We start from the raw sequence: 56,857 nt of genomic DNA, 5'->3' as shown, positions 1-56,857 counted from the left end.
GGACCTCGCGCGGCGCGCCCGCGGTGACGCCGAACTCGCCCGCATGCTGCGCGACTACGCCGCCGAGCGGACCGCCGCGGGCCGCCCCGTGCCGGAGGACCTGCACCGCGTCCTCGCCCTTACCGAGTCCGCGCCCACTCCGCCCCCCGCGGACGCCCCCCACGGCAAGGAGTCCTGATGCGCATCTTCGACCCCCACATCCACATGACGTCGCGGACCACGGACGACTACGAGGCCATGTACGCCGCGGGCGTCCGCGCCGTGGTCGAACCGTCCTTCTGGCTCGGCCAGCCCCGCACCTCTCCCGCCTCCTTCCTCGACTACTTCGACTCCCTCCTGGGCTGGGAACCCTTCCGCGCCGCCCAGTACGGCATCGCCCATCACTGCACCCTCGCCCTCAACCCGAAGGAGGCGGGCGACCCGCGCTGTGGACCGGTCCTCGACGAACTGCCCCGGTACCTCGTCAAGGACCGGGTCGTGGCCGTCGGCGAGATCGGCTACGACTCGATGACCCCCGCCGAGGACACCGCTCTCGCCGCACAGCTGCAGCTCGCCGCCGATCACGGGCTGCCCGCGCTGGTCCACACCCCGCACCGCGACAAGCTCGCCGGCCTGCGCCGCACCCTCGATGTCGTGCGGGAGTCCGCACTGCCCCCGGACCACGTACTGGTCGACCACCTCAACGAGACCACCGTCAAGGAGGCCAAGGACAGCGGCTGCTGGCTGGGGTTCTCCGTCTACCCCGAGACCAAGATGGACGAGGGGCGGATGGTCGCGATCCTGCGGGAGTACGGGCCCGAACGGGTCCTGGTGAACTCCGCGGCGGACTGGGGCAGAAGCGACCCGCTCAAGACCCGCAAGGTCGCCGACACGATGCTCGGGGACGGCTTCACCGAGGACGAGGTCGACCGGGTGCTGTGGCGCAACCCCGTGGCGTTCTACGGGATCAGCGGCCGGCTCGACCTCGCTCCCGCCGGCACGGCGGCGACCCACGAGGGCAACTCGATCCTGCGCGGCGGGGAGTGAGGCATGCGCTTCCGCCACCCGGACGGCTCCACGGTCCATCTCGCCTACTGCACCAACGTCCACCCGGCCGAGACGCTCGACGGCGTCCTCCTCCAACTGCGCGACCACTGCGAGGCGGTGCGCCGTCGCCTCGGCAGGGACCGCCTGGGCATCGGCCTGTGGCTCGCCAAGGACGCCGCCCGGGCGCTGGTCACCGATCCGTCCGCGCTGCGCCGACTGCGCACCGAACTCGATCAGCGGGGCCTTGAGGTCGTCACCCTCAACGGATTCCCGTACGAGGGCTTCGGCGCCGAGGAGGTCAAGTACCGCGTCTACAGGCCGGACTGGGCCGACCCCGAACGCCTCGACCACACCACCGCCCTCGCCCGCGTCCTCGCCGGGCTGCTCCCCGACGACGTCAGCGAGGGCAGCATCTCCACGCTGCCGCTGTTCTGGCGTACCGCAGCGGACGAGCGGCGGGCGCAGGCGGCCCGCACCGCCCTGCGTACCCTCGGCGAGCGCCTCGACGCCCTGGCGGAGTTGACCGGACGATCCATCCGCATCGGACTGGAGCCGGAACCCGGATGCACCGTCGAGACCACCGCGGACGCCATCGCCCCGCTGACCTCGATCGCGCACGAACGCATCGGCGTCTGTGTCGACACGTGCCACCTCGCCACCTCCTTCGAGGATCCGCACCCGGCCCTCGAGGCGCTGCGGCGGGCCGGTGTACCGGTGGTCAAGACCCAGCTGTCGGCGGCCCTGCACGCCGAGCACCCCCACCTCCCCGAGGTCCGCGAGGCCCTCGCCGCGTTCGACGAACCGCGCTTCCTGCACCAGACGCGCACCGTGACCGACTCCGGCCTGCAGGGCACCGACGACCTCGGTGAAGCGCTGCGGGGCGACGTCCTGCCCGACGGATCGCCCTGGCGCGCCCACTTCCACGTACCGCTGCACGCGGCCCCCGCCGCCCCGCTCACCTCGACACTCCCCGTGCTGAAGGCGGCACTGACCCGGCTCGTCGGGGGCCCGCACCCCCTCACCCGTCACCTCGAGGTCGAGACCTATACCTGGCAGGCCCTCCCGCCCGAGCTGCGCCCCCGGGCCCGCGCCCGGCTCACCGACGGCATCGCCGCCGAACTCATGCTCGCCCGGGACCTGTTGACCGACCTCGGCCTGAAGGAGCTGCCATGAGCACCCACCGGACCGACAAGGACCCCACCCCGCTCCTTGTCCTGGACGTCGTGGGCCTCACCCCCCGCCTCCTCGACCACATGCCGCACCTGAAGGCGCTGGGCAGGTCCGGCTCGCGCGCCCCGCTCGGCACCGTCCTGCCCGCCGTCACCTGCGCCGCCCAGTCCACCTTCCTCACCGGGGCCATGCCCTCCGAGCACGGCATCGTCGGCAACGGCTGGTACTTCCGCGAGCTCGGCGACGTACTCCTGTGGCGACAGCACAACGGTCTCGTCTCCGGCGACAAGTTGTGGGACGCCGCCCGTCGTGTGCACCCCGGCTACACGGTCGCCAACATCTGCTGGTGGTACGCCATGGGCGCGGACACCGACATCACCGTCACACCCCGCCCGGTCTACTACTCCGACGGCCGCAAGGAACCGGACTGCTACACCAGGCCACCGGCCCTGCACGACGAACTCACGGACAGACTGGGCACGTTCCCCCTGTTCCACTTCTGGGGTCCCGGTGCCGACCTGGTCTCCAGCCGCTGGATCATCGACGCGACCCGGCACATCCTGCGCACCCGCCGCCCCGACCTGGCCCTGTGCTACCTCCCGCACCTCGACTACGACCTCCAGCGGTTCGGCCCCGACGACCCCCGCTCGTGGCAGGCGGCGGCCGACCTGGACGCAGCCGTGGCCCCGCTCCTCGACGAGGCCCGCGCCGAGGGGCGTACCGTCGTCGCCCTGTCCGAGTACGGCATCACCCCTGTGGACCGGCCGGTCGACATCAACCGTGTCCTGCGCCGCGCCGGACTGCTCGAGGTGCACACGCAGGACGGTATGGAGTACCTCGACCCGATGGCCTCCCGCGCGTTCGCGGTCGCCGACCACCAGATCGCCCATGTCTACGTACGTCGCCCGGAGGATCTGGAGGCGACCCGGGCCGCGCTCGCGGACCTCCCCGGCATCGAGCGGCTCCTCGACGACGAGGGCAAGAAGGCCCATCATCTCGACCACCCCCGCTCCGGCGAGCTCGTCGCCGTCGCGGAGCCGGACGCCTGGTTCACGTACTACTACTGGCTCGACGACGCCCGTGCCCCCGACTTCGCGCGACTGGTCGAGATCCACCGCAAACCCGGCTACGACCCGGTCGAGCTGTTCATGGATCCGCTCGACCCCTATGTCAAGGTCAAGGCGGCGACCGCCCTGGCCCGCAAGAAGCTCGGCATGCGCTACCGCATGGCGGTCGTGCCCCTCGACCCCGCGCCCATCCGCGGCAGCCACGGCCGCCTTCCCATGAGCGACGACGACGGTCCGCTCATCCTCTGCTCCACCCCCCGCGCCGTCGGTGACCGCGTCGCGGCCACGGACGTGAAGTCACTCCTGCTCGCCCTGGCGGGGCTCGCCCCGTCACCGCACGAGAGCCCGCGGGCCGCGAGCGCCGACCAACCGGACCACCAGCCCTGAGAGAGGCACCCGTGAAGGACATCCACGAAACAGCCCACGACACCGATGAATCGCTGCGCCGCAGCCTGGGTATCGGCCGGCGCCGCTTCCTGAGCACCTGCACCGCCGTCGCGGCGGGCGCGATCGCCGCCCCGGCCTTCGGTGCGGGGCCCGCTGTGGCCGCGCCGACGGCACCGGCCGGGAAGGGCGGCAGAGGCCAGGCGCTCGTGCCCGCCGACAAGCGCGGCATCATCCTCTACACGGTGCGGGACGCCACCGGCCGTGACCCGCTCTCCACCACCCTGCCCTCCGGGTTCCGCGAGGTGTTCAAGCAGCTCGCCCGCTTCGGCTACAAGCAGGTCGAGTTCGCCGGCTACGGACAGCACGCCAACGCGCCCGGCGGGGCCAACCTGGAGTCCGTCGAGGGCGCCCGGCTGCTGCGCCGCTGGCTGAACGAGTACGGGCTGCGGGCGCAGGGCAACCACGGCTTCATCCCGAGCTCCTGGCCCCTGACGAAGGAGGACCTGGACACCTTCAAGAAGCACCTCGAGATCGCGAACATCCTCGGCATGGACCACATGGGCACCGGAGGCGACCCCACCGGCAGCTCCTACCGGGCGGACTGGGACGTCGCCGCCGACAAGTGGCACCAGTTGGGCGAGATCGCCCGCAGGGCCGGGCTCAAGCTCTACACCCACAACCACGACGCGGCGTACGGCTTCCTGCTCGACGGCGGGCCGCTCGACGCGCAGGGCCGCCCGACCCGCAGCTCCGGCATCCGCAAGCTGGAGTACTTCCTGTCCATCACCGACCCGAAGCTGATCTGGCTGGAGATGGACATCTACTGGGCGCACGTGGCCCAGTACAAGTTCCACACCTACACCGCCCACGACGGCTCCACGCGGGAGAAGGTCTTCGACCCGGCCGGCCTGGTCACCCGTCACAACAAGCGCTACCCGCTGTTCCACGCGAAGGACGGCGTGGTCAACACCACCAACGGACAGGGCTACGACATGGTCCCGTTCGGCACCGGTGTCATCGACTACACGACGTTCTTCTCGCGGGTCGGTGAGCGCAACTACCACAACCCGATGGTGGAGCAGGACAACGCGCCCAGTTCCACCGACCCGGGCCAGTCGCTCGAGCACGCGCGGATCGGCTACGACAACCTGGCCGCTCTGCGCAGGAAGTAGCGCCGGTTCCGGCGGACCCCGGACGCACCAGGAGGCCCCTCCCCGAAAAACCGGGGGAGGGGCCTCCTCACGTGCCGGGAAACCGTCAGCTCGCGGGCTGCGCCTGCGGGGCCGCGGTCACCTGCCGGTCCCGTCCGGGCTGCCGCAGCAGCAGTGCGATCGCCGCCGCCACCATCGACACACCGCCCGCCAGCGCATAGGCGCCGTTGTAGCCCCAGGCCGCGACCACCATCGAGCCGAGGCCACCGCCGAACAGGCCGCTGATCAGCTTGCCGCTGTAGACCAGGCCGTAGTTGGTGGCGTTGTAGTTCTCACCGAAGTAGTCCGGGGTGAGGGCCGCGAACAGCGGATAGAAGGCGCCGCCGCCGAAGCCGGAGAGGAAGGCGAAGAACAGGAACAGTGCCTCGCTCTTGACGTCGCCCGCCCAGATCACACCGAACTGGGCGAGGCCCAGGACGAGGATGACCATCACCAGCGTCGGTTTGCGGCCCCACTTGTCGGACATCCAGCCGACGACACCGCGTCCGATGCCGTTGATGACCGCCATGACACCCATGGAGGACGCCGCCACCAGCGGGCCGAAGCCCACTTCCTTGGCGAAGTCGACCTGGAAGGAGATACCGAAGATGGACACGCCTGCGGTCAGCACGATGGACAGCCACATCAGGGGCAGCATGCCCGTCCTGATGGCCTCCTTCGGGGTGAACTGCTTCACCGCCGGGGGGTTCTTGGACAGGCCGGTCCCGCTCTTCTGCCCCGAGGAGTAGGTCAGCGGGTCGATGTCCGCAGGCCACCAGTTCTTCGGCGGGTCCTTGAAGAACATCGCGCAACCGAAGACGACGATCAGGATGTAGCAGCCGATGAGGTCCAGGACGCGGTGGTAGTTCGCGGTGTCGAAGGCGTAGTTGAAGATGAAGATGAAGGGCAGGGAGCCGTACGCGAATCCGCCGTTGACGAAACCCGTGCGCGCGCCGCGTCGTTCGGGGAACCACTTGCCGACCATGTTGATGCACGTCGCGTAGACCAGGCCGGAGCCGACACCGCCGATGACGCCGAAGCCGAGGATGGCGAGCCACACGTTGTTCATGTGGGACAGGGCCAGGAAGCCCACGACACACATCACGGAGCCGATGTACATCGCCGCCCGAGCGGTCAGGATGCCCTTCTCCCGCATCCAGCCGGCCGGGAAGGCGATACCCGCCTGGAAGAAGACCCAGACGCTCAGGATCCAGAACGTGTTGCTCTGCGTCCAGCCGTGCGCGTGGGACAGGGTGTCCTCCGCGGAGCCGTACGCGTACTCGAAGACGCTGATGGCCATCATGGCGATCCACGGCAGGTACACCATGATCTTGCGGGAGTGGCCGAGGATGTCGCGGTCGGTCTCGCCGATGCGATAGAGCCGGCCGTGGCTGTCGGTCACTTCACGGTAGGGACGGTTCGCGGCGTCGGGTCCGGCCGACGAGCTGTTGGTCGCTATGGGGTCTGCCGTCATGATCAGGCCATCTCCTCGCCGAGCGGCTGCGAATTGGGGACGATGCGCCGGGCGTTGGGCCTGCCCGGGGCCTTGAGGAAGAGCGCCAGAACCGCGGAGGCCAGGCCGATGCAGCCGGCCAGGACGAAGGCGCCGTGGTAGTCCCAGGCACCTACGACGACCGAGCCCATGCCGGAGCCGACGAGGCCCGAGATCAGCTTGGAGCTGTAGACCATGCCGTAGTTGCTGGCGTTGTTGTTCTCACCGAAGTAGTCCGCGGTCATGGCCGCGAAGAGCGGGAAGATCGCTCCGCCGCCGAAGCCGGAAACCATCGAGCAGAACAGGAAGAACGGCATGCTGCCCATCTGGCCGGAGACCAGCACGCCGAACTGTGCGGTGCCGAGCACGATGCACACGATGATCAGCGTGTTGCGGCGCCCGTAGCGGTCCGATATCCAGCCGATGACACCGCGTCCGGTGCCGTTGACGATGGCCTTCAAGGACATCGCCGTGGCAACGATGCCGCCCGCGAAGCCCATGTCCTTGCCGAACGGGACCTGGAAGGCGATGCCGAAGATGTTGATGCCGGCCGTGCACAGCAGGCAGAACCACATCATCCACAGCACCGGGGTGCGTGCGGCCTCCCGCGGCGTGTACTGCTTGATCGCCGGCGGGTTCTTCTCCAGGGCCCGGCGGATGCGGGGGTCGTCTGTCGCCTTCAGCGGGTCGACGGTCGCGGGCCACCAGTTCTTGGGCGGGTCCTTGAAGAACCAGCCCGCGGAGGCCACCACGAGGCACAACCCGACACCCACCGTGGCGAGCACCGTCTGGTAGTTGCTCAGGTTCATGTACGACGTGAACAGGAACACGAACGGCACGGACCCGTAGGCGAATCCGCCGTTGACGAAGCCCGTCTTGCCGCCCTTGCGTTCCGGATACCACTTGCCGACCATGTTCACGCAGGTCGCGTAGACGAGACCGGCGCCGATACCGCTGCACATGCCGAAGCCCAGGTAGGCCACGATCACGTTCGGTGCATAGGCCAGCGAGACGTAGCCCAGCATCGTGCCGACCGCGCCGATCAGCATGGCCGTGCGGGCGGGCAGCTTGCCGCTCTCCCGCAGCTGACCGGCGGGGAAGGCCACGGCCGCCTGGAAGAACACCCAGACGCCCATGAGCCAGAAGATGTGTCCACTGCTCCACAGATGAGCCTCGTGGAGCGTGTCCTCGGCCGATGTGAACGCGTACTCGGCGGAACTGATGCCCATCATGCCCACCCAGGGCAGGATGACCATCCACCTCCGTGGTCGGCCCATGATGTCGATGTCCGACTCGCCGACCCGGTACACACGACCGTTGCGGTCCGCCACCTCCCTGTAGGGGACGGACGCCGAATAATCCGTGGTTGCCATTGCTCAGTACCCCTTGCGTCGAAAGATCTGGCCAGCGCCCCCTGTCCAAATGCCTTTCGTGCGCGCACGGGCCCGGGGCACGGCCGACGCGCACCGTCGGCCGTCCCCGCATCTGTCACGTCATGACCCGCCCCCCAACGCCCGCCCGTCTCCCGCCACGGCGGAAGAGCCCGCGGCCCTCAGCCGCTCCGCGGCACGCGCCCAGCGGTACTTGGCGCCGAGTACGGCCACCGGCTTCTCGGTCGTGTAGGGGTAGGCCACGACCCCTCGCTCGTAGAGGTACTGGCAGGCCTCCTCGACCTCGACGTCACCCGCGAGCGACGCGACCACCGGCTTCTCGACGCCCCGCTCACGGAACTCGGCCACCACGCGTGCCGTGAGTTCGGCGAACACCATGGGCGGGGTCACGATGGTGTGCCAGTAGCCGAGGACGAGCGCGTGGATGCGCGGGTCCTCCAGGCCCAGCCGGATCGTGGCCTCGTACGTCGACGGCGGCTCGCCACCGGTGATGTCCACCGGGTTGCCGGCGGCGCCGAAGGGCGGGATGAACCTCCTGAAGGAGGCGTCGAGGTCGGGCGGGATCTCCATCAGGGACAGGCCGTTGTCGGTGACCGCGTCGGAGAGCAGGACACCGCTGCCGCCGGCACCGGTGATGATCACGACGTTGTCGCCCTTCGGGGCCGGCAGCACCGGCAACGCGCGCGCGTACTCCAGCATGTCGTTCAGCCCGGGAGCCCTGATGACGCCGGCCTGGCGGAGGATGTCGTCGTACACGGCGTCGTCGCCCGCGAGCGCCCCGGTGTGCGAGCCGGCGGCCCTCGCGCCCGCGGCCGTGCGGCCTGCCTTCAGCACCACGACCGGCTTCTTCGGCACGGTCGCGCGTGCGGCGTCCACAAAGGCGCGCCCGTCCTTGAGGTCCTCCAGGTGCATCGCGATGCACTCGGTGTGCGGGTCCTCGCCGAACCACGTCAGCAGGTCGTCCTCGTCCAGGTCCGACTTGTTGCCGAGCCCCACGATCGCCGACACACCTGTCCTGGTGGTGCGGGCGAAGCCGAGGATGGCCATCCCGATGCCACCGGACTGCGAGGTCAGCGCCACTCCGCCCTTCACGTCGTAGGGCGTGCAGAACGTGGCGCACAGATCGTTCCAGGTCGAGTAGTAGCCGTAGATGTTCGGCCCGAGCAGTCGGGTGCCGTGACGTTCGGCGATCGCCACGATCTCGGCCTGCAGTTCGTGCTCGCCGGTCTCCGCGAACCCGGAGGGAATGAGAACGGCATTGGGGATCTTCTTGCGTCCCACCTCTTCCAGCGCGGCGGCCACGCGCTGGGCGGGGATGGTGAAGACCGCCACATCCACCTCACCGGGAACGTCCGTGACACTCTTGTACGCCTTGCGGCCGAGAATGTCATCGGCCTTGGGGTTCACCGGATGGATCTCCCCGGAGAAGCCGCCGTCGATGAGATTGCGCATGACCGAATTGCCGATCTTGCCCGGCTCGTTGGAGGCACCGATCACGGCCACGGAGGACGGCTGCATCAACCGGCGCATGGATGTGAGGATCTCGGCGCGTGTGTAGCGGCGGCGTTGCCGCGCCGGTGCGTCGGAGAGGATCACACGGATGTCGGCCGCCATCGCGCCTTCGGGGGTGGCGATCACCGGGTTGAGGTCCACCTCGGCGATCTCGGGGAAGTCCGCGACGAGTCGGGAGACCCGGCGGATCTGTTCCGCGATCGCCCACCGGTCCACGGCCGGCAGGCCGCGCACCCCGCGCAGGATCTCCGCCGAGCGGATCGAGTCCAGCATGGACAGCGCCTCGTCGGCGTCGAGCGGAGCGAGCCGGAAGGTGACGTCCCTGAGCACCTCGACGAGCACGCCGCCGAGGCCGAAGGCCACGACCTTGCCGAAGGTGGGGTCGGTCACCGCGCCGACGATGACCTCCTGGCCCTGCGGCAGCAGTTCCTGCACCTGGACGCCCTCGATACGGGCACCGGCGTCGTAGGCCTTGGCGTTGGCGACGATCTCGTGGAAGGCGGCGCGCACGTCCGCGGCGCCCTCGACACCGACCCTGACCCCGCCGGCGTCCGTCTTGTGCAGGATTTCGGGCGAGACGATCTTCATGACGACGGGCCCGCCGAACCTCGCCGCGTGCGCCACCGCCTCCTCGACGTCCGTGGCGAGTTCCTCACCCGGTACGGCGATGCCATAGGCGTTCGCGATCACCTTGCCCTCGGGCGCGGTGAGCGCGGTCCGTCCCTGTGCCCCCACGGTGTCGAGGAGCGATCGCACCCTCAGCACCCGGTCCTCGGCCATCACGTCAGATCACTCCGTTCGACTTCAGCAGACGCAACTCCTCGTCCCCCAGGCCAAGTTCGCCGATGTAGATCTCTTCGTTGTGCTCGCCGAGCAGGGGTGAACCGGTCACCTCGACAGGGGAGTCGGAGAGCTTCAGCGGGCTGCCCACGGTCTTGAACTCGCCCCGCTCCGGGTGCGGCACGGTGACGACCATCTCGTTGGCGACCAGCGAGGCGTCCTCGATGATCTCCTTGGTCGACAGGATGGGCCCGCACGGGATGTTGTGGGCATTGAGCCGCTCCAGCACCTCCCACTTGGGCAGCGTCGAGGACCACTCCTCGATCAGCTGGAACATCTTGCCGAGCTTGGGGAGCCGCGCCTCCGGCGTCGCCCACTCGGGGTCGTCCGCCAGTTCGGGGCGGCCGATGAGCCGGCTGAGCGGCTGCCAGCCGACGGGCTGGACGATGACGTACACGTAGTCATTCGGCCCGCCCGGCGCGCACTTGACCGCCCAGCCGGGCTGACCGCCCCCGGACGCGTTGCCCGAGCGCGGCACCTCGTCGCCGAAGTCCTCGTTGGGATACTCGGCGAGCGGTCCGTGCGCCAGACGCTGCTGATCCCGCAGTTTGACCCGGCACAGATTCAGCACGGCGTGCTGCATGGCCACGTTGACCCGCTGCCCACGCCCGGTGTGCTCCCGCTGGAGCAGAGCGGCCAGAATCCCCGCCACGGCGTGCACGCCCGTACCGGAGTCCCCGATCTGGGCCCCCGTCGCGAGCGGTGGCCCGTCCTCGAACCCCGTGGTGGCCATCGAGCCGCCCATGGCCTGTGCGACGACCTCATAGGCCTTGAAGTTGGTGTACGGGCCCTCGCCGAACCCCTTGATGGAGGCGTAGACGATGCGCGGGTTGATCTCCCGGATGCGGTCCCAGGAGAAGCCCATGCGGTCGACCGCGCCCGGTCCGAAGTTCTCGACCATGACGTCGGAGCGCCGGATCAGCTCGGTGAGGAGCTGCTTGCCGCGCTCGGTCTTGGTGTTGAGCGTGATGCTCCGCTTGTTGCAGTTGAGCATCGTGAAGTAGAGGGAGTCGACGTCCGGCAGGTCACGCAGCTGCTTGCGGGTGATGTCACCGGTCGGCGCCTCCAGCTTGACGACGTCGGCGCCGAGCCAGGCGAGCAACTGGGTTGCGGAGGGCCCGGACTGAACGTGGGTCATGTCCAGGACACGGATGCCTTCGAGAGCCTTTGTCATGTCAAGCGCTCCTCACTTGTCCACGGTCTGGTTCGGGATTCCGGGGGCGTACGCGTGCGGGTCGATCCGTACGTCGAGCAACGAGGGCTTCCCGGACGCGCGGGCGCGCCGCAGGGCGGGGGCGATGTCGGCCGGGTCGCGGACCGCTTCGCCGTAGCCGCCCAGCATCCGCGCGAAGGTGTCGTAGGGGAGGCCGGTGAGCGGGGCGCCTGCCCCGGCGGGCTCCCCGTCGCGTCCGGCCCGTTCGGCCCGAGGGGGCGGGTTGGCCGCGGAGTTGTCGGCGACGACGCCTATGAAGGGGAGGTCGAGGCGGACGAGGGTCTCGAAGTCCCAGCCGGTGACGGACAGGGCTCCGTCGCCGAAGAGGGCGACGACCTCCTTGTCGAGCCGGGCGCGCTTGGCCGCGAGGACGAAGGGGATGCCCACGCCGGGCGTGCCCGACGGGCCTGGATCCAGCCAGTGGCCGGGTGACCGTGGCTGCACGATCTGCTCGGAGCACAGGGCGATGCCCCCGCCGTCGGTGATGCAGAGGGAGTCCTCGGTGAGGAAGTCGTCGATCTCGTGCAGCAGCCGGTACGGGTGGATGGGCCGGGCGTCCGACCGCAACTGCGGCAACCGCCTCTCGTACGCCGTTCGTTCCGCGGCGCGCAGTTCGTCGAGCCATTCCTTGCGCCGGTACGCCCCGTCGCCGGTACGCCCCGAGGCGGCCTGTGCCACGGACGCAAGGACCTCTCCGGCGTCCCCGACGATCGCGGGGCCGAGGTCCTGGTGCGCGCCGACGTTCCGGGGGGCGTGGTCGATCCGCACGACGGTCGCCTGCGGGCCCGGTCGCTCTCCTCGTCCCCGCGGGACGTCGAAGGGTGCGTCCCCCACGACGACGATGACGTCGGCGTTGGCGAGGGCGTAGAGCCGCGACAGCCGGAAGTGGTGCGGATCGCCCGGCGGCAGGGTGCCGCGGGCCGCGCCGTCCGTGTAGGCGGGGATGTTCAGCGAGCGGACGAGCGTGACCGCGGCATCGGTGGCCCGTGTCGTCCACACCTGACGGCCCAGCAGGATCGCCGGCCTCTCGGCGTGCACGAGCAGGTCGGCGAGTCGCTGGACGGTCCCGGGGTCGGCGGCCGGGCGCGTCGGGGCGCGGTGGAGCTCGTCCTGCGAGACGTGCGGCGCCGCCGACGCCGCCCCGGCGTCAAGGACATGGAGCGGTATCTCCAGGTAGGAGGGTCCGGGCTCGCCGTGGTGACACGCGCGCAGCGCCGTCGACACCTCCTGCACCGCATGCGCCGTGTCCACCACGCTCGCCGCGTACTTGGTGAAGGACGCCGGCATGCCGATGCGCGCCAGATCCTGCCGTGTTCCCCTGCCGTCCCCGGGGAGTGCGCCCTGGACGCCGATCAGCAGCAGCGGTGACTGTGCACGCGAGGCGGTGGCCACACCGGGGAGTGCGGCGGCCGTACCGGGTCCCGCGGTGACGGCGGCACAACCGGGGGTGCCGGTGATGCGCGCATGTGCGTCCGCCGCGTGGGTCGCGGCCTGCTCGTTGTGCAGGTGCACGACCTCGATGCCCTCGTCCACGCAGCCTTCGTGGAGGCCGCCGATGCGGCTGCCGCGTGAGGTGTGGACGACCTCGACACCCTGCGCCCCGAGCGCCCTGGCGATCACGCGCCCACCGGGGACGAGCTGCCGGTTGAAGCCGTCGGACATGGCGAAGCCCTCTCCCTTCGTAGGGTCGGAACGAGCGGGGCGGTACATTGCATACAGTCGACGAATACTGTATGAAGCTTGTTATCCCGCATCCGATGGGCGGTGTCCAGGGGGCGTGCGGCACTTTTCAGTCATCGTCAGTTCCGGACTCGCGATGGCGTCGCGAAGACTTCGCAGACAGGAGCCGAAATGGACCTGTACGAACATCAGGCAAGGGCCCTCTTCCAGGAGTACGGCATCGTGGTGCCGAGGGCCGAGGTCACGGACTCGCCCAAGGAGGCACGCGAGATCGCCCGCAGGCTGGGCGGCAGGGTCGTCGTCAAGGCGCAGGTGAAGACGGGCGGCCGTGGCAAGGCGGGCGGTGTCAGGCTCGCCGCCGACCCGGCCGACGCCGAGCTCACCGCACGCCGGATCCTCGGCATGGACATCAAGGGGCACACGGTCGGCAGGGTGATGGTGGCCGAGCCGGTCGACATCGAGCGCGAGTTCTACGTGAGTTACGTCCTCGACCGGGCCGCGGGACGTTTCCTGGCGATCGCGTCGGCGGAGGGCGGCACGGAGATCGAGGAGGTCGCCGCCGTCCGGCCCGAGGCGGTGGCGCGTGTGCCCATCGACCCGGCCGAGGGCGTCACCTCGTCCAAGGCCGGCGAGATCGCCGAGGCGGCGGGTCTGCCGACGCAGACCGTGGACGTGCTCGTACGGCTCTGGGAGGTCCTCGTCCGCGAAGACGCCGTGCTCGTCGAGGTCAATCCGCTGGTGCGTACCGAACAGGGGCGCATCCTCGCGCTCGACGGCAAGGTCACGCTCGACGACAACGCCCGGTTCCGGCAGGCGCGATGGGGCGCGCAGGACGCGGAGCACGACGACCCGCTGGAGGCGGAGGCCGCCGCCAAGGGCCTCAACTACGTCCGGCTGGACGGCGAGGTGGGCATCATCGGCAACGGGGCGGGCCTCGTCATGTCGACGCTCGACGTGGTCGCGGGCTGCGGCGCGCGTCCCGCGAACTTCCTCGATATCGGCGGCGGCGCCTCCGCCCAGATCATGGCCGACGGGTTGTCCGTCATCCTCTCCGACCCGTCCGTGAAGTCGGTCTTCGTGAACGTCTTCGGGGGCATCACCGCCTGCGACGCGGTGGCCGACGGAATCGTGCAGGCGCTGGATGCGGTGCAGCTGACCAAGCCGCTGGTCGTCCGCCTCGACGGAAACAACGCCCCCCGGGGCCGGGCGCTGCTCGAGGAGCGCGCGCATCCGTACGTCCAGCAGGTCAGCACCATGGACGGCGCCGCGCGCCGGGCCGCCGAACTCGCCGCAGCCGACTGAAGGAGCCCGCCATGGCCATCTACCTCACCAAGGAGAGCAAGGTCCTCGTCCAGGGCATGACCGGCGGCGAGGGCATGAAGCACACCCGCCGCATGCTCGCGGCAGGCACGGAGGTCGTCGGCGGAGTCAACCCGCGCAAGGCGGGCAGGACCGTGGACTTCGACGTCCCCGAGCGTCTGAACGGCCTCGCGGGTGCTCCCAGTACGGTCCCCGTGTTCGGCTCGGTGCGCGAGGGCATGGAGGCGACCGGTGCGGACGTGACCGTCGTCTTCGTACCACCCGCCTTCGCCAAGGCCGCGGTCATGGAGGCCGCCGACGCCGGCATCGGCCTCGCGGTGGTCATCACGGAGGGCATCCCGGTCCACGACTCGGTCTCCTTCACCGCGTACGCCGCGTCGAAGGGCACCCGGATCATCGGACCCAACTGCCCCGGCCTGATCACCCCCGGTCAGTCCAATGCCGGCATCATCCCGGCGGACATCACAAAGCCCGGCCGCATCGGCCTGGTGTCGAAGTCCGGCACGCTGACGTACCAGCTGATGTACGAACTGCGCGACATCGGCTTCTCCACCTGTGTCGGCATCGGCGGTGACCCTGTCGTCGGCACCACCCACATCGACTGCCTCGCCGCCTTCGAGGCGGACCCCGACACCGATCTGATCGTGATGATCGGCGAGATCGGCGGCGACGCCGAGGAACGGGCCGCCGCGTACATCCGCGACCACGTCACCAAGCCCGTGGTCGGCTACATCGCGGGGTTCACCGCACCCGAGGGCAAGACGATGGGGCACGCCGGAGCCATCGTGTCCGGCTCCTCGGGCACCGCGCAGGCGAAGAAGGAAGCGCTGGAAGGGGTAGGAGTGAAAGTGGGCGGTACCCCGACCGAGACGGCGCACCTGGTACTCGCACTGCTGGAAGAGGGACGTGACGTCACTCATAGTTGACGTGAGGTGACTTACAGGTGTTCCGGCACCTGGCTAGCGTCCAGGTACGACGTTCGCGTACGGGCATGTGTGATCACTGTCGATCATGTGCGCGGACGAGCCATGCATCCCCCGCCCCCGACTGTGCACCGAGAGCGGAGCAACCCGATGGCACCCACCCTCACCCTCAAGCCCGGTTCGTCCTGGGCCGACGCCTGGCAGCGCTGCCTTGCCGTCGCCCCCGAGGCCTTCCGGGACGACCGCGTCCTCAATCTCTGGGGCTCCTCCTGGCAGGCGGACGGCCGGGCCCTGCCCGCCACCAGTCCTGTCGACGGCAGCCCCATTGCGGGTCCGCCCCGCCTGGACCGGGCGACCGCGCGCCGCGCCGTGCAGTCCGCGCTCGACCAGCACCGCGCCTGGCGCCATGTGCCACCGGCCGAGCGCCGGGCCCGTGTCGCCGCGACCCTCGACGCGCTCACCGAACACCGCGAGCTACTCGCCCTTCTCCTCGTCTGGGAGATCGGCAAGCCCTGGCGGCTGGCCCAGGCCGACGTGGACCGAGCCATCGACGGCGTGCGCTGGTACGTCGACGGAATCGAACCGATGATCGGCGACCGAGTCCCGCTGGACGGCCCGGTCTCGAACATCGCGAGCTGGAACTACCCGATGAGCGTCCTGGTCCACGCGATGCTGGTCCAGGCCCTGGCAGGCAACGCGGTCATCGCCAAGACCCCGACCGACGGCGGTGTCGCCTGCCTGACCCTGGCCTGCGCGCTGGCCGCACGCGAGGGCATCCCCGTCACCCTCGTCAGCGGCAGCGGCGGCGAGCTGTCCGAGGCCCTGGTGCGAGCGCCGGAGATCGGCTGCGTGTCCTTCGTCGGCGGCCGCGACACGGGCGCCGCGGTGGCCACGGCGGTCGCCGACCTCGGCAAGCGGCACATCCTCGAACAGGAGGGCCTCAACACCTGGGGCATCTGGAACTACTCGGACTGGGAGTCGCTCACGGCGGTCATCCCCAAACTCTTCGACTACGGCAAGCAGCGCTGCACGGCGTATCCCCGCTTCGTCGTCCAGCGCGAGCTGTTCGACGAGTTCCTCGCGGCCTACCTGCCGGCCGTCCGCACCCTCAGGGTGGGCCACCCGCTGGCGGTGGAGCAGGGGGACGACCCCTTCCCCGGCCTCGACTTCGGCCCGTTGATCAATGCGGCCAAGGCCAAGGAGCTCAACGACCAGGTGGCGGAGGCGATCGACCGCGGCGCGGTTCCCCTGCACCGGGGGCGGACCGAGGACGCACGCTTCCTGCCGGGCCAGGACACCTCGGCCTACGTCCACCCGGTCACTCTGCTGAACCCGCCCCCGTCCTCCCCTCTGCACCACGCGGAGCCGTTCGGCCCGGTCGACACGATCGTCCTGGTCGACACGGAGGCGGAACTGCTGGCGGCGATGAACGCCTCGAACGGCGCTCTGGTCGCCACGCTCTCCACGGACGACCGTGAGACGTTCGACCGCCTGGCCCCGCAGATCCGCGCCTTCAAGGTCGGCCACGGCAAGCCCCGCTCGCGCGGTGACCGCGACGAGCTCTTCGGCGGCTTCGGCGCCTCCTGGCGCGGCGCGTTCGTCGGCGGTGAACTGCTGGTGCGCGCGGTGACGCAGGGGCCGGCGGGGGAGAAGCTGCCCGGGAACTTCGCGGAGTACCAGCTCATGCCGTGAGCCCGGGCCGGGCGGCATTCGCTTCTTGTGTCCGCCGCCCGGCGACGATCTCGTCGGCCAGCCATCGGGCCACACCCTTCGGGTAGGGCCGCGGCAGGTTCAGGACGATGTGATTCATCCCGGCCGCGACGAGCGCGTCGACAGTGGCGCGTGTCGCGGCCGGGTCGTCGTACGAGACGAGGACCTGCACCGAGCGTGTGATCTCGCGCGGGTCCCGTCCGAGGTCGGCGCAGTGGGCGTCCAGCACCCGCCCGCGCTCGGCGATGAATTCGACGCCGTTGTGCGGCGGGCCGGGGACGTTCCAGATGTCGGCGTGCTCGGCGACCACCCGCAGCAGGCGGGTGCCCCAGCCGCCGATCAGCAGTGGCGGCCCGGGGCGCTGCACGGGCTTGGGCTCGCACCGGGTGCCCTTCAGCCGGTGGTGGCGCCCGGAGAAGTCGAAGACGTCCTCGGTCCACATCCGCCTCAGGATCCGCACGGTCTCGTCGAGCCGGGCGACTCCTTCGGCCGGCGGGACCAGGGCGAGCCCGTACGCCTCGTACTCGGCGACCGCCGGGTTGTCGCCGGGGATTCCCCCCGCCCCCGCGGGCTGGCGTGTGCCGCCGGCACCGATGCCCAGCACCAGCCGCCCGCCGGAGATCACGTCCACGGTCGAGGCCATCTTGCCGAGCACCGCGGGCGGGCGGATCCGATTGCTCGTGACCAGCACACCGAGCCGTAGCCGCTCGGTCTGCGCGGCCAGGGCGGCGAGCAGGGTCCAGCTCTCGTGCGCCTGTCCGTCCTTCGGTCCGACGAGGGGCAGCAGATGGTCCCAGAGCCAGGCGTCCTCGATCTCGGGAACGGCGTCGGCCTCCCGCCAGACGCGGCGGATGTCGTCGTAGGAAACATGCATGGGCGCGGTCTTGATGCCGAAACGCACAGTCGTCATGACCGTCAGCCTAGCCAATCATCAGGGTGGCTGACCATCAGGAATGGATACAGTTCTGGCCATGGCTGATGAGCGCACCCCCACCCCCCTGGAGTCCCGGCTCGGCTATCTGCTCAAGCACGCCCAGCTGCGGCTGACCCGTGCCTCGGCCGAGGCGCTCGCCCCCGTCGGGATCGACGGCCATGAGCTTGCGGTCCTGGTGGTCCTCGCCGGCGCGGAGCCGCTCTCCCAGATCGAGGTCGCCGCGCGCCTCGGCGTGGACCGCACCACCATGGTCGTGCTGATCGACACCTTGGAGGAGCGCGGTCTGGTGCGGCGCAGACGCAGCGAGCACGACCGACGCAAGAACATCGTCGAGCTGACCGAGGACGGCGCGGAGTGCCTGCGCCGGGGGGAGGAGGTCCGCCGGACGGTGGAGCGGCGCTTCCTCGCTCCACTGGACGAAAAGACGGCCGCCACCCTCGTTCACGCCCTGCGGTTGCTGGCGGCGGAGGGTGTCGACGACTGACCCGGGTGGCGCGGAAACGCAGGTGAAGGGCGCTCCGAAACCTTGGTATTGTTGTCCGTGTCGCCGCGGGGAAGACCTCCGGCAAGGCGGCAGACACCTGGTCCGGGTGGCGGAATGGCAGACGCGCTAGCTTGAGGTGCTAGTGCCCTTTATCGGGCGTGGGGGTTCAAGTCCCCCCTCGGACACAGACCATATCCCCAACTTGTGCGGGTCGAGGGTTTCCTCGGCTCACACGAGTTGTTTTCCGGACTCGAACGTCAGTTTGAGCCCAAGGTTCTGGTACACGTCCGCCTTGTTCTGCGGATCGGCTTCCGCGAGGACGTCTCGGATGGGTCCCAGCTGTTTGATCATGGACCGAATCTCGTCCTTGGTCATTCCTTGTTTCTTGGCGTTCTGCTGCTTCTACGCCGCGGCTTCGGCGCGACGCGCCTGGACCTCGGCGATCCAGCCGGCGACCACCTTGGGGTCGGCCCCGGCTTCGAGCGCATCGCGGTAGCGGGCGAGCTTCGTGTCGCAGTCTGCGACCACGCGGCTGACGTCTTTTGCAGAGGGGGCCGGGGCGGTGTCGGACTGTGCGGTGTGCATGAGCGAGATCGTTTCCTCCAGCCGGTGCGGTGCGAACGCCAAGGCAAGCCAACGATCGAGGGGTGGAAGCAGGTCCTGTTCGGGCAGATACACGTTGCGCGGATGGACGATGTTGTTGGCAAGGGCATATGAGGGGCCCCGAAGTTCCCGGACAGGCACCCAATAGGGTTGTCCTGAACGAGGAAACGAGGAAGAAGTGGCGCCACCCAGTAAGTACTCGCCGGAGTTCCGCGAGGAAGCCGTCCAGATCGCGTTGTGGTCAAGCAAGACGATATCCGAAGTCGCCCGGGAACTTGAGCTGAACTCGGAGACCCTACGCGGCTGGGTGAAGAAATACCAGAAGCAGCAGGAACCAGCCCCCGATGCGGAACTGACGGTGAACGAGCGGGCGCGCCTGAAGGAACTCGAACGACGTAACCGCGAGCTGGAGATGGAAAATTCTTTCCTGAAAAAAGCCGCAGCGTACTTCGCGAAGGATCCCCGGTAGCAAGCAAGTACGAGTTCATCGATGAGATGCGGCTCGACACCGAGGAGTACGCATACAGCGTCGAGTTCATGTGCGGTCGGCTTGGTGTATCCCGATCCGGCTACTACGACTGGCGCTCCCGCCCGGAATCCGCGACAGCCCAGCGGCGCGAAGAACTGAAATTGCTCATCGAGAAAGCCTTCGACATGTCCGACAGCACCTACGGGCACCGGCGCATCCAGGCCCAGCTGGACCGCTGGGGCGTGTCCGCAGGCGTGGAGCTTGTCCGCCGCCTCATGCGCGAACAGGGCCTGGTGCTCTGCCAGCCACGCCCGAAGAGGTTCAACCTCACTCAGGCTGCGGCTGGCCAGGTGCCAGACCTCGGCGGCCGCGACTTCACCGCGGATGCGCCCGGCGAAAAGCTCGTCGGCGACATTACTTACATTGCGACCGGGGAGGCTGGCTGTACCTCGCGACGGTCATCGACTGTTGCACGAAAGAGGTGATCGGCTACGCGATGGACGACCACTACCAGACTCCGCTGATATCCAGGGCGATCCGCAACGCGGCACGGAACAGGAACCTCTCGGCCGGCGCGATATTTCACAACGACCGGTTGAACTCGCCAACTACATGTCAGCCGAGTTCGGGAAGACGCTCGACGGTTCGGGCTCCGCAGATCTTCCGGTCGCACTGGGATCTGTTTCGACAACGCTATGGCCGAATCATTCTTCGGCGCCCTGAAGAACGAGCGCGTGTCAAGGGTGACTTACCTGACCCGCGAGGCAGCCCGGCAGGACATCACTCGCTACATCGAATTCTGGTACAATCGCAAACGCCTCCACTCGGCGGTGGGTTACCGCCCTCCGCGCGAAGTCCACGCCGACTACGAGAAGTTGCGAATCGTCGCTTGAAATGAACGGTCAGAAGCCTCTCCGGAAAACGCGAGGCCCCTCACCCTTGCTGCTTCCGCCGAAGACGGACATCACCAGATCGTGGGCCTCGGACTCCGGGTCGATGGGGCCGCCGATCTCGGGAACCCACAAGTGCACGCCGTAGTGGACGAAGACGGGGAAGGTAAGGCCGAACTGGTTGCCGTAGAAGGCGCGTTGCGGTTCGCCGATAACCACCGCATCGAACCCGCGGTCAGGATCCTTGAGGGCTTGCAGGAGTGCGGCGGCGCGAGGCCTGCGCTGCCATGGGATGGACCGGGACTGGCCCACGTCGAAGTACTCCCGCACGATCTCGCCGTGGGGCTTGACGAGGCCCTCCGCGCGCATGATCTGCCAGTGGTGAGATGCCTGGGGATCTTGCTGGTCCTCGGTCGATACCCTTCCGGCGAAGGCGAAGTGAGTCGTCATGCCGTTCTCTCTAGTCGTGGTCGGTCATTTCGCTGCGGTCGTCATCGGCCCGAGTGCCGTGAGTGGGATCCGCGCGGTTGCGATGGACGTCCTGCAGCAGCCGCAGTAGCGACGCCGCGCCGAGGGGTGTGAGTGCAGGCGGCTCGGAGGGCAGGGTGACCGTGACTTCCGGGTCCGTTTGCGCACTGACCGCAGGCGTAGGCGCTGGGCGCGCTTCAGGCCCGTGGCGCTCACCCATGGGCGAACCCTGTGCTCTTGGCGCTCCGAGGGCTGTTCGCTTGACGCGCTAGCACACCTCGCGGGGACCGGGCGTGGCCACGAATCGGCTGGTCAGCACCAGTCCTGATGCCGTAACGATACTCTTGGCGGCGCGAAAATGGAGGCCCCCAGTTTGGGGCTGCCGAAACGGCCGACCATGGCCGAGGCGTACCCGGCAGGGTCTGGGAACCGATCAGGTCCGCCGACGGCGAGCGAGTCGTCGTCACGACAACTGTATTCAAGGCCGCTGATGTTGCGGCCTGATGACATGTCATAGGCTCTCCTCCCGTGGCAAGCAGCTACTGCTGCCTTGCAGGAGAAAAGTCCGCGTGAGGCGCTCGATTTGGACATCGCCACCGCGAAGGTGGCCGAACCATCGCGTTCAGGCTCGTGCGCAAGGCGGGTTCAGGTCAGGGTGGTCGACTCTGCCGGCGCCGTGACCTGCGGATGCGCGCTACACTGCCCGGGACACCGGTTGGCAGCGGGATTGGGTGATTGCTTCGCCCGGGCCGGGCCGCTCTCCCGTTTTCGCTCCTTGGAAGCGCGTCGGCGTCCTCACGGTCGTACTCTTGCGGGACCGTTCAACGGAGAGAACCCGGCGTACAGCCTGACTCGTCTGCCATTGAGGCTCTGACCTGGCCTTATGGCTCGGTTGGGGCTCTTTTTCGTATCGGGGGACTTCCCGCTATTACCTGCGAGTTCCCGGAAGTTCCCGTCGAACTGTGCACGCGTTGTGCACTGGGGTGGGCCCTTGGTGGTGGGTGGCTGAGGGTACCGAGAGCCAGGGGCCCACTGGGAGGGATGGCTTCGAGTTCGAGCGGTGGATCCGCCGCTGTGCGCCCTCGTGGTGGCCGGGGTCGCCGCTTACGCCTCGTATGTGCATCAGCGGGAATTCGCGCTGCAGGGCGGAGCGGATAGGGTCAGCGCCTCGTTTTGGCCGCTGTCCGTGGACAGCCTCTTGCTTCTGGCCACGGTGGGGCTGTTGAAGCCCTCCGGTCCCCGTACGCGCCGGGCGCGCGGCGCGGTGTGGTCGGCCTTTCTGTTGGGGATCGGGGTCTCGCTGGCCGCCAACTTCGCGGCAGCGCCGGTTTTGGCGTGGGAGCCGGTGCTGGTAGCCGGGTGGCCTCCGGTCGCGCTGTTGCTGTCGGTCGAGCTACTTGTGCACCGTCCGGCCGAGCGGGCGGAGGACGGAGCGAGGCCCCTTGGGGCAGTAGCCGTGGACACGGTGAACGGACATCCACGGCAGGATGCTGATCCTCTGCCGGATCGGGCCCGGGCGATCGACGCCCGGCACCGGCACCTTCACCAGCGTCCTGCGTCGGCCGAGACACTGAGGAAGGAACTGCGCATTGGTGCGCGCCGGTCGCGGGACCTGATGGCGCTCGTACGAGACAGCCGTAGTGGTGGCCGAGCTCCTGTTACGCAACCCGGCCGAGTGAGCAGGCAGGACGGTATCCCCGGCGAAGCTCAGGCTCTCTACTCGGGATGACGTCTGAGCCTGCCGTCGCCGCCGCTGGGGTGGTCAGGAGAACCTCTGTCACCTCAACGTTGCGTGATCGTCTCTCGCCAAAGGGTAATGCGAGATGTGGATTTCATGTAAAGATCTAACTGCTAAATCTGGGGGCGAGGTGACATGGGGGCTTTGTGGCGGACAAACCGGATCCGTTTGAGGCGTCGGCGTCTGCGATCGGCTATGTCTACCAGCTGCGCAAAGCGCTGCACGCCTGCGTCGAACTTCATGGCAACGGCCTCGATTGGTGCCTGGCGGTCGAGGCCGGAGACGACATCGAGAAAGTCACTCAAGGCGGCCGGACCTATTACCAGCTCAAGCATCGGCGTGCGGGTGTCCGGCTGACGGATGCCAGTACGGACCTGTGGAAGACGCTGCGGATCTGGGTGCACGCCGTCACCAACCAACGCATCGAACTGGAGGAGACCGATCTCTTCCTGCTGACTACCGCGAACCTGCCGGAAGGTTCGGCCGGTCATTTTCTGCAGCCTGGTACGTCGGGTGTCCGCCACGAGGTCCGGGCTCTGGAACTGCTGCAGGCGGCGCGGGACACGTCCGCCAGTACGGACAACCGCAAGGCGTACGAGGCCTTCGACAAGCTCAGTGGTGAGGAGAAGCGCCGCATGGTGGCGCGCATCCAAGTCATCGGAAACGCCCCGACCGTCAACGACGTCAAGGACATGCTGTTGCATCAGGCGGTCCTGGCGGTCGATCGGCCCTACGCTCGGTCCTTCCTGCAGCGACTGGAAGGGTGGTTCCTCGACCGTGCCATCCGCCAGATGACCACCCCGGAGATGGACGCGATCACAGGCGAGGAGTTCGATCAGGTCTTCACGGATCTGCGCAACCAGTTCCGTCCCGAGAACTTGCCCATCGACGACGACATCGCGGTTCTCGAGCCTGACGCTTCGGACTACGCGGACAAGGCGTTCGTACGCAACTGCACCTGATCGAAACCGGCAACAGTCGCATCGGTATCGCGGTACGCGACTACATCCGGGCCTTCACCCAGCGCTCACGGTGGTCGGACGAGAATCTCCTGCTTCCGGGGGAGATCAGCCGCTTCGAACGCAAGCTCACCGAGGAGTGGGAGGACCTCTTCGCGGAGATGGAGGACGAGTTGGGGCCAGCGGCTACGGAGGCCCAGAAAGTCGCCGCGGCCAAGGCCATCTACAAGTGGGCCATGCGCGAGGGGCGGCGCTCGATCCGCCCGGGATGCGATGAGCCGTTCGTCTCCAAGGGCTCCTTCCACATCCTCGCCGATGACTTGAGGGTCGGCTGGCACGTCGACTTCCTCTCCCGACTCATGACCATCCTGGAGCCGGCGGAGGCAAGCGCCGCACAATGATTGACTTCTCCGACCTCAGCAGGGAAGAACGCGCCCTGTACAACCCGGCCTTCACGGGTCTCGTCGTCAGCCGCGCCGTTCAGGGCCATCAGTCCGAGTACGAACAGCCGTGCCCGTTCACGGTCGCTCTGCTTTCCGCGGTCATGGCCCTGCAGCCCTCCGTACGTCAGGCCTTGCCGCGCACGACGAACAGCGGGGTGGTCCGATGGCTGGAGGCGAACAAGGGCGTCAAGGCGTCCATGACGCAGAACGCCGCGTCGCTGGCCGACTTCGTGCGTCCCGGTCTCCTGCTCGCGTTGCAGGGAGGCGCACTGCGGTGCGATGACCAAGGTCGTCTCCAGGTGTCCGAAGGGCGGCTTAGGAAGGTCATTTCCGGCCGGACCGAGGAGATTGTGGACATCCAGAAGGCGTCCCACCGGCTGGGGCGCTGGCTGCCCAGCGCCGGCAGCCTCAGTATCGCCATGACACTGCTAGGAGTCAGGCCGTGACCTTCCAGATCAGCGCCATCTCGATCTACAACGAAGACGGCCAGATCCGCACCGTCCCGTTCAGGACAGGCACTCTCAACATCATCACCGGCGACTCACGCCGCGGCAAGAGCGCCTTGCTCAACATCGTGGACTACTGCCTCGCCAGCGACGACTTCGTCATCAAAGGCGCCGCGCTGCGCAACTTCGTCCGCGTCTTCGCCGTCACGTTGGTGAAGGACCAGCAACAGCTTTTCGTGGCCCGGCCCGCGCCAAAGAGCAAGGCGGCTACGGCCACCACCATGTGCGTCGTCCCCCAAGCCCTGGGCGCCCCGCCGCTCAGGTATGACGAGATCACCTTCGCCACGCCTCTCGACATCGCCAAGGGCCAGCTGTCGGAGTTCGCCGGCATCGATCGCACCGTGCGCATCCCGGCCATCCGCAGTAGCAGCCCCATCTCCCCGTCCATCCGGCACGCCCTCTTCTTCTGTCTTCAGAAGCAGAACGAGGTTGCCAACCCGGACTTGCTGTTCCACTCCCAGGGCGAGGAGTTTCGTCCGGCCACGATCCGCGCGATGATCCCTTACTTCCTCGGCGCCGTCGACCCCCAGCAAGCGCTGCTTGAACACCGCCTGCGACTGCTGCGGCAAGAGCTCGCCGGCATGGAGTCGGCCCTGGCTGCGGCCCGCAGTCTGTCAGCAGCCTCCGGCCAAGCCCTGGCGCTGGTGACCGAAGCCGTCGAAGCGGGCATCCTGGAACCCGCGCCCCCCGGTTCGCTCACGGCCGAGACCGCTGTTGAGCAACTGCGCGTGGCCATGGGCCAGTTGATGGCATACGAGAGGCCTTTGGTTGAGGAGGACCCGGTCGCCGCTCTGGTGGAGGATCGGCGTGAGCTTCGTCAGCGGTACGGGCGCGCACGTGCCCGCATCGCGAATCTGAAGCAGATGGCGAAGGAGAACACCGACTTTCTCGGGCAGGCCAGAGAGCAGCACGCCCGCCTCGCCTCGTTGGGCCTCCTCACCCGAGCCGACGACAGCGGGACAGCGGCCCGCTGCCCCGTGTGTGCCAGCGACACTCCGCAGTCCCGTCAGGTCGCCGCGGTCATCACCCGTGACCTGGAGCGCCTCGACGCCGACATGACCGTGGTGGGAAACGACACCCCTGAGATCCAGGCTCTGATCGCCGGGGAGGAGAACCGACTTCAGGAACTGCGTGCCTCCCTCACCCGGAATCAGGAACAACTGGACACACTCACGGCCGGTCAGCGTGTGGTCCAGGAGACCGCGGACGCAGGCCGGCGTGTCGCCATCGTCCAGGGACGGATCAGCCTCTTCCTGGAGACCGCGGCCCGCCATGTCCAGGCGCCCCAGGTCGTCGACCGCCGCGACCAGATCAGTGCCCAGATCGCGGAGCTGGAGGAGCAGATCGGCTCCGGCGCCCGCAATGACCGTCTCAACAGTTTTGTGTCACTGATCAGTTCAAAGATCAAGGACAAGGCGGTCAGGCTGGACTTGGAGCACCAGGAGTCACCGATCCGCCTCGGCCCCAAGGGTCTGACCGTGGTCGCGGACACTACTCGTGGACCGGTGCGTCTCTCGGACATGGGAGGCGGCGAGAACTGGCTCGGCTACCATGTCGCCACCCTGCTCAGCATGCACGAATGGTTCTGTGAGTCGGCCAGCCCCGTACCGCGATTCCTCATCCTCGACCAGCCGTCCCAGGTGTACTTCCCCGAGGATGCTCCAGAAGGAAGCCTGCTTGCCGGTCCCGATCGTGTCGCCCTCCTCAACCTCTACGAGACCATCCACCAGACGATCCAGGAGACGGGCGGCGCGTTCCAGGTGATCGCGATGGAGCACGCCGATCTTGACGACGAGCCGTTCCGCAGTTCGGTGGAGGCCCGGTGGAGACGAAGCAATGGCCAGGCCTTGGTGCCGCAGGACTGGATCACTGAGGAGATCAGCGACACCTGAGTAGACAGGTAGCGGGACCCCGCTGCCCACCGGGAAGCCGTTGTCAGGGAGCGTGAGAGCGAGCGAACCCGTTCGTGTGCAGCATGATCAGTTTCGCGGCGAAGTCCTCCTGGGACATGCCCTCGTCGTACGCGGCCTTCTTGAACGCCGCGTACTGCTCGTCAGTAAGGATCACGGCTTCCAGTTCCCGCGCTTCGGGGAGCCGCCACCCACAACACATCCGCCGGGTGCACACGTCACGCGTCGTCACGCGCGTCGCGGGCGTGATCCACGGCAAGTGCGGGTAGCCACGCAATTCCTCGAAGCAGGTACGGGGATGGATGGCCATCTCGCTCTTGTTCTGATGCCGGGCATGACCATAGTGGTGACGGAACCAGTCCCGCCGGGCCGGGTCCCCGATCTCCCGCCGCACTCGCTCGATGCGCTCGGCGAAGCCGTGGAATATCCTGACAGGCATTCGGGGGTGTCGAACCCGATGTCGGGCCGCTCGTGATGCAGCTTCTGGTCGATCAGCCATCCCGCCGCCGTCCGTCTTCCCTTCCAGTCATTGCATGGCTTGCACGAGGGTACGAAGTTCCACCACATACCACGCAATCGGCGGTTCTTCCCAGGCCAGGGGTATCGAGCACCCTCGGACGTCAGTAAAAGGTCAGCATCGGACGCCGAGGAGACAGCACCACATGGCAGCACGCGCGCTCGCCCGCGGCATGGGCACCTTCTTCAAGGACTGCGAGCACCCTCAGTCCCGCTGGTCGAAGTGCCCGCACGAGTACAAGATCCGGTACCGCAGCGCGGCGGGCAAGCAGGTGGAGGAGTCCAGTTTCGGGACCCAGGACAAGGCGATCGCGCGTTTGACGGAGGTCTACAACCAGAAGAAGGCGGCGCCGTAGTCGTAGTCGAAGGCGGAGCGGATCCAGAGGTACGGGAGGATGCGTTTCGAGGAGTACGTCGAGGAGTGGAAGGCCGGCCAGCGGCACTTGGCCGCCTCGTCTCTACGTCACCTCGACTCGCTCCTGGAACACCACCTCTACCCCGCGCTCGGCAGCCGGCGGATGAACTCCTTCGACCACAAGGTGGTGGACGGCTCCATCCGCACCCTGGAACGCAACGGTGCCGGTCTCGCGACTCAGATAGTGCAAGGGGCGGCCGTCTTCGACCGGCAACGCCATTCTGTCAGGGCTCGCGCGACGAAGCAGCGCGCGAGCCCTCTAGGGCCTGTCCTGGCGATCACGAGCGGAGCCAGATGACGAGTGCGGCTGCGGTGACGGTGCCCAGGTAGACGTAGCCGCGCTTGTCGAACCTGGTCGCAACCGCACGGAAGGTCTTCAGCCTGTTGATCGCCCGTTCGACGGTGTTGCGCTTCTTGTAGCGGTGCCTGTCGAAACCGGGCGGCCGACCCCCGGCGTTGCCGCGTCGGACCCGGTTGGCGGCCTGGTCGGCCTTCTCCGGGATGACGTGCCGGATTCCTCGTCTGCGCAGGTAACGGCGGGTTCGGCGGTTGCTGTAGCCCTTGTCGGCGCTGACACTGTCCGGCTTGGTGCGCGGCCTGCCGCAGGTCAGCCGCGGCACGCGGATCCTGTCCATGACCGACTCGAACTGGGCGCAATCGGCGTATTGCCCGGGCGTGATGACCAGCAAGAGCACCCGGCAGCGGCCGTCCGCACTCAGGTGGATCTTGGTAGTGAACCCGCCACGCGAGCGGCCGAGCGCCTCACCTCCCGCACCACCTCCGCCAGCCGGTCGATCAGTTCCGACCGGACCCGAGCGACTTTGACCGTCTGGACAGAGCCCCCTTTCAAGGCTGGCGGCGGAGCATGCCGGGCGCCGGCGGCGTGGTGGTGCGCGCGCACGGACGTCGAGTCGACCGAGACGTCCCAGTCGATCTCGCCGGCCGCGTCCGCCTCGGCCTGGATCCGCCGCAGGAGCATCTCCCACGTTCCGTCCGCCGACCACCGGCGATGGCGCTCGTGCACCGTCTTCCACGGTCCAAACCGCTCCGGCAAATCGCGCCACTGCACGCCCGTGCGTATCCGGTACAGCATCCCGTTCACGACCTGGCGATGGTCCCGCCACCTGCCGCAACGCCTGTTGCTCACCGGCAGAAGCGGCTCCAGCCGCTCCCACTGGGCATCTGTCAGATCACCCCTACTCCCCATAGTCGTATCAACGACTGACTGATCGTCGGAACGTCGTCCAGCCCCCAGCGATGCTCGGTCCTGACCGCTGAATACGGTGGAGGGGCCCGGTTGAATGAGAGGACGCGAAGACGTGGATGTGTATGAGGCCGTGGACAGCCGCCGGGCCGTACGGGCGTTCAGCGATGAGCCGGTGCCCAAGGAGGTCCTCGAACGAGTGCTGACCGCAGCAACGCGGGCTCCGTCCAGCGGGAACCTCCAGCCGTGGCACATGTATGTCGTGAGCGGCGAACCCTTGGCCGAACTGAAGAGGCGCGCGACGGCCAGGGCACTGGCGGGAGACCTGGGTGATGAGCGGGAGTATCCGATGTACCCGGACGAACTGACCTCGCCGTATCTGGACCGCTTCTCCGCTGCGGCGGCTCAGCGATACGAAGCGCTGGGGATTGAGCGCGACGACCCCGACCGGCCCCAGAAGATCGCTACCTTGAACTCGGAGGCGTTCGGAGCGCCGGTCGTCTTGTTCTGCTACCTCGACCGGACGATGGGGCCCGGACAGTGGGGTGATGCGGGGATGTACTTGCAGACGGTCATGCTGTTGCTGAGGGCGGAAGGGTTGCACAGCTGCCCCCAGGTGATGTGGACCATGTACCGCAAGACCGTCAGCCGAACAATCGGAGCCGATGACGAGCTTGTGCTGTACTGCGGCATCTCAGTCGGATTTGAGAAGGAAGGCGTGCCAAGGCTGCGTACCGGGCGGGCGGACATGACGGAAACGGTGAGCTTCATCGGAGTGTGACCGCTGACGGCCGAGATCGACAGGACAGGGCCTAGGGGCAATGCCGTTGCTTTTACGGGTTCGTCGGTTGGGGTCTTATGACGAGGACGGCTTGCGTGCCGGTGCGGGTCGGCTGCGGCCAGGCACGATGCTCGGCTCGTCTGAGGTGGTAGTTGGACATCTTGCGTTTCACGACGCGGGGCTGGCTGCGACGCGGGGCTGGCTGCGGAGCCGTCTGACAGGCAGGAGTCGTTCCAGGAGGTCCTGCTCGAGCATCACCAGTGCTCTGACCAGGAGGTCAGGGGGAAAAACTGCCCGGCGCGACGGTCACGCTGCGCCGGGCAGAGCGCAGGGTCTCGGTGAAGGAGACCCGATCAGGGTCCAGGCCACGGGTGGCAGCCGTTCTCAGCATGAGCTCGCGCAGTGCGTGGTGGACCAGGAGGTGTGCCCAGATCTGCTGACGGACACCTTCGGGTGTCTTGCTGCTGAGGACGACGCGTGCGCCGCGCTGGTGTGTCTTGATCTCGGCGAAGACGGACTCGATCTCCCAGCGCTCGCGGTAGAGCGCGGCCAGTTGCCGGGCCGGATACCGTCGGGCGTCCAGCAAAGTGGTGACCAGGCGGTATCCGTCGGCCCCGTCCGCGCCAGCCTGTTCTTTGACCCGGTAGGCCAGGACACGCACCACGACCGGCTGATCCCGGGCGGGGCCACTGCTCGCCCGGATCTGTGAGAGCCACGACCCGTCACGGAACTGCCTGATCACCGGCAGGACGCGGTTGGCGGGCACTCGCCACAGCAGATCGGCGCCGGTCGCGGTGAACGCCTGCCACAACGGGACTCCGAGGAACTCACGATCGGCCAGGACGAGTTGGCCCGGGCCGACCGACCGGGGCAGGCGGGCGACCAGGGTGACTTCCCCGGTGCGGCAGCCGGCGAGTTCCGCATCCAGCACCGCATGACTGCCCACCTCCACCAACGCCGCCATCCGCACCTGCGGGAACGCGCTCCTGCCCGCCCCGCGGCCACTACCCGGACGTCCGAAGGCCGTCTCGTTGGCTTCGCTGTCCGCGACGTCCCAGCAGGTTCCGTCGACGGCCAGCAGCCGTAAGTCCCGCCAGAACGCGCCCGGAGTCGCCTCAGTGGCCATCGGCTTCGCGGTCGCGGCGAACAGCACCCGCAAGGGCTCGGATCCCAGCCGCTCCCGAGCCCTGAACAGCGAGGACTTCGCCGGAACACGCCAGTTGCCCAGCAGGCCCACACCCCGCAGTCCCTCGACGAGGTGCCGCATCACTTCCAGATACGGAGCAGGCGAGAACAGGGCCAGCCCCAGCACGAAGTACACCACCAACCGGGCGGGAAGCAGCCGCTGACGCTACTCAGAACGCCCGCACGCGGCCACCACCCGGTCCACCAAGCCTGGCGGATACACCCAGGTCAACAAGCCGAGACCCGATAAGTCAGACACACTCGCAGCCACCCGAACCACCCCCGGGACCCACTGCCAAGCAGACTACGCCCACAGCAAAGGCAACGGCATTGGGCCTAGGGGGCCGTCCTCGCGGCCGTGGGGTGGGCAAAAGCCGGACGCCGCGCGAACCGGCCGCGAGGACAAGGTCCGGGCTGTCGAGGCTCTCCGTGCGGGAGGCGGCCCCCTGTCCGCAAGAAGACGCCTGCTCCTTGGTAGGCCGACGCCCGGCAGGTCGGCAAGCTGCAGGTGACGGAAGTCCCCTCGATGCCAGGATGCCGAGTGACGCGTTGTCAGGAGGGGTGGAGTTCGACGACGACGCGGTAGCTCGCCGGTTCCGAGGTGATGTGCAGGTCGGGGTCGTCGAACATGCGCTGCAGCGAGGCATGCCACTCGGGATTGTCGGTGGCTTTGTCGAGGGCGGCGCCCGACGTCCACTCCGCGATGTGGACGAAGCGGGTCTCCGGGCCTTCGCCGAGGGGACGGTGCAGGCGCGAGCGGAGGAAGCCGGACTGGGCCGCCATGATTCGGGCGTTCTCCTGGTATACGACGATGAAGTGGTCGGCTTCGTCCGTTGGCACGGTGTAGCTCTTGATGACAGTGACAGGCTCGTCGGTGCCGGTCTTCGACGCGAGGGAATGGCTCATGTCCCTACTGACCGACGACACCCCGCGCGTGTGACGGGTCGGCGGGTGCCGATGTACGAGCTCTGGTCGACACGGTGTGTGCCTTGTCGTTCCGCGGCATTCAGCGGGGTAATGCTGAAGGATCCCACTGGTTTGTCCCGGGAAGGCGAGGCGTCCACGCGACGGGTGGGCTTGATCGGTGCTGTCGCGTCGCCGCCTTCGCAGATGACCGCCCGGCGCGCGGTGCTGCTGGAGAGGAGAGGCGAGGGCCCTCATACGGTGTGCCGGACAGCACTTCGCGTGAGAGCCCTCTTGTAATCGGTCAACTACCTTGATGTGTACCTCAGTTGCCGCCGTTCTCCCAGTGGTGGACGGCCGTGGTTGCGGTCACGTCGTTCGCGTAGACGAGGGCGACACGGTGGTTGTACTGGATGGTGTACATCTTCTTGCCTCCGATGACCACTGCTCCGCTGGAGGGGAAGTAGTCGTCGGTGGCGGCCGCTTCCCGCGTGGCCACGTATGCCTGTCCGGTCGGAATGGCGTACATGTTCAGCGGTGTCTGCGTGGAGGCGCCCAGGCCGGCCGGGTACTCGGCCTTGTCGGGGTAGCTGGAGCCGTAGAGGGACACGGGAGCGGTGCCCGCGGGCTTGATGATCTTCACTCCGTAGCTGGTACGGGTGTTGACGCCGCCGGGATTGTGGAACCACACCTTCGCACCGCTGAACCAGATCGCGGTCCAGTTGTCCTGGACGTCCGCAACGACGAACTGCTGCCCGGCCTGAGCCGTGCTGCCCCAGTCGTTCACCCGGTCGGTGCCGGGCGCGGTGCCGTGAATCGCCTGGTCGCCGAAGAGCGGGGCCGTCTCGCTCGGGGCGGTGCGCAGGTAGACGAAGTTGGTCGGGTCCTGGTGCTCGGTACAGGTGGTCGTCTGACCGGTCGGGTCGTCGGAGGGGCAGATCTGGAGGGTCTGCACGTTGTCCACGAACGACGGCTTGATCGATATGACAGAGCCGGGCTGCGGCACCTCGGACACGCCGCTGGCCGGGGCGTCGAGCAGGCTCATGAAGTGATTCCAGTCCCAGGCGTAACCAGGGTCCCAGTGCATACCGGAGACCAGGGCGGAGTTGGGCCCGGCAACGTTGTCATGTCCGACGATGTGCTGCCGGTCCAGTGGGATGTCGAAGCGTTCGGCCAGGTACTTCACCAAGTCCGCCGTGGCCTGGTACTGCGCCTCCGTGTACCAGGCGGCGCCGTGCGCGGCGTACCCCTCGTGCTCGATGCCGATCGAGTGCAAATTGGTCGAGTAGTTGCCCGCATGGAAGGCGATGTCCTTGGTGGGCACCATCTGGGTGACCGCGCCGGAAGAGGACATCACGTAGTGGGTCGCGGCGGGGTTCGTGGGGTTGGCCAGGCCCGCCACGCCGGCGTCGTAGGTGGACTCCAGGTCGTGGATGACGATCGTGTCGATGCGGATGCCGTTGGTCGGCCTGTCGGCAACCTGACGGCCGACCGGTGATCCGGCGACGAAAGTGCAGTCGACGGTCGTGGGGCATTCGGTGGTGGCCGCCGTCGACGAGGCTTTCAGGCGCAGGGAGTTGATGTGCTCTCGGGCGGGATCGACGGAAGGTCCGGCGGGCAGACGTACGCGCTGGCCGTCCTGGGTCGTCGCCGAGGCGCCGCTGCGGATCGTGCGGAAGACACGGTCGGCGAAGGAGGCAGCCGCCTGCTTCTGCTTGGCCTGGCTGTACCGGGCCACGGCCCCGTACCACTGCGAGGGGTCCGCGGGTGTCGTCCCGACCAGCTCGTTTTCGTATGAGGCGAGGAGGGCGGCACCCCCGCGGATGTTCGCGGTGTCGTCCTCACGCAGGGATTTGACGGAGAGGCCGGTCAGCTCGGCCGCCTGGCGCAGGGTGTGCAGGGCTGGGTCCGCAGCGAGGGAGTCGAGGTCGGCGCGGCCCGCCGCGCCCGCCGCACCGCGCGCCAGCATGGTGGGGGTGACGTCCGTGAGGTTCATCGGTCCGTAACCGCCGTCGGTGCTCGGCAGGACGCCGTGGTCCTCCCAGGCCGACTCCTGGTGCGAGAGGGCGAGCAGCACGCTCGACGGGATGTCGAACTCCTCGGCAGCGGCCAGCAGCGCCTGTTGACGAGAGTCCGCGGTCGCGCTCGGGTCGTCGGCGAGCGCGGGGCCAGGCAGGGCGAGTAGGGAGCCCGCGACCAGCGCGCTCACGGCGATGCCGACGGGCACGCCAACGGCCCTCTTTCTTCTGTGCAAAGTGATGCTCCTCAGAGGAAGAAACATGGGCATCAAGGTGCGCCGACGACATGTGCCGCTCGTGAGGGGGAAGGCCCTGGGCGACAGCTCGATGCGCGGATGACTATAGGGCCTTTGTTGCAGTGGCCCCGGAAAGGGTAACTGATTCAGTCACACGTGTGTTGTGGCGGGGCTGTGTGGAAAGGGCACAACAGTCCATTCAGGAAGGCGAGTTGCCTGAAAATACAGGTGGGGAGTGGCGCCGTGAAGGCGAAGGGGCAGGCGTGGTCCTAGACATCCGGGGAGGAGTGCGCCCGGGAGCGGGGCGCCGGATACAAAGACGATGCGGATTGCTATACAGTCTTCACAGTGACTCCGGCACCGTGTGACATGCTTAGTCGCCGGCATGGGAGCGCTCGCTCATCCGCGGACCGTCGGTCAGCGGGTGCGTGCCTCGGGCGCCCGTTCGATCCCCCGCGGGGAGGTGCCCGAGGCATTTCTGTGACTTTCAGTGCATGGAGCCGAGAGGGCTCCGGTCAGGACTTCTGGGCGCGGTAGAGACCGCGGCCGGCCCGGCGTACGCGGGAAGTGCCGACCAGACGGTCGAGCGTGCTGCGCACCGCATTGATGCTCCCGGAGTCGGTGTCGCGGCCTAGCGCCGCGGCCACGTCGCGCGCGCGGACCTCCGCGTCCCCGACGCCTGCGAAGTACTCCAGGATCTGTTCGGTGAGCGCGCCGTAGCTGCGCGATTCATCGGCCTCCGCATGCGAGGAGGCCGACGGCTTCTCCTTCTGCGTGGGCTCCGCCTGTCGCGGCGCGGACTGCTTTCGCGCCGTGCGTGCGGAGGGCGCGACGACCGGAGTGTCGGCCTCCGCCTGTTCGGGCTGCTCGGCTGCTCGGCGGCCGGACGGCTCGGCCATGAGGACGGTCAGGGCGCTCAGGGCGCGCTGGACGGAGTCGAGGTGGGCGGCCACGGCGGCCAGTTCCCTCTCCAGTGCCTGCTTCTGAATCTCCAGGCGGGCGAGGTCCTCCTGGAGGCTCTCCGCAGTGACCTCGATCTCATGCGCTGCGCGAGTTGCCGAGTCCATGTCTTCCTCTCATCCTGAACCCGCCGTGCCGCGCCTCGCTGAAGTCAGCTGCGGTGCCGCTCGGCTCGGACCCGGGGAGATGTATGTGGGTGCATCGTATGTCACAGCGTACGAGGTTTGGACCCGGAAGATGCAAGATGGTGATGCGAGGTCCCGTCGAGCCAGGGGACTACCACTGTCCTTTCACCCTTTCGTGCGCGGTACCTCAGCGGTGCGGACACGGTGCAGACCGGTCAGGCCGTGGGTGACCGGACTCCGGGTCGGACAGGGCGGAATCGGCCGTGGTCGGCGGGTGTTCCTCGGGAGTTCGGCCGGGTTTCCGTCGGGACTGCTCGCGAAGGTGGCGCAGTCGAAGCGCCGATCGTTGGATGCAGATGCCGACGTCTTCAAGAGCTTCTTGAAGGATGCGGATCCGTGCCTCGAGCACGGCCACTTCCCGGGCCAGTGAGACACTGGCGGCACGTGGATCGAAGTCCTGGCCCACGCGTTGTCCTCATTTCTCATGGGTGGCGGTCCGGTTCCAGTGGCGGAGCTTGTCAGGGTTGAGGACCGCCCAGATCTGCGCGACGCGGTCGCCCGCGACGTCCAGGCTGATGACCGCGGCGACCTCGTCGCCGTAGCGCACCACTATTCCGGTGCGGCCGTTGACGGACTGGCAGTGCAGTGTGGTGCGGGGCCGGCCGGCTAGGAGGGCCAGGAGGCTGCGGGTGACGCGCCGTGCGCCGTGGACGGGCCGGGCCAGGGTTCTGACCTTGCCGCCTCCGTCGAAGAACACCGTGGCGTCCGGTGCCAGGAGGGACGTCAGGCGGGCAGGGTTCTCCGCCACGCAAGCCTGTCGGACCGCTCGCACCACATGGTCGTGCTGCTGTGGTGTCGTGGGGTGCGCCCACCTGGTCCCAAGGCTGTGCCGGGCCCGGGCGGCGAGTTCGCCGCATTCCTGTTCCGTCTGTCCGACGATGGCGGCGACCGTCCCCGGAGCCATCCCGAACACGTCGTTGAGGACGAATGCGGCTCGCTCGGCCGGTGACAGCGAGTCCAGCGCGTCGAGGAGGGCGTGGCTCACCTCTTCGTCCAGGTCCTGAGGGGGCGCCGCGCCGACCGGGCCCGGGTGCGACCGCCAGGTCGGCGCCAAGCGCTCCAGACAGATGCCTCCGACGGTCGTCACCAGCCAGGACCGGGGTTCGGCGATGCGGTCCCTGTGGTCGTCGGACAGGCCGTACCAGCGCCGGTAGGCCTCCGCCACGACGTCGTCGGCGTCCTGGCTCCGGCCCAGCATCCAGTAGGCCACGTTGAGCAGTCGGCGTCGCTCGTCGAGCAGTTCCGCGATCGGCACCGTCTCGTCGTCCTGTACCCGGTCCATCTGGCATCGCCCCTTCGCACAGCACCCGACAAGGCGGTGCCACCCCTGATTCCGGCCGATGTCCGCCGCGGCTCCCGAGAATGGGGCAGTCCGCTTCCGTCCGGCGGGTCCAACCGACGCACTGGTGACCGGACAGGAACATATCGTGTGACACGGTTTCCCGGTCGTACGCAGCGGCGCCCTCACCGTGCCCGGCGGGCCGCGGTTACCTTCGCGGCGGTTGTCAGGGCAGAAGATTGTCCAGGGGCGTCTCGGGATCGGACAGGGCCGTGTCCGCCACGGAGGCACCGGACTCGACGAGGGCGCGGACGGAGTCGATGACGTTCCACACGTTCACACTCATGCCCGCCAGAACCCGGTCCCCGGACAACCAGAAGGCGATGAACCGCCGCTCGGCCGGGTTCCCGCGGAAAACGACGCGGTCGTAGCCGCCGGGCTCGGTGTATCCGGTGTACTCCATCCCGAGGTCGTACTGGTCGGTGTAGAAGTACGGCAGCCGGTTGTAAGGCGCCTCCTTGCCGAGCATGGCCAGTGCCGCCGTGCGGGGCTGGTGCAGGGCGTTGGCCCAGTGCTCCACCCGCAGATGCCGGCCGAGCCGGGGATGGTAGGCGTTGGCGACGTCCCCTGCGGCGTGCACGTCCTGGGCCGAGGTGCGCAGACCCTCGTCGGTGACGATGCCGTTGCGCACCTCCAGTCCCGCCGCCTCGGCGAGCTGGACGTTGGGGGTGATGCCGATGCCCACCACCACGGCGTCGGCGGGCAGTCGGGTTCCGTCGGCGAGCTGGACGCCGTCGGCGCGGGTGCCGTCACCGGTGATGCGCTTGACGGCGGCGTGGGGCCGCAGGACGACCCCGTGATCCCGGTGCAGGGCGGCGAAAACCTCGGCCGCCTCCCGGCCGAGCACCTTCAGCAACGGCAGCTCGGAGTGCTCCAGGACGGTCACCAGCGCCCCGGCCGTCCGGGCCGCCGCGGCGGTCTCCAGACCGATCCAGCCGCCGCCGACGACCACGATCCGGGCCCCGGGGGTGAAGGCGGCCTTGAGCCGCTCACTGTCTCCCACTCGGCGCAGGTACAGCACGTTGTCCAGGTCCGCCCCGGGCACCGTCAGCCGGCGGGGGGACGATCCGGTCGCCAGGAGCAGCTTGGTGTAGGGCATCTGGCGTCCGCCGGTGAGTTCGACCTGGCGGGTGTGTGCGTCGACGGCCGTCGCGCGCGTTCCGGTCATCAGGTCGACGTCGTGCTCGCGGTACCAGTTCTCGGAATGCACGAATATGGACTCGCGGTCCTCCTTGCCGAGCAGGTACCCCTTGGACAGCGGCGGTCGGATGTACGGGCGCTCCGCTTCGTCCCCGATGAGGACGAGCGGGCCGTCGTAGCCCTGTTGCCGGAGTTCCTCGGCGGCCTTGCCCGCGGCGAGTCCGCCCCCGACGATGACGATCCCGTTTCCTCGCGACATGATGTTCCCGTCTCCGCTCGCGCGCACCGGACACTGGTGTGCTCTCGTGCGGAGAGACCGTGAGAACCCGCAGGTTGTGACACCGGCCCGCGCCGCGGAGGCAGCGTGCGGGCCTGCGAGGGCAGAGCGGAGCAGTGCGACGAGGGCGCGGACGACGTCCGTGTTCCACGACCGTGGCCGAGGCGGTCCGCAGATCCGCGCTCCCCGTCGCTTGCCGGCGCGGGCTAGCGTCCGGTGCCCTGCGCCCAGTGCGCCTCGAGGGCGGCGGCCACCTCCGCGGGCCGCTCCAGCACCGTCCAGTGGTTGCAGTTGAGATGGAGGACGCGGGTGGCGCGCAGGGCGGCGCCGAGTTCGTCGCCGAACTCGATCTGGCAGGCCGGGTCGCGCGTGCCCCAGAACACCAGCGCGGGTGCGGTGACGTTCGACAGGGCCGGTTCCCACTCCGTCCCCATGGTCACGGCGGACCGGTACAGCCGCAGGATGCTGTTCTTCATCGTGCCGTCGACGTGCCGGACCATCTCCTCCACCGGTTCGGCGGGTGCGTCGAAGCCGTTCACCAGGTCCTTCGCGAAGGACTCAGGGTCCAGTTCGGCCATGAACCGCTCGCCGGCGACAGTGTCCTGCCAGGTCTCGGCCAGCGGGTGCCAGACGTAGCGGGAACTGATGGGTCCGTTGCCACCGGCCCAGGTGCGCACCAGGTCGGGGCGGAGGGAGGCGACGCGGGCGGTGAGGATGCAGCCCCAGTCGTGACCGACCAGGTCCACGGGCTCGCCGACGCGCTCGAGGCGTTCGACGAGCCAGTCGACGTAGTCCTCCTTGCTGGAGCCGAAGCCGGTGGGGCGGGGGGTGCCGAATCCGGGCAGGTCCCAGGCCTCGACGTCGGAGCGGGTCAGGTGCCGGCGTACGCCGTTCCACACGCGGTGGGTGTCGGGAACGCCGTGGATGAGGACGGCGGGCATGGTCGGTACATCTCTCGTGATAGGGGCCGCGGCCAGGATCCGGGGAGGCTGTGCGGCCGCGGCGGGCCGGGACGACGAGCATCATATGCTGCGCCGGATGCATTTAACATAGTGGCACACGGTGCTATTGGTTACCGGTCCGGGACCCACCTCCCGTCACAGGTGGGGCGCCGGACCTGTCACGTGGGGGAGTACTCGCTTTCGTCCCGTTCGCACGGGCATCCGACGAGCGCGCCCTCCGGGGAGGCCTACGCCGTCAGAGCCGAGACTACGACGTGCTGCAAGGGAGGCCGATGCCGCGCACCTGCGGCAACTGTACGGAGAAGCGGTGGGCGACGCGCGGTCGGTGTGCTGGACATCGGCACGGGCACCGGCCGTGTCACCCCGCTGGTCGTCGCGGGTCAGCACACCGAGACCTTCCGGATGTGGCCGGCTTCCCGGGACGACATCGCCGACGAGCCGGCCCAGGCACGGATTCACCCCGGTGCCGGACGCGGGCGATCCCGCGGTGCTGACCGTACGACGCGCGTAACGGCGACTCGTTGCCCCCTCGACACGCTGTGACACACAGAACGCCGTCCCGGCGCCAGTCCCAGTGTCACACACGCGGGCCCTCACCTGTCTGTCCTTCTGCGGACCTTGCCCGGGCCTCCTCGGCTGCGGTCCGCTCCACCACCGGCAGGCACACGGCGACGGTTCGCAACGACTGATCGTCGTGACCAGCGACCGCAAGGACCCACATATGTCGACTGTCGTCCCTTACACAGCGCTGACCGGTGTCTACACCATCGACCCGGCGCACAGCACCGTCGGCTTCTCCGTCCGGCACGCCATGATCGCGAACGTGCGCGCGCGGTTCGGGGCGTTCGAGGGGCTGGTCAAGCTGAACGGGTACCAACCCAGCCGCTCAGAGGCCTACTTGAGCGTCCAGACTGGTAGTGTCAACACCAGCAGCCCTGACTGGGACACCCGTCTCGCGGGTCCGGTTTTCCTCGACGCCGCCACCTATCCGCTGAGGTCTTCCGCTCCACGGGCCTCGCAGACCGCGGAGACGGCCAGTTCCGTCTGATGGGCCTTCTCAGGATCAAGGACGTCGAACTCCCTCTCCACATCCACCTCGCCTTCGACGGAGCCACGCACGACGAGAGCGGAGACCGCCGTGTCGGCTTCTCCGGCACCGCCCTGGTGCGCCGCTCCGACTGGGGGCTCGGCTGGAACACGCCCGTCGAAACCGGCGGTGTCCTCATCAGCGACAAGGTCAGGCTCAGCTTCGGCGTCTCCGCCGTCCGCCTGTCCCGCTCGTATGCCGCATGACCGGCCCCGCGCCACACCACCGACCGCTCCGCGCGGTACCGCCGGCAGCGATGCCGGTGACCACAGGTCGGTCCGCGACCGCGGCCGAACCGTACGCACGAAACCCAGGTGAGACCCCCATGAATCATCAAGAACCCCAGGCCCGGTTCCGCTCGATCACGACGATGGAGGACCTGCGCGAGCATCTGCAGTGGGCCATCGAGCTGGAGCACGCCACGCTGCCGCCCTACCTCACAGCCCTCTACTCGCTCGACCCCGAGCGGAACGCCCACGCCGTCGAAGTGGTCAGCAGTGTGTTCGTCGAGGAGATGATCCACCTCGCGCTGGTGGCGAACCTCCTGAACGCGGTCGGCGGGCAGCCTCGCGTCGACACCCCGCGGATACTGGCGCCGCATCCGCGGCCCATGCCGCACGCCGACCCGTCCATGCAGCTGTCCCTGCTGCCGTTCGGTCAGGAGGCGCTCACCATGTTCCTCCGCCTCGAACAACCCGCCCACCCGGGTGACCCGGCCGAGGGCGACGCCTACGTGACGATCGGCCAGTTCTACGACGCGATCGAGAAGGGCCTGCGGCACCTGTGCGCCGAACTCGGCGAGGAACAGGTCTTCACCGGTGATCCCGCCCGCCAGGTGGCGGCGGGGCCCTTCGGGCACACCGGCGGGCGGCTGAGCCCGGTCACCGATCTCGCCTCGGCGCTCTCCGCCCTGGAGGAGATCGTGGAGCAGGGCGAGGGCGCGGCACGCGTCGACGTGTGGGACGGGGACATGGACATGTTCCACCCGCAGACCAAGGCGGTCTCGCACTACTACCGCTTCCAGGAGCTCGTACAGGGCCGGCGCTACCAGCCGGGGGACACACCGGAGACAGGGCCCACCGGCGAGACGCTCACCGTCGACCGCGCCGGGGTGCGCCCGATGCGGCCCAACCCGCGGCTGGAGGACCATCCGGAGGGCAGTGCGATCCGCACGGCGCAGGAGGCGTTCAACATCGCGTACGGCAAGCTGCTGCAGCTTCTGGAGCAGGCCTTCAACGGCAATCCCGCGATGCTCGGGGTGTCGGTGGGCACGATGTACGCGCTCAAGGGGCAGGCACAGAGCCTGATGGCGATGCCCGACGGCGAGGGCCTGACCGCGGGCCCGACCTTCGACTACGTCGCTCCGGAAGACCGCGGCTGACACCCGCACACATGGTGGCCCCCTGGACCGTCGGTCCAGGGGGCCACGACGTTGGTGCGGGTCAGGGTGCGGAGCCTGTACGCCCCCTGACCCGCGGCACCGCTGGGTCAGCGCACGGTCCGAGCGGCTGCCTCGATCACCCTGGCGACGTCGGCGGGGTGGGAGACACTCACGGCGTGCGATGCCCGTACGCGCGTGATGTGGGCGTGTGCGCGCTCTGCCATGAAGACCTGGGCCTGCGCCGGGATGTTGCGGTCCTGGGTGGCGACCACGGCCCAGGACGGGATGGTCTTCCAGCCGGGCTCGGAGGCGTCGTCCGCCAGCGCGGAGTTGGTGATCGGGCGCTGTGTGACGGACATGAGGTCCGTGGTGTTGCGGGGGACGTCAGCGGCGAACTGCTGGTGGAACTTGCTCGGTTCGATGGTCAGGTCCGCATCGCGCGAGCCGTCCGGCAGGGTGACCGGCACGGAGTGCAGAGCATCGCCGAGGGTGCTGCCGGGGAACTTGCCCGCCAACTCGGCGGCACTCTCTCCCTTTTCGGGGAGGAAGGCGGCGACGAACACCAGGGCCTTGACGTTGTCGGCGTCGTGGGCGGCGTTGCTGATCACCGATCCGCCGTAGGAGTGTCCGGCCAGGACCACCGGGCCGTCGATGCCGGCCAGGACCTCTTTGAGGTAGGAGGTGTCGTTGTTCAGCCCGCGCAACGGGTTGGCCGCGGCGACGACGGGGTAGCCCTCGTGCCTCAGCCTCCTGATGACGCCGTTCCAGCTGGTGGAATCGGCGAACGCGCCGTGCACGAGCACCACCGTGGGCTTCTTCTCGCTGCCCGGTGCGGACGTGGTTCTGTCTGCGTGGGCGGGGGCGACTGCCGTGGCGATGAGGGCGGTGGCGACGGCGGCGCTGGCCAGGAGGGAGAGCGGGGTGCGGACCCGCTGGTAGGTGAAACTGCGGTTCATGGGAGGCCCTTTCGGGAGATGGTGTGTCACCTTCAAGGACCGTGTGCATGCCACGAGTGTGACACTTTATGTATTTCAGTCCTTTTTGCTGGTGGCGTGATCTTCGCCGGTGATTTCCCCGTACTCCTGGACGGTGGGCTTGGGGATCTGTGTCCCGTCGCCGTAGAAGCCGCGGCTGAGCCACGCGCGCAGCCGCCGCGCCCTGCCGTCTCCGTCGCGTTGTCCCGGGTCGAGGGGCCGGTATTGCTCGTGCGCCGTGAGGGCATGGAGTTCGTAGGGGGCGAGGGGCTGGTGCACCTCGACGTACTCGCCGTGCGGCAGGCGCTTGATGATGCCTGTCTCGCGGCCGTGCAGGACCTTGTCGCGATCACGGCGTTGCAGACCCAGGGCGATGCGCTTGGTCACGAGGAAGAGGACGACCGGTACGACGAACAGGGCGATGCGGACCGTCCAGGTGACCGAGTTGACCGACATGTGGAAGGTCACGGCGATGATGTCGTTCGCGGCTCCGAGCAGTGCCACCAGGTAGACGCCGAGCCATGCCACGCCGAACGCCGTGCGCACGGGCCGGTTGCGTGGCCGTTCCAGCAGGTGGTGTTCGCGGTCGTCGTCGGTGACCCATGCCTCGACGAACGGGTAGGCGCCCATGACGAGGAAGAGGCCGAGGCCGGCGAGGAGGGGGATCAGATTGTCCAGGGCCAGGGTGTGGCCCCAGAAGTTCACCTCCCACCCGGGCATGACCCGCAGCAGCCCGTCCGCGATGCCCATGTACCAGTCCGGCTGGGATCCCGCGGAGACCTGATCGGCGCGATAGGGTCCGAACTCCCAGACCGGGTTGATCTGGGCGGTCGCGGCGATGGTGAAGACGATCCCGGCGACCAGACAGAAATAGCCACCCGCCTTGACCACGTACACCTGCACCGGCAGGCCGACCACGTTTCGCTCCGTACGGCCGGGTCCCGGGTACTGGGTGTGCCGGTGCCGGTGCTCGAGGAAGGCGCGGAAGGCGATGAGCGCCAGCATCAGCGCCGGAATGACCAGGACGTGGATCACGTGGAAGCGGGGGACCAGGTCGTGCCCGGGGAACTCGCCGCCGAACAGGAACATCGACAGGTAGGTGCCGACGATCGGTACCGACAGAAGTGTCCCGTTCACCACGGCGAGCCCGGTTCCCGACAGGAGGTCGCCGGGGAGGTCGTAGCCGGTCAGACCACCGAACATGCCGAGGACGAGCAGGGCGAAACCGGCCACCCAGTTCAGCTCGCGAGGCTTGCGGAAGGCGCCGGTGAAGAACACGCGCATCAGGTGGGCCAGCAGGGAGGCGACGAAGATCAGTGCCGCCCAGTGGTGGGCCTGACGGATGAGCAGGCCGCCGCGTACGTCGAAGGAGATGTGCATCGTCGAGTCGAACGCCTCGGACACCAACTGGCCACGCAGCGGTGTGTAGCTGCCGTCGTAGACGACCTCGTTCGACGACGGGTGGAAGTAGAACGTCAGATACACGCCGGTGACGAGCAGGACGACGAAGCTGTAGAGACAGATCTCGCCCAGCAGGAACGACCAGTGCTCCGGACGGGCCCTGCGTGTGCCGGTCGTGCTGGTACGCCCGATACCCATCCGTGTTCTCGCCCAGTCGGCGATTTTGTCACCGCTGCGGCTGCCCGCCCTGGTGACCGGTTCGATTGCGTCGCTCATGTCGTTACCACCATCAACACGTCACCGGGAGCGCCTTGCGGCCGGGTCTGCGCAACGAAACGGTGCTTGGCGACGAGCTGCCGCACCGGGTTTTGTTGCCCTCATCAGAAGGGACCGAGAAAGTGGTGAAGGTGTGACATGACGGTAAGATAGATTCATGCCGGGGGTGTCCGGGTCAGGACGTCTTCGCACCGATCCGCTCGACGTCCTCACGTGCCGAGCGCCGTCGCGTCGCGCGGCGCTCGCGCTGCGTCGTGCCGCCCCAGATGCCCTCGACCTGCCCGACGTCCAGTGCCCACTGCAGACACCGCTCCCGCACGGGGCACCGGGCGCACACGGCCTTCGCCTCGTCGATCTGGACCAGCGTCAGACCCGCGGTGCCGATGGGGAAGAACAGGTCGGGGTCGACATCCCGGCAGGCCGCTCTCTCGCGCCAACTCATGGCAGCGCCTCCTTACTCGTCGCGAATGCCTCTCATGTATCTGACCGGCCGAAGGGGAGTTCCTGTGACATCCCATGCCGGAGAGCAACGGTGTGAGATACAGTGTGACAACAGACACAATGTCTTGAGCGGGGCTCCGGGCCTCGCACCATCTGTGAGTTGTGAACGCCACACAGGGCCCGAGGCCCCTACCCAGCCCAGCCGTCGATCCCCGGGACCCCCTCTCCCCGGGCACCCACACCCTCGTCGTCCACTACGGCACGGCCGCCGTCGACCAGCGCTACCACGTCGCCGGAACCGGCCCGGTGTGCGTCGCCCACTCCGGAGGGCCGGGCATCGGCTGGGAATACCTGCGCATGCCCGAGCTGGAGCGCAGCATGACCGTCGTCTACCTCGAGCCGGTCGGCACGGGCGAGTCCGGCCGGCTGGCCGACCCAGGCGACTACACCCTCGCCACCTACACCCACTTCCTGCACGCGGTGATCGAGCACCTGGGCCTCACCACGGTGGCCCTGCTGGGCCACTCCCACGGCGGCTTCGTCGCGCAGCGCTACGCTCTCGACCACCCCGAGCGCCTGGCGTCCCTCGTCCTGTACGACACCTCACCGATGACGGGAGAGGAGTTCTGGGCGGCCGCTGTGGCCGGCATGGGGACCTTCGTCCAGCGGCACGCCGACGAGCGGCCGGAAGTGGCCACCTACGTCGCGGGTCTCACCACGCGACCCGACCGGTCCGACGACGAGGGCGCGACGAAGGGGCTGCGCACCATCTCGCCCGCCTACTTCCACGACTACTGGGGCCGCGAGGAGGAGTTCGCCGCGGGACGGGCATCACTGCGGATGTTCGCGGCACCGGCCTGGGGGGTGGAGCCCCCGTTCGACGTCCGCGAGGAACTGCACCGGCTCACCGTGCCGACCCTCGTCCTGGTCGGCGCGGACGACTTCATCTGCGGGCCGCGCTGGGCGCACATGATGCACCAGCTCCTTCCCGACGCTCGGCTGGTGATCCTGCAGGAGACCGGCCATCTCGGGCACATCGAGCGTCCCGAGAGGTTCACGGCGGCCGTGCGCGACTTCCTCAGCCGATGACCGTGCGGGCGTCGCTCTCGCCGATGAGGAAATGCCACAGGAGGGGATCCGCGTCCTGGGAGCCGAGATCGCGGACCGCGTCCCGGACGACCTGTTCGTAGCGGGACGCGGTACGGCGCAGCGCGGCGTGCCCCTCCGGGGTCAGCCGCACCTGCACGCCGCGCCGGTCGTGGTCGACGGCGCTCGAGATGATCAGGCCCTTTCGGCACAGGCGTCCCATCAGCCTGCTCGTGGCGGACTGACTCAGGCCGAGCCCGTTGGCCACATCCCCGGCCCGCATGGGTTCGGCGCCGGCGTCCGCAGCGGAGCCCCTTCCCACGTGGCGCAGGGCCTGTACTTCACTCAAACCGAACCCGGTCTCCTCGCGCAGCCGCCGCTCCACCGTTCCCTGGACCCGGCGGTGGAGGCGGTCGAGGGCGTCCCACCGGTCGGTCGCGCAGGACTGCGTGCGGTCGTCGGCAGAGCCGGTGCGCACCTCGCGCACCACGTCCCCGTATGACGTGCCGGTCACGCGGTGGCCCGGTAGGAACGCGCGCCGTCGCGTGCGGCCGTCCCCTCGCCGGAGTACGGCGCGTCCTGGCCGGTCAGCACGTGCTCCAGGCGGCTGAGGTCTCCTGTGCGGGCGGCGGTGAAGATCGCCTGAACGAGCCGCCGATGGGCGGCCGCGTCCACGTGCTGCCGGTGCCGCCGGTTGTCCAGTCTGTCCTGCGCGCGGGAGACCTGCTGCCGTGCGTTCGCCACGGACAGGCGGAGCAGGTCGCCGATCTGGTCGTAGGAATAGCCGAACGCCTCGCGCAGCACGTACGCCGCGCGCTGGTTGGGGGTCAGGGTCTGCAGAAGCAGCAGGACGGCGTGCTCCACCGAGTCCTGGCGTTCGGCCAGGGCCTCCGGTGTCATCCCGGTGTCCGTGGACTCCGGCAGCCAGGGGGTGGCACTGGACTCACGGCGTCTGCGTGCCGACTGCAGCACATTGATGGCGAGCCGGACGGTCGTCGTGCGGAGCAGCGCACCGGGGTCGGCGACGACGGCGCGGTCCGTGCCCTGCCAGCGCAGCCACGCCTCCTGGATGACGTCCTCGGCTTCGCCGGGATCTCGGAGAATTCGGTTGGCGATCCTTAGCAGTCCTGGCCGGACGCGGCCGAACACGACGACCGCGTCGTTGAGTTCCACAGGCGCGGCGGTGACGGTCACCATCACCGACTGCGGACTCTGCCGGGTTGCGATCACAGATGTGTCCACGATCGGCTCCTTTGTTGGCTGGGGATCGGCGGCTTCCCTCGCCACCGACACCAACTTCGCGCCGACAAGGGCACTGCCGCGCCCCTGACAGACCGTGGGGCACCCCGTGGTCGTACCGTGGCCGCCACGTGGCCAGGCCCTCCCACCCCATGGCCCGCAGGCCCCCGGGGCCCGCCACCCCCTGGCCCCGGACGCCCCGGGGCCTGCCCCCCCGGCCCTCCACGCCCCTGGGGCCCGCACCCCGGCCCCCACGCCTCACCCCCTGGCCGGGACCGGACCTCGACGGGGCCGGACCTCGACAGGACCTGCCCCGGACGGCCCGGAGTCACGGGCCATGGTCAGAGGAGTTCGTGGGCGCACCGCGAGCCGGGGAGGCCGCGTGCGCGGCCCGTGCGGGCTCCCGACTGGGCGCGGCGCGGCACGCGGATCGCACCCCCGCCGACGGCGCCGCCCCCGGGGTCAGGCGGGGGTCGCCGCCCCACCCGGCAGCACGGCGCCCAGCTGTTTGCGGGACCGGATCCCGAGCTTCGTGAACACCTTCCGCAAATGCCACTCGATGGTGTGCGGGCTGAGGAACAGCTGCGCGCCGATCTCGAGGTTGGTCAGCCCTTCGCCAGCCAGCCGGGCGATCTGGGCCTCCTGAGGCGTGAGCGCCTCGTCGGTGCCGGTGTCACGTCTGCGCACCGTCTCCCCGGCGGCCTCCAGCTCCCGGCGGGCGCGCTCGGCGAAGGCCTCCGCGCCGGCCCGGTCGAGGATCTCGTGGGCGCGGGCCAGCTGGACCCGGGCCTCGGCGCGGCGGTTCTCGCGGCTCAACCATTCGCCGTACAGCAGCCGGGTGCGTGCGAGCGCCGTTCGCACCGGGGTGCTCTCCAGCCGGGCGATCGCCTCCCGGTACAGGGCGTCGGCCGTGTCCCCCTCACTGATCAGGGCACGCGCCGCCGCGGAGGTGCCCGTCGCCCAGGCCGTGCCACTGGCCTGGCAGATGGTCGCGAGGCGACCGGCGGCCTCGACGGCGAGGTCCCGCTGCCCGCTGCGGGCCGCCGCCTCCACCAGCTCGACCAGGGAGGAGAGGGCGAGCCCCAGTTCCTGCGGGTACTCGCAGCCCTTGGCGGCGGCGGCGCAGGCCTCCTCGTACCGCCCGAGGCCGTTGTACAGAACGGCCAGCGCCCACTGGGGAGCCGTGAGCACCTTTCCCTCGCCGCTGAGGGTCCGGTCGCGGGTGATCGTCCCGATCGCCCGCAGCGTCTCGGTCTCGCGGCCGCGCCAGGGTTCGATCACCAACGCCCCGTAGTGCGCGAGGAAGTGGCTGCCGGTGGCCTCGCCGATCGTCACCGCTTCCGCGGCGAGCGAGTCCGCGTCGTCCAGATCACCGGCGAAGACCCGGTTCGACAGCCGCAGCAGGAGCGCCGAGGGGAGCACGGACAGCGTTCCGGTCTCCCGTGCCAGACGGACGAGCTTGGCCGACAGGGTGCTCCAGCTGTCGAAGTCCCACACGTTGTGGGCCATGCGGCACGCGAACGGGAGCCAGCCCAGCGACTGTTCCACTGTGAAGCCGCCGCGCCGCAGCGTGTTCAGTGCGCGGCGCAGTATCGGGGCGCCCGCCGCGTAGCCGTCCGTGGTGGCCATGGCCAGGCCGTCGAGGAAGAGGTCGGTGGGTCCGGGGTGAGCCGTCGGGGGCGCGGTGCGTGCCGCCCAGGCGACCTCGTCGAGTCCGGGGCCGCTGGACACGCGGCCCGCGGTGAGGGCCGCGTAGAACGCGTCCCGGTAGGTCTCGCGCGCGGTGCTGGCGTCGAGCGACTCGAACTCCCGGGCCGCCGTGAGCAGCAGCGGCACGGTGGCACCGGCACTGCGGGATCCGAAGGTGATCTGCCCGCGCAGCAGGCTGGCCTGGGCGTGTTGCAGATCGTCGAGCGCGCCCATCTCGGCCACGTTCAGCAGCTCGAGCGCGGCGTCGAACGCTCCGGCGAGGTACTTGGCCCGGGCCGCTGCCAGCGCTCTGCTGCGGCGGCGGGAGGGATCAGGTGTCAGCTCGGCCGCTCGTTCCAGGAAGGCCGCCGACGCGGCGATACCGCCACGCGCCTGCGCGCGGTCGGCCGACCGGACCAGTTCGTCCGCCACGGCCTCGTCGGGCTCCGCCGCGGCGCGGGCCAGGTGCCAGGCCCGGCGGTCGGGGTCGGACCGCGCGTCCGTGGCCTCGGCCAGGGCCCGGTGCGCCTCCCGGCGCTCGGCCGGTCCCCCCGCGCGGTAGACGGCCGAGCGCACCAACGGGTGCCGGAACTGGACGCGTGTGCGCACTTCCAGCAGGTTCGCGGCCACCGCGGGGGAGGCCTCGCTCATGGACACGCCGAGGATGTCGGCGGCGCGGCGGAGCAGTGCGACATCGCCGACGGGCTCGGCCGCCGCGAGCAGCAGCAGCCGCCGAGCCTGCGGGGGCAGTTCCTCGACGCGCAGGCTGAAGTTGTGCTCGAGCCTGCCGATGAGCGGCCCCATCGACGGTGAGGCGTAGCCGCCCGCGAGTTCGGCCGCGGTGGCGCTGCGGGGCAGTTCCAGCAGGGCCAGCGGATTGCCGCGCGCCTCGGAGAGAATTCTGCTGCGGACCGGTTCGTCGAACCGGCCGGGAAGCACCGAGGTCAGCAGGGCGCGTGCGTCGGGCTCGCTCAGACCCCCGAGGGTGAGCTCGGGCAGCCCTTGCAGGGCGCGTTCCCCGTCCGCCTCGCGTACAGCGAAGATCAGCCCCACGCGCTCCGCCATCAGACGCCGGGCGACGAACCCGACGATCTGGGCCGAGACGCCGTCGAGCCACTGCACGTCGTCGACGAGACAGATCAGCGGCGTCTCCTCAGTGACGTCGGCGAGCAGGCTGAGGACCGCCAGCCCCACGAGGAACCGATCCGGGGGAGTGCCCGCGCTGAGCCCGAAGGCGGTCTCCAGGGCCGTCCGCTGCGGATCAGGGAGGTGCCCGAGGCGATCCAGGAAGGGCGCGCACAGCTGGTGCAGACCCCCGAAAGCCAGCTCCATCTCGGCCTCGACTCCCGCCGCGCGCACCACGGTGCACTCCTCGGCGGTCTCGGCCACGTACTCCAGCAGGGCGGACTTGCCGATACCGGCCTCACCGCGCAGCACGAGGACCGCGCTGTGGCCGTCGCGCACCTTGGCCAGATGCCGGTCCAGCACCGCTCGCTCGCTCTGCCGCCCGTGCAGGAAGCCCGGATTCTTGCCTTTCATGAACACTCCCGGCTGCGAGCGTATAGATCTGGTCTTCGGCCACACAACTCATCTGCGCCGCTGGTCACCTCGTGGGTGAGACGCAGGGCAGTGGCATCGTGTCGAGCCGTGGTGGAGCGCGGTCGGGGCCGGCACACGTGTGTTGCCGGACCGTCGGCGGTCGTGTCCGGCGTATCCGGGGCCACCGCCGTCGCGTCAGCCTATGTCCTCGAACGCCGCCGCCTCGACGATCTTCTTCACGGTGGTCAGATAGCGGGCGGCGTCCGCGCCGTCCACCAGCCGGTGGTCGTAGGAGAGCGAGAGGTGGACCAGTTCGCGGACACCGATGAACTCCTCGTCGCCGTCCTGTACGACCGCTGGCCGTCTGACCGCGGCTCCCACGCCCAGGACGGCCGCCTGGTGCGGCGGGACGATGAGGGTGTCGAAGAGGGCGCCGCGTGTTCCGGTGCCGGAGACCGTGAAGGTGGCTCCGGCCACGTCTGCGGGCGTGAGTCTGCCGGCGAGGGCGTGGTCGGTGAGGTCGTGGACGGCACGGGCGATGCCGCCGACGGTCAGATCGCCCGCGCCCCGCACCACCGGAGTCACCGGCCCCTGGTCGGTGTCGACCGTGATGCCGACGTTCTCGGTGTCGTAGTACGTGATGGTCGCGCCGCCCGTGTCGATCCTGGCGTTCATGACGGGATGTGCCTTGAGCGCCTGGGCGGCGGCCAGGACGAAGAACGGCAGCGGTGTCAGGGCGAAGCCCTCACGGGCCGTGTAGCCGTCCTCTGTCCGCCGCCACAGCCGCAGCAGGCCGGTGGCGTCGGCCTCGACGGTGGAGGTCAGCTGCGCCTGCTCCAGCAGCGCCTGCTTGAGACTGTCGCCGATGGCCTTCCGCAGCCGGGGGACGGCGGTGGTGTGCCCGCGCAGGGCAGCCGTCGGCGGAGCCGCTGCCGTTGCCGCTGCTGGTATGGGGCGCGGAGCCGGAGGGGCCGCGGGTGCCGGTGTCGGCATCGGGGCGGGTGCGGGGCGCGGCATCGACGCCGGGGCGGCGGGTGCGGGGTGCGGCATCGGCGCCGCGGCGGGCGGCCGCGCGACCGGCGCCGATGAGGGGGTGGGCTGCGGTGCGGTCACCGGCGCGGCCGGGGCGGCGGTGACCGCGGTCGCCGCCGACGGTTCGGCGTCGGGCGGGCCGATGACGGCGAGCTCGGCGCCCACCTCGACCGTCTCGTCCTCGCCGACGACTATGGTCAGCAAGACTCCCGTGGCGGGAGCGGGGATCTCGGTGTCCACTTTGTCGGTGGACACCTCCAGCAGCGGTTCGTCCTCCTGGACGTGCTCGCCGGGCTGCTTCAGCCAGCGGGTCACGGTGCCCTCGGTGACGGACTCGCCGAGCGCGGGAAGGATCACGGAAACAGTCATGGCGGCGTATGGCTCCTTCAGGTGTCCAGGCCGTAGTGCTTGCGGGCGCGGTCGACGGTGTCGGGGTCCACTTGTCCGGCCCGTGCCAGCCGATCCAGGGCCGTCCAGGTGATCGATTCGGCGTCCACGCGGAAGTAGCGCCGTACGTCCTCGCGGGTGTCGGACAGGCCGAATCCGTCCGTGCCCAGTGAGTAGTATTCCTGCTCGATCCACTGACCGATCTGGTCGGGGACCTGGCGCATCCAGTCGCTGACGGCCAGGACCGGACCCGGCGCACCGGCGAGCGCCTCGGTCACGAAGGGCACACGTGCCTCGCCGCGCGTGCGGGCGGTGTCGGCGTCCATCGCGTCCCGGCGGAGCTCCGTCCAGGACGTCACCGACCAGACATCGGCGCGCACGTTCCAGTCGGCGGCGAGTAGTTCCTGCGCGCGCAGTGCCCAGTGGACGGCGGTGCCGGAGGCCAGGAGCTGCAGCCGAGGGCCGGACACGGCGCGGTCGCCGGGTCGGAACGGGTACAGGCCGCGGACGATGCCCACCTCGATGCCTGGCCACGCAGGAATGGGCGGCTGGGGCTTCGGCTCGTTGTAGACCGTGAGGTAGTAGAAGACGTTCTCTGGCCGCTCCCCGAACATCCGGCGCAGGCCGTCGCGGACGATGACCGCGATCTCGAAGGCGAAGGCCGGGTCGTAGCTGACGGCCGCCGGGTTGGTGGCGGCCAAGAGATGCGAGTGGCCGTCGCCGTGCTGGAGACCTTCGCCGGTCATGGTGGTGCGTCCGGCGGTGCCGCCGACGACGAACCCGCGGCCCATCTGGTCGGCGAGGGCCCAGAACTGGTCGCCGGTGCGCTGGAAGCCGAACATGGCGTAGAAGATGTAGAACGGGATCATCGGCTCGCCGTGGGTGGCGTACGAGGTCGCGGCGGCGGTGAACTCGGCCATGGAACCGGCTTCGGTGATGCCCTCGATGAGGAGCTGCCCGGTCTCGCTCTCCCTGTAGTGCAGCAGCTGGTCGGCGTCGACGGGGTCGTAGGTCTGGCCCCGCGGCGAGTAGATGCCGGCCGTGGGGAACATCGACTCCATGCCGAAGGTACGGGCCTCGTCGGGGATGATCGGCACCCAGCGGGCGCCGGTGCGGCCGTCCCGCATCAGGTCCTTCACCAGGCGAACCAGGGCCATGGTGGTGGCGACCTCCTGGTGCCCGAAGCCCTTGAGCAGCGCCTCGAACGGCTGCGCGGCGGGCTCCGGCAGCGGCTTGGCGATCACACGGCGCGCGGGGGCGGGACCGCCCAGCGCGGCGCGCCGCTCGCGCAGGTACCGCACCTCGGGCGAGTTCTCTCCCGGATGCCAGAAGGGGACGACGTCACCGGCGAGGGCGCTGTCGGGGATGGGCAGATCCAGGACGTCTCGCAGCTCGCGGAACTGCGCCATGGTCAGCTTCTTCATCTGGTGGTTGGCGTTGCGGGACTCGAACGCCGACCCGAGGGTGTGCCCCTTGACCGTCTGGGCGAGGATCACCGTCGGTGCCCCCCGGTGTTCGACGGCGGCCCGGTAGGCGGCGTACACCTTCAACGGCTCGTGCCCACCGCGGGAATTCTCGAAGAGCTCCACCACCTGGGCGTCGCTCAGGGTGGCGGAGAGTGCGGACAAGGCGTCTCCGACGAAGAAGTTCTTGCGGATGTAGGCGGCGTCCCGCGCGGCGAAGGTCTGCATCTGGGCGTCGGGCTCCTCGCCCAGGCGGCGCACCAGGTCGCCGGTCGTGTCCTGGGCCAGCAGCGGGTCCCAGGCCTCGCCCCACAGGGTCTTGACCACGTTCCAGCCCGCCCCGCGGAACCGGGCCTCCAGCTCCTGCACGATCTTGGAGTTGGACCGCACGGGTCCGTCGAGGCGTTGCAGGTTGCAGTTGATCACGAAGATGAGGTTGTCCAGGCCCTCACGGGAGGCCAGCGTCAGGGCGGCCGTGGCCTCCGGCTCGTCCGTCTCCCCGTCGCCGAGGAACGCCCACACGCGGGAGGCGGAGGTGTCCTTGATGCCGCGGGCCTGCAGATAGCGGTTGAAGCGTGCCTGGTAGACGGCGCCAAGAGGGCCGAGGCCCATGGACACGGTCGGGAACTCCCACAGCCACGGCAGACGCCTGGGGTGCGGGTAGGACGGGAGGCCGTGACCGCCGGCCTCGCGCCGGAAGCCGTCCAACTGCTGCTCGCTCAGGCGGCCTTCGAGGAACACCCGGGCGTAGATGCCCGGCGACGCGTGCCCCTGGAGGAACAACTGGTCGCCCGAGCCGTCCTGTTCCTTGCCACGGAAGAAGTGGTTGAAGCCGATCTCGTACAGCCAGGCCGCCGATGCGTAGGTGGAGATGTGTCCGCCCAGGCCGAGCCGGGAGCCGCGGGTGACCATGGCCGCGGCGTTCCACCGGTTCAGGGCGGTGATCCTGGTTTCCATGGCGATGTCGCCGTCGAACGCCGGCTGCGCGGCCGCCGGGACGGTGTTGACGTAGTCCGTGGTGAGCAGCCTCGGCACGGACAGGCCGGCGCGGGCCGCGTACTCGTGCACGCGCCGGATCAGGTACACCGCCCGATCGGGTCCGGCGTTGCGTATGACGGCGTCGAGGGAGGCCTGCCACTCGGCGGTCTCCTCGCGGTCACGGTCGGGAAGCTGGTCGAGCTCACTGCTCGACGGGGACGCGGTGGGCCGGAACGGGTCACTCATGGGCGGCCTTCCTCAAGGCATGGGGCGGGAGAGACGGGAGGGGATGACCGATCTCGAGCCGATCTGTCCAGTGGCGCCTGCAACGACGACCTTCATGCGGTCTCCTCTGCCGAGGGCGGGACGGTCGGGCGTGACGGCCAGGACGTGCTGAGAGGGCGGCGGCGAGGTCGGATACGCCCGCGCGCCTCGCCTTGTTGACCGGACGAAAGGTGTTGTTGTGACAAGCTGCCCGTTACCGAACCTGGGTCGTCCCGACGACGGGTGTCCCGCGACCACGGCCGCGGGGAGGACGCGGGTGCCGCGGGACACCGGAGGGGCGGGCCTACTCCACGAAGTAGGAGTCGTGCCGGTCGAAGAACGCGGAGCGCTCCTCCTCCGAGGCGTGGGCCAGCTGCGACACCTGCTCGAAGTACTCCTCGCGCGGCGCGCCCGGTGTGAACAGCAGGAGCATGTCCGCCGGTGCGTCGGAGTCGTTGCGGAAGGCGTGCAGCCCGCCTTGCGGCACGTGCAGGAAGTCGCCCTTGCGGGCGTCCACCCAGCGCACACCGTCGAAGATGCGCACGGTGCCGTCCAGGATGTAGAACGACTCCGAGATCCGCTTGTGGAAGTGCGTCTTCGGGCCGCCGGCCCGCGGCCTCATCTCGACGCGGTACAGCCCGAACTCGCCGCGGGTGGTCGCGGTGGTGGCCAGATAGTGGGTGGCGTCCTTGCCCGGCCCGCTCTCGCCGAGGTCGGCTGGGGTGTCGGCAGGCCGGAACACGGCGCTGACCTCGCCGTTGTCTCCGAAGTATTTCTGTTCCGGGTAGGGGTACGACATGGTGGTTTCCTTTCCTGAGGCAGTCAGGCGGCCGCGTGCCAGCCCGCACTCGATGTGACCGGTGCGCACGGCCCGATGTGACGTCGGCGCGGCGATGGGCCGCGGTGCCGCGCGGTCGGGTGTCAACGGGTTAGGCAGTCGTGGCGGGGATGTCCCCGTCGCAGGGCCCGTACGTCCCGTACCGCCGCGGCGAATGCCTCCGGGCGTTCCTGCGGCAGGTTGTGGCCGGCGTCCGCGACCTGAAGGTGCAGGCGGGAGCCGGTGAAGTGGTGAGCGGTCGATGACCCGTCGGTCGCCGGGAAGTTGCCGTCGGCGGTGCCGTCCAGGGTGACCGTGGGGACGGTGATCGGAGGAAGGCCGGCGAGGCGGGCTTCCAGATCGGCGTACGCCTCCGCGCCCGGTGCCAGGCCGAGCCGGTGCCGGTAGGAGTGGATGACGACGTCGACGTAGTCCGGATTGGTGAAGGCCTCAGCGGCCCGCTCCAGTTCGGCTTCGTCGAAGGCCCACACGGGGGAGTTGCGTTTCCAGATGACCCGGGCGACGCCCCGAGGATCGGCTGCCAGTCCGGTGCGGCCGCGCTCGGTGAGGAAGTAGTAGAAGTACCAGAAACCAGCCTCCAGTTCGGGGGAGATGGGGTTTATGGCGGCGCCGATGTCCTGGATCAGGTAGCCGTTGACGCAGACCAGGCCGAGGACCCGTTCGGGCCACAGCACCGCGGCGACCGTGGCCGCGCGACCGCCCCAGTCGTAGCCGGCGAGGTAGGCCCGCTCGATGCCGAGGGCGTCCAGGAGCGCGATGACGTCGGCCCCCAGGGCCGCCTGCTGGCCGGAACGGGGAAGAGAGTCGGACAGGAATCTGGTGGGGCCGTGCCCTCGCAGGTGGGGGACGACGACCCGGAACCCGCCCTCGGCCAGCAGGGGGGCCACGTCCACGTAACTGTGGATGTCGTAGGGGAAACCGTGCAGAAGGACGACGGTGTCACCGTCGGGGGAGCCCGTCTCGTAATAGGCGACTTCGAGCACGTCGGTCGTGACGCGTCGCAGGGGGGCGAGCAGGGGCAGGGCTGACATGCGAATCCTCCGACGAAGGAGCGGTGGGGGAGGGGAGCCGCGGTTCCGGTCGGGCGCGGCTGGGGGCACCGGGGGGTGTGGCCGGGCGCGTTACCGGGCCCGGCCACCGCCGGGGTCCGGCCCTCGGCGACAGTGTGCACAGTGTGCATGAGAAGGTTGTCTTGTTAGTGTCATGAGTGTTGGCGTCATAATGGTTACGCGTGTGCACGGCGTGATCTCCTCTCCAGGGGGAACTGTCTCCCCGCACAGACCGGCCTTCGCCACCTGCTGTGACAGCGAAGCAAGCCCTGCTCAGCGTTGTGTGCTTCAGCGCCGGACGAACCCCGCGGTCCGTGACGGCCCGAGGATGCGGGCGTCCCGGGCGCACATCCTCTCCGTGTCCGGTCCGAACGGGCGCGGAACATCCGACCGACTTAGGTGATGACCATGGAAACCGAAAGTGTTCTGCATCCCAGCTTCCTCGTGCCTGTCGGGCACGTGGAGCCGGTACCCCGCCGTATCAGGGGCGTGATCGACGGTCGCACCGTGTTCGACACGCGGCGCGCCCTGTACGTCTGGGAGTGGCAGGCCTATCCGCAGTTCAGCATCCCGGTGCGGGACCTCGTCGACGGCGTCCTCGACGACGAAGGGATCGCCGAGGAGCACGGTGCGGGCACGGCGCACCGGCACACTCTGTCCGTGGGCGGGGAGTCGCGCCCCGCTGCCGCCTGGGTGTGGGGGAAGGACGCCCCGGCGCCGCTCCAGGGCACGGTGCGCTTCGAGTGGCCGGCCATCGACTATTGGTTCGAGGAGGACGAACCCGTCTTCGTCCACCCCAGGAGCCCGTACTCGCGTGTGGACGCCGTGCGTTCCTCCAGCAGCGTCCGCGTGGAGCTGGAGGGCGTGGTCCTGGCGGAGGCGCTGGCGTGCGTCAAACTCTTCGAGACCGGCCTGCCGACGCGCTACTACCTCGACCGCGCGCACGTCGACTGGACCCGGCTGCGGCGGACCGACACGGTGACCCGCTGCCCGTACAAGGGGACGACGAGCGGCTACTGGTCGTTCGACGGTGCCACCGCCGCCCACGAGGACATCGCCTGGGCGTACGACTTCCCGACCATCCACGCCAACCGCATCGCGGGCCTGACGGCCTTCTACAACGAGCGCGTCGACCTCTTCGTGGACGGCGAGCCACTGCCGAAGCCCGGCGGACTCCGCTCCTAGCCCCAATACTGGTGACTTTGGGGGGTTCTGTGTCGTTGTGTGGGTGTGCCAAGGCCCGGACAGGTGAAGTCGTCAGATGGTGAGCGGTTGTCGGATCGGATC

At 69.0% G+C, this 56,857-nt stretch carries 49 protein-coding genes, 1 tRNA gene and 2 pseudogenes (1 of these 52 cut by a window edge); 24 read left to right on the top strand and 28 right to left on the bottom strand.

From position 1 onward, the window contains the following. The 5 genes in view from ADL25_RS21190 to ADL25_RS21170 are tightly spaced (at most 11 nt apart) and all read left to right on the top strand, a layout consistent with a single transcriptional unit that may run on beyond the window. Positions 1 to 178, top strand: the end of a protein-coding gene (locus ADL25_RS21190; RefSeq protein WP_059129334.1) for an EboA domain-containing protein. Its footprint begins 521 nt before the window's first position; 178 of the gene's 699 nt are visible here — the last part of the coding sequence; its start codon lies beyond the left edge, outside the window; its stop codon occupies positions 176 to 178. Continuing rightward, on the top strand, positions 178 to 1,026 hold the full coding sequence (locus ADL25_RS21185; RefSeq protein ID WP_059129333.1) for a TatD family hydrolase: 849 nt from the start codon (positions 178 to 180) through the stop codon (positions 1,024 to 1,026). The genes ADL25_RS21190 and ADL25_RS21185 overlap by 1 nt, the downstream gene beginning before the upstream one ends. Before the next feature lie 3 nt (positions 1,027 to 1,029). Then, positions 1,030 to 2,199, top strand: coding sequence for a metabolite traffic protein EboE (eboE, locus tag ADL25_RS21180; RefSeq protein ID WP_059129332.1), 1,170 nt, complete (start codon positions 1,030 to 1,032; stop codon positions 2,197 to 2,199). After that, the gene (locus ADL25_RS21175) at positions 2,196 to 3,650 is read left to right on the top strand and encodes a nucleotide pyrophosphatase/phosphodiesterase family protein (protein WP_059129331.1); all 1,455 of its coding nucleotides are present in this window, start codon (positions 2,196 to 2,198) and stop codon (positions 3,648 to 3,650) included. Before eboE ends, ADL25_RS21175 begins: the two co-directional genes overlap by 4 nt. An 11-nt stretch (positions 3,651 to 3,661) precedes the next feature. Next, positions 3,662 to 4,822, top strand: coding sequence for a sugar phosphate isomerase/epimerase family protein (locus ADL25_RS21170; RefSeq protein ID WP_234380990.1), 1,161 nt, complete (start codon positions 3,662 to 3,664; stop codon positions 4,820 to 4,822). 85 nt (positions 4,823 to 4,907) lie between these two features. On the opposite strand, the gene ADL25_RS21165 is transcribed toward ADL25_RS21170, so the two are convergent. The 5 genes from ADL25_RS21165 to ADL25_RS21145 all read right to left on the bottom strand — a co-directional run bounded on the left by ADL25_RS21165 (position 4,908) and on the right by ADL25_RS21145 (position 12,950). After that, positions 4,908 to 6,314, bottom strand: coding sequence for an OFA family MFS transporter (locus ADL25_RS21165; protein ID WP_059129330.1), 1,407 nt, complete (start codon positions 6,312 to 6,314; stop codon positions 4,908 to 4,910). Between the two features lie 2 nt (positions 6,315 to 6,316). Continuing rightward, a complete protein-coding gene (locus tag ADL25_RS21160; protein ID WP_059129329.1) occupies positions 6,317 to 7,705 on the bottom strand; it encodes an OFA family MFS transporter in 1,389 nt (462 codons plus the stop codon). Positions 7,706 to 7,825: 120 nt separating this feature from the next. After that, positions 7,826 to 10,015, bottom strand: coding sequence for an acetate--CoA ligase family protein (locus ADL25_RS21155; RefSeq protein ID WP_059129628.1), 2,190 nt, complete (start codon positions 10,013 to 10,015; stop codon positions 7,826 to 7,828). Positions 10,016 to 10,019: 4 nt separating this feature from the next. After that, positions 10,020 to 11,249 carry a formyl-CoA transferase gene (frc, locus tag ADL25_RS21150; protein ID WP_059129328.1) on the bottom strand — a complete coding sequence of 410 codons (1,230 nt, stop codon included), beginning with the start codon at positions 11,247 to 11,249 and terminating at the stop codon, positions 10,020 to 10,022. 12 nt (positions 11,250 to 11,261) lie between these two features. Then, positions 11,262 to 12,950, bottom strand: a complete 1,689-nt coding sequence (locus ADL25_RS21145) for a thiamine pyrophosphate-binding protein (RefSeq protein ID WP_059129327.1) — start codon at positions 12,948 to 12,950, stop codon at positions 11,262 to 11,264. 189 nt (positions 12,951 to 13,139) lie between these two features. On the opposite strand from ADL25_RS21145, the gene sucC reads away from it, so the two are divergent. The 3 genes from sucC (at position 13,140) to ADL25_RS21130 (ending at position 16,903) form a co-directional block, all read left to right on the top strand. Then, positions 13,140 to 14,270 carry an ADP-forming succinate--CoA ligase subunit beta gene (sucC, locus tag ADL25_RS21140; protein ID WP_059129326.1) on the top strand — a complete coding sequence of 377 codons (1,131 nt, stop codon included), beginning with the start codon at positions 13,140 to 13,142 and terminating at the stop codon, positions 14,268 to 14,270. Between the two features lie 11 nt (positions 14,271 to 14,281). After that, the gene (gene sucD, locus ADL25_RS21135; protein WP_059129325.1) at positions 14,282 to 15,214 is read left to right on the top strand and encodes a succinate--CoA ligase subunit alpha; all 933 of its coding nucleotides are present in this window, start codon (positions 14,282 to 14,284) and stop codon (positions 15,212 to 15,214) included. A gap of 147 nt (positions 15,215 to 15,361) precedes the next feature. Continuing rightward, positions 15,362 to 16,903, top strand: coding sequence for an aldehyde dehydrogenase family protein (locus tag ADL25_RS21130; RefSeq protein WP_059129324.1), 1,542 nt, complete (start codon positions 15,362 to 15,364; stop codon positions 16,901 to 16,903). On the opposite strand, the gene ADL25_RS21125 is transcribed toward ADL25_RS21130, so the two are convergent. Next, entirely contained in the window at positions 16,893 to 17,831 is a 939-nt protein-coding gene (locus tag ADL25_RS21125; RefSeq protein WP_079050501.1) for an LLM class flavin-dependent oxidoreductase, read from the bottom strand. The genes ADL25_RS21130 and ADL25_RS21125 overlap by 11 nt on opposite strands. 61 nt (positions 17,832 to 17,892) lie before the next feature. Between ADL25_RS21125 and ADL25_RS21120 the strand changes: the two genes are divergently transcribed. Both ADL25_RS21120 and ADL25_RS21115 read left to right on the top strand, forming a co-directional pair. Beyond that, a complete protein-coding gene (locus tag ADL25_RS21120; RefSeq protein WP_059129323.1) occupies positions 17,893 to 18,339 on the top strand; it encodes a MarR family winged helix-turn-helix transcriptional regulator in 447 nt (148 codons plus the stop codon). Positions 18,340 to 18,439: 100 nt separating this feature from the next. After that, a tRNA-Leu gene (locus ADL25_RS21115) sits at positions 18,440 to 18,524 on the top strand. A 43-nt stretch (positions 18,525 to 18,567) separates the two neighbouring features. On the opposite strand, the gene ADL25_RS51590 is transcribed toward ADL25_RS21115, so the two are convergent. Further along, positions 18,568 to 18,690: a hypothetical protein gene (locus tag ADL25_RS51590; protein ID WP_267889269.1), complete on the bottom strand. Its 123-nt coding sequence runs from the start codon at positions 18,688 to 18,690 to the stop codon at positions 18,568 to 18,570. Between the two features lie 51 nt (positions 18,691 to 18,741). Continuing rightward, entirely contained in the window at positions 18,742 to 19,017 is a 276-nt protein-coding gene (locus tag ADL25_RS21110) for a hypothetical protein (RefSeq protein WP_159044971.1), read from the bottom strand. A gap of 103 nt (positions 19,018 to 19,120) precedes the next feature. On the opposite strand from ADL25_RS21110, the pseudogene ADL25_RS21100 reads away from it, so the two are divergent. Then, positions 19,121 to 20,304 (top strand): annotated as a pseudogene (locus ADL25_RS21100) (IS3 family transposase). A gap of 9 nt (positions 20,305 to 20,313) precedes the next feature. Here ADL25_RS21100 and ADL25_RS21095 read toward each other — a convergent pair. After that, positions 20,314 to 20,751 (bottom strand): recombinase family protein, encoded by a 438-nt coding sequence (locus tag ADL25_RS21095; protein WP_059129320.1) that lies wholly within the window; start codon positions 20,749 to 20,751, stop codon positions 20,314 to 20,316. A 1,078-nt stretch (positions 20,752 to 21,829) separates the two neighbouring features. Here ADL25_RS21095 and ADL25_RS46390 point away from each other — a divergent pair. The 5 genes from ADL25_RS46390 (at position 21,830) to ADL25_RS21075 (ending at position 26,307) form a co-directional block, all read left to right on the top strand. Continuing rightward, positions 21,830 to 22,498, top strand: coding sequence for a DUF2637 domain-containing protein (locus ADL25_RS46390; protein WP_324614059.1), 669 nt, complete (start codon positions 21,830 to 21,832; stop codon positions 22,496 to 22,498). 155 nt (positions 22,499 to 22,653) lie between these two features. Then, positions 22,654 to 23,469 carry a hypothetical protein gene (locus ADL25_RS21090; RefSeq protein WP_059129319.1) on the top strand — a complete coding sequence of 272 codons (816 nt, stop codon included), beginning with the start codon at positions 22,654 to 22,656 and terminating at the stop codon, positions 23,467 to 23,469. Further along, the gene (locus tag ADL25_RS51910; protein ID WP_324614060.1) at positions 23,460 to 23,867 is read left to right on the top strand and encodes an ABC-three component system protein; all 408 of its coding nucleotides are present in this window, start codon (positions 23,460 to 23,462) and stop codon (positions 23,865 to 23,867) included. The genes ADL25_RS21090 and ADL25_RS51910 overlap by 10 nt, the downstream gene beginning before the upstream one ends. Beyond that, complete coding sequence (locus ADL25_RS21080; RefSeq protein WP_059129317.1) at positions 23,864 to 24,355, top strand: three component ABC system middle component; 492 nt, start codon at positions 23,864 to 23,866, stop codon at positions 24,353 to 24,355. Before ADL25_RS51910 ends, ADL25_RS21080 begins: the two co-directional genes overlap by 4 nt. Beyond that, positions 24,352 to 26,307 (top strand): DUF3732 domain-containing protein, encoded by a 1,956-nt coding sequence (locus ADL25_RS21075; protein ID WP_059129316.1) that lies wholly within the window; start codon positions 24,352 to 24,354, stop codon positions 26,305 to 26,307. Before ADL25_RS21080 ends, ADL25_RS21075 begins: the two co-directional genes overlap by 4 nt. A gap of 43 nt (positions 26,308 to 26,350) precedes the next feature. On the opposite strand, the gene ADL25_RS21070 is transcribed toward ADL25_RS21075, so the two are convergent. Then, positions 26,351 to 26,764: a hypothetical protein gene (locus ADL25_RS21070; protein ID WP_059129315.1), complete on the bottom strand. Its 414-nt coding sequence runs from the start codon at positions 26,762 to 26,764 to the stop codon at positions 26,351 to 26,353. A 223-nt stretch (positions 26,765 to 26,987) separates the two neighbouring features. On the opposite strand from ADL25_RS21070, the gene ADL25_RS50675 reads away from it, so the two are divergent. Both ADL25_RS50675 and ADL25_RS50670 read left to right on the top strand, forming a co-directional pair. Further along, positions 26,988 to 27,197, top strand: coding sequence for a hypothetical protein (locus ADL25_RS50675; protein ID WP_059129314.1), 210 nt, complete (start codon positions 26,988 to 26,990; stop codon positions 27,195 to 27,197). A 39-nt stretch (positions 27,198 to 27,236) separates the two neighbouring features. After that, complete coding sequence (locus tag ADL25_RS50670; protein WP_059129313.1) at positions 27,237 to 27,554, top strand: hypothetical protein; 318 nt, start codon at positions 27,237 to 27,239, stop codon at positions 27,552 to 27,554. Here the strand turns inward: ADL25_RS50670 and ADL25_RS46380 are convergent. After that, positions 27,535 to 28,463 (bottom strand): annotated as a pseudogene (locus ADL25_RS46380) (IS5 family transposase). The gene ADL25_RS50670 and the pseudogene ADL25_RS46380 overlap by 20 nt on opposite strands. 112 nt (positions 28,464 to 28,575) lie before the next feature. Between ADL25_RS46380 and ADL25_RS21045 the strand changes: the two are divergent. Next, positions 28,576 to 29,241, top strand: coding sequence for a nitroreductase (locus tag ADL25_RS21045; protein ID WP_059129311.1), 666 nt, complete (start codon positions 28,576 to 28,578; stop codon positions 29,239 to 29,241). A gap of 277 nt (positions 29,242 to 29,518) precedes the next feature. On the opposite strand, the gene ADL25_RS21040 is transcribed toward ADL25_RS21045, so the two are convergent. From ADL25_RS21040 to ADL25_RS21010, 7 genes are all read right to left on the bottom strand, one after another. Then, positions 29,519 to 30,583 (bottom strand): IS4 family transposase, encoded by a 1,065-nt coding sequence (locus ADL25_RS21040; RefSeq protein ID WP_267889271.1) that lies wholly within the window; start codon positions 30,581 to 30,583, stop codon positions 29,519 to 29,521. Positions 30,584 to 30,978: 395 nt separating this feature from the next. Continuing rightward, the gene (locus ADL25_RS21035) at positions 30,979 to 31,332 is read right to left on the bottom strand and encodes an antibiotic biosynthesis monooxygenase family protein (protein ID WP_059129310.1); all 354 of its coding nucleotides are present in this window, start codon (positions 31,330 to 31,332) and stop codon (positions 30,979 to 30,981) included. A gap of 322 nt (positions 31,333 to 31,654) precedes the next feature. Next, the gene (locus ADL25_RS21030; protein ID WP_420711352.1) at positions 31,655 to 33,610 is read right to left on the bottom strand and encodes an N-acetylmuramoyl-L-alanine amidase; all 1,956 of its coding nucleotides are present in this window, start codon (positions 33,608 to 33,610) and stop codon (positions 31,655 to 31,657) included. A 488-nt stretch (positions 33,611 to 34,098) separates the two neighbouring features. Beyond that, positions 34,099 to 34,650, bottom strand: a complete 552-nt coding sequence (locus ADL25_RS21025) for a hypothetical protein (RefSeq protein WP_059129308.1) — start codon at positions 34,648 to 34,650, stop codon at positions 34,099 to 34,101. Positions 34,651 to 35,143: 493 nt separating this feature from the next. Beyond that, positions 35,144 to 36,010 (bottom strand): sigma factor, encoded by an 867-nt coding sequence (locus ADL25_RS21020; RefSeq protein ID WP_059129307.1) that lies wholly within the window; start codon positions 36,008 to 36,010, stop codon positions 35,144 to 35,146. Between the two features lie 223 nt (positions 36,011 to 36,233). Further along, positions 36,234 to 37,466, bottom strand: coding sequence for an NAD(P)/FAD-dependent oxidoreductase (locus tag ADL25_RS21015; RefSeq protein ID WP_059129625.1), 1,233 nt, complete (start codon positions 37,464 to 37,466; stop codon positions 36,234 to 36,236). Between the two features lie 224 nt (positions 37,467 to 37,690). Next, entirely contained in the window at positions 37,691 to 38,425 is a 735-nt protein-coding gene (locus ADL25_RS21010) for an alpha/beta fold hydrolase (RefSeq protein WP_059129306.1), read from the bottom strand. A 742-nt stretch (positions 38,426 to 39,167) separates the two neighbouring features. Here ADL25_RS21010 and ADL25_RS51585 point away from each other — a divergent pair. From ADL25_RS51585 to ADL25_RS20995, 3 genes are all read left to right on the top strand, one after another. After that, positions 39,168 to 39,494 carry a YceI family protein gene (locus tag ADL25_RS51585; RefSeq protein WP_267889267.1) on the top strand — a complete coding sequence of 109 codons (327 nt, stop codon included), beginning with the start codon at positions 39,168 to 39,170 and terminating at the stop codon, positions 39,492 to 39,494. Next, positions 39,494 to 39,739: a YceI family protein gene (locus ADL25_RS51580; protein WP_267889266.1), complete on the top strand. Its 246-nt coding sequence runs from the start codon at positions 39,494 to 39,496 to the stop codon at positions 39,737 to 39,739. The genes ADL25_RS51585 and ADL25_RS51580 overlap by 1 nt, the downstream gene beginning before the upstream one ends. 119 nt (positions 39,740 to 39,858) lie before the next feature. Further along, complete coding sequence (locus tag ADL25_RS20995) at positions 39,859 to 40,914, top strand: ferritin-like domain-containing protein (RefSeq protein WP_059129304.1); 1,056 nt, start codon at positions 39,859 to 39,861, stop codon at positions 40,912 to 40,914. 107 nt (positions 40,915 to 41,021) lie between these two features. Here the strand turns inward: ADL25_RS20995 and ADL25_RS20990 are convergent, their stop codons facing one another. From ADL25_RS20990 to ADL25_RS20980, 3 genes are all read right to left on the bottom strand, one after another. After that, complete coding sequence (locus ADL25_RS20990) at positions 41,022 to 41,870, bottom strand: alpha/beta fold hydrolase (protein WP_079050499.1); 849 nt, start codon at positions 41,868 to 41,870, stop codon at positions 41,022 to 41,024. Between the two features lie 75 nt (positions 41,871 to 41,945). Continuing rightward, entirely contained in the window at positions 41,946 to 43,565 is a 1,620-nt protein-coding gene (locus ADL25_RS20985; RefSeq protein ID WP_059129303.1) for a cytochrome b, read from the bottom strand. A 175-nt stretch (positions 43,566 to 43,740) separates the two neighbouring features. Further along, positions 43,741 to 44,007, bottom strand: a complete 267-nt coding sequence (locus ADL25_RS20980) for a WhiB family transcriptional regulator (protein ID WP_059129302.1) — start codon at positions 44,005 to 44,007, stop codon at positions 43,741 to 43,743. 161 nt (positions 44,008 to 44,168) lie between these two features. Here ADL25_RS20980 and ADL25_RS20975 point away from each other — a divergent pair, with 161 nt between their 5' ends. Further along, a complete protein-coding gene (locus ADL25_RS20975) occupies positions 44,169 to 45,095 on the top strand; it encodes an alpha/beta fold hydrolase (protein WP_059129301.1) in 927 nt (308 codons plus the stop codon). On the opposite strand, the gene ADL25_RS20970 is transcribed toward ADL25_RS20975, so the two are convergent. From ADL25_RS20970 to ADL25_RS20940, 7 genes are all read right to left on the bottom strand, one after another. Then, positions 45,085 to 45,606, bottom strand: a complete 522-nt coding sequence (locus tag ADL25_RS20970) for a MarR family winged helix-turn-helix transcriptional regulator (RefSeq protein ID WP_059129300.1) — start codon at positions 45,604 to 45,606, stop codon at positions 45,085 to 45,087. The two genes, ADL25_RS20975 and ADL25_RS20970, sit on opposite strands and share 11 nt — an antisense overlap. Next, positions 45,603 to 46,334 (bottom strand): sigma-70 family RNA polymerase sigma factor, encoded by a 732-nt coding sequence (locus ADL25_RS20965; RefSeq protein WP_159044970.1) that lies wholly within the window; start codon positions 46,332 to 46,334, stop codon positions 45,603 to 45,605. The genes ADL25_RS20970 and ADL25_RS20965 overlap by 4 nt, the downstream gene beginning before the upstream one ends. 459 nt (positions 46,335 to 46,793) lie before the next feature. After that, complete coding sequence (locus ADL25_RS20960) at positions 46,794 to 49,559, bottom strand: helix-turn-helix transcriptional regulator (protein WP_059129298.1); 2,766 nt, start codon at positions 49,557 to 49,559, stop codon at positions 46,794 to 46,796. A gap of 195 nt (positions 49,560 to 49,754) precedes the next feature. Beyond that, entirely contained in the window at positions 49,755 to 50,960 is a 1,206-nt protein-coding gene (locus ADL25_RS20955) for a 2-oxo acid dehydrogenase subunit E2 (RefSeq protein WP_059129297.1), read from the bottom strand. Positions 50,961 to 50,977: 17 nt separating this feature from the next. Continuing rightward, the gene (aceE, locus tag ADL25_RS20950) at positions 50,978 to 53,665 is read right to left on the bottom strand and encodes a pyruvate dehydrogenase (acetyl-transferring), homodimeric type (RefSeq protein ID WP_059129296.1); all 2,688 of its coding nucleotides are present in this window, start codon (positions 53,663 to 53,665) and stop codon (positions 50,978 to 50,980) included. A 322-nt stretch (positions 53,666 to 53,987) separates the two neighbouring features. Continuing rightward, positions 53,988 to 54,482: a cupin domain-containing protein gene (locus ADL25_RS20945; protein WP_059129295.1), complete on the bottom strand. Its 495-nt coding sequence runs from the start codon at positions 54,480 to 54,482 to the stop codon at positions 53,988 to 53,990. Between the two features lie 122 nt (positions 54,483 to 54,604). Then, complete coding sequence (locus ADL25_RS20940) at positions 54,605 to 55,552, bottom strand: alpha/beta fold hydrolase (protein WP_059129294.1); 948 nt, start codon at positions 55,550 to 55,552, stop codon at positions 54,605 to 54,607. Between the two features lie 426 nt (positions 55,553 to 55,978). On the opposite strand from ADL25_RS20940, the gene ADL25_RS20935 reads away from it, so the two are divergent. Then, positions 55,979 to 56,755: a DUF427 domain-containing protein gene (locus ADL25_RS20935; RefSeq protein ID WP_059129623.1), complete on the top strand. Its 777-nt coding sequence runs from the start codon at positions 55,979 to 55,981 to the stop codon at positions 56,753 to 56,755. Positions 56,756 to 56,857: the final 102 nt, after the last annotated feature.

The organism is Streptomyces sp. NRRL F-5122 (assembly GCF_001507435.1).
In the GTDB taxonomy this organism is placed as follows: domain Bacteria; phylum Actinomycetota; class Actinomycetes; order Streptomycetales; family Streptomycetaceae; genus Streptomyces; species Streptomyces lannensis.
Note: the sequence above shows the minus strand (reverse complement) of the source record. Positions and strands in the feature narration are given on the sequence as shown.

Excerpts from the sequence above, each read along its gene's own strand:
- ADL25_RS50670 (WP_059129313.1), top strand. The coding sequence starts at position 27,237 with ATGCGTTTCGAGGAGTACGTCGAGGAGTGGAAGGCCGGCCAGCGGCAC.
- ADL25_RS21025 (WP_059129308.1), bottom strand. The coding sequence starts at position 34,650 with ATGGACTCGGCAACTCGCGCAGCGCATGAGATCGAGGTCACTGCGGAG.
- ADL25_RS51585 (WP_267889267.1), top strand. The coding sequence starts at position 39,168 with ATGTCGACTGTCGTCCCTTACACAGCGCTGACCGGTGTCTACACCATC.
- ADL25_RS20985 (WP_059129303.1), bottom strand. The coding sequence starts at position 43,565 with ATGAGCGACGCAATCGAACCGGTCACCAGGGCGGGCAGCCGCAGCGGT.
- ADL25_RS20995 (WP_059129304.1), top strand. The coding sequence starts at position 39,859 with ATGAATCATCAAGAACCCCAGGCCCGGTTCCGCTCGATCACGACGATG.
- ADL25_RS21020 (WP_059129307.1), bottom strand. The coding sequence starts at position 36,010 with ATGGACCGGGTACAGGACGACGAGACGGTGCCGATCGCGGAACTGCTC.
- ADL25_RS21160 (WP_059129329.1), bottom strand. The coding sequence starts at position 7,705 with ATGGCAACCACGGATTATTCGGCGTCCGTCCCCTACAGGGAGGTGGCG.
- ADL25_RS20980 (WP_059129302.1), bottom strand. The coding sequence starts at position 44,007 with ATGAGTTGGCGCGAGAGAGCGGCCTGCCGGGATGTCGACCCCGACCTG.
- ADL25_RS21080 (WP_059129317.1), top strand. The coding sequence starts at position 23,864 with ATGATTGACTTCTCCGACCTCAGCAGGGAAGAACGCGCCCTGTACAAC.
- ADL25_RS21010 (WP_059129306.1), bottom strand. The coding sequence starts at position 38,425 with ATGCCCGCCGTCCTCATCCACGGCGTTCCCGACACCCACCGCGTGTGG.
- ADL25_RS51580 (WP_267889266.1), top strand. The coding sequence starts at position 39,494 with ATGGGCCTTCTCAGGATCAAGGACGTCGAACTCCCTCTCCACATCCAC.
- ADL25_RS21145 (WP_059129327.1), bottom strand. The coding sequence starts at position 12,950 with ATGTCCGACGGCTTCAACCGGCAGCTCGTCCCCGGTGGGCGCGTGATC.
- sucC (WP_059129326.1), top strand. The coding sequence starts at position 13,140 with ATGGACCTGTACGAACATCAGGCAAGGGCCCTCTTCCAGGAGTACGGC.
- ADL25_RS21030 (WP_420711352.1), bottom strand. The coding sequence starts at position 33,610 with ATGTTTCTTCCTCTGAGGAGCATCACTTTGCACAGAAGAAAGAGGGCC.
- ADL25_RS51590 (WP_267889269.1), bottom strand. The coding sequence starts at position 18,690 with ATGATCAAACAGCTGGGACCCATCCGAGACGTCCTCGCGGAAGCCGAT.
- ADL25_RS20945 (WP_059129295.1), bottom strand. The coding sequence starts at position 54,482 with ATGTCGTACCCCTACCCGGAACAGAAATACTTCGGAGACAACGGCGAG.
- ADL25_RS21125 (WP_079050501.1), bottom strand. The coding sequence starts at position 17,831 with ATGACGACTGTGCGTTTCGGCATCAAGACCGCGCCCATGCATGTTTCC.
- eboE (WP_059129332.1), top strand. The coding sequence starts at position 1,030 with ATGCGCTTCCGCCACCCGGACGGCTCCACGGTCCATCTCGCCTACTGC.
- ADL25_RS21070 (WP_059129315.1), bottom strand. The coding sequence starts at position 26,764 with ATGCCTGTCAGGATATTCCACGGCTTCGCCGAGCGCATCGAGCGAGTG.
- ADL25_RS21165 (WP_059129330.1), bottom strand. The coding sequence starts at position 6,314 with ATGACGGCAGACCCCATAGCGACCAACAGCTCGTCGGCCGGACCCGAC.
- ADL25_RS21015 (WP_059129625.1), bottom strand. The coding sequence starts at position 37,466 with ATGTCGCGAGGAAACGGGATCGTCATCGTCGGGGGCGGACTCGCCGCG.
- ADL25_RS21120 (WP_059129323.1), top strand. The coding sequence starts at position 17,893 with ATGGCTGATGAGCGCACCCCCACCCCCCTGGAGTCCCGGCTCGGCTAT.
- sucD (WP_059129325.1), top strand. The coding sequence starts at position 14,282 with ATGGCCATCTACCTCACCAAGGAGAGCAAGGTCCTCGTCCAGGGCATG.
- ADL25_RS20955 (WP_059129297.1), bottom strand. The coding sequence starts at position 50,960 with ATGACTGTTTCCGTGATCCTTCCCGCGCTCGGCGAGTCCGTCACCGAG.
- ADL25_RS50675 (WP_059129314.1), top strand. The coding sequence starts at position 26,988 with ATGGCAGCACGCGCGCTCGCCCGCGGCATGGGCACCTTCTTCAAGGAC.
- ADL25_RS21185 (WP_059129333.1), top strand. The coding sequence starts at position 178 with ATGCGCATCTTCGACCCCCACATCCACATGACGTCGCGGACCACGGAC.
- ADL25_RS21155 (WP_059129628.1), bottom strand. The coding sequence starts at position 10,015 with ATGGCCGAGGACCGGGTGCTGAGGGTGCGATCGCTCCTCGACACCGTG.
- frc (WP_059129328.1), bottom strand. The coding sequence starts at position 11,249 with ATGACAAAGGCTCTCGAAGGCATCCGTGTCCTGGACATGACCCACGTT.
- ADL25_RS20960 (WP_059129298.1), bottom strand. The coding sequence starts at position 49,559 with ATGAAAGGCAAGAATCCGGGCTTCCTGCACGGGCGGCAGAGCGAGCGA.
- ADL25_RS20935 (WP_059129623.1), top strand. The coding sequence starts at position 55,979 with ATGGAAACCGAAAGTGTTCTGCATCCCAGCTTCCTCGTGCCTGTCGGG.
- aceE (WP_059129296.1), bottom strand. The coding sequence starts at position 53,665 with ATGAGTGACCCGTTCCGGCCCACCGCGTCCCCGTCGAGCAGTGAGCTC.
- ADL25_RS20990 (WP_079050499.1), bottom strand. The coding sequence starts at position 41,870 with ATGAACCGCAGTTTCACCTACCAGCGGGTCCGCACCCCGCTCTCCCTC.
- ADL25_RS21035 (WP_059129310.1), bottom strand. The coding sequence starts at position 31,332 with ATGAGCCATTCCCTCGCGTCGAAGACCGGCACCGACGAGCCTGTCACT.
- ADL25_RS21130 (WP_059129324.1), top strand. The coding sequence starts at position 15,362 with ATGGCACCCACCCTCACCCTCAAGCCCGGTTCGTCCTGGGCCGACGCC.
- ADL25_RS21175 (WP_059129331.1), top strand. The coding sequence starts at position 2,196 with ATGAGCACCCACCGGACCGACAAGGACCCCACCCCGCTCCTTGTCCTG.
- ADL25_RS21095 (WP_059129320.1), bottom strand. The coding sequence starts at position 20,751 with ATGACGACTCACTTCGCCTTCGCCGGAAGGGTATCGACCGAGGACCAG.
- ADL25_RS20940 (WP_059129294.1), bottom strand. The coding sequence starts at position 55,552 with ATGTCAGCCCTGCCCCTGCTCGCCCCCCTGCGACGCGTCACGACCGAC.